Source organism: Marinobacter xiaoshiensis, from assembly GCF_031631795.1.
Taxonomy (GTDB): domain Bacteria; phylum Pseudomonadota; class Gammaproteobacteria; order Pseudomonadales; family Oleiphilaceae; genus Marinobacter; species Marinobacter xiaoshiensis.
This window is the reverse complement of the sequence record NZ_JAVMBO010000003.1, coordinates 229,448-287,118: the sequence shown is the minus strand read 5'-3', so window position 1 is coordinate 287,118 and position 57,671 is coordinate 229,448. Positions and strand designations below refer to the sequence as shown.

51 protein-coding genes and 1 pseudogene (2 of these 52 running past the window's edge) are annotated in these 57,671 nt (G+C 54.2%); 26 read left to right on the top strand and 26 right to left on the bottom strand.

Features of this window, described 5'->3' with window-relative positions; genetic code table 11:
• The 5 genes in view from RKA07_RS01320 to RKA07_RS01300 are tightly spaced (at most 29 nt apart) and all read left to right on the top strand, a layout consistent with a single transcriptional unit that may run on beyond the window.
• Positions 1 to 599 carry the 3' portion of an acetaldehyde dehydrogenase (acetylating) gene (locus tag RKA07_RS01320; protein WP_200370473.1) on the top strand. 313 nt of this gene lie to the left of the window's left edge, so only the last 599 of its 912 coding nucleotides appear in the window; its start codon lies off the left edge, out of view; it ends in the stop codon at positions 597 to 599.
• A 15-nt stretch (positions 600 to 614) separates the two neighbouring features.
• Positions 615 to 1,643 carry a 4-hydroxy-2-oxovalerate aldolase gene (gene dmpG / locus RKA07_RS01315; RefSeq protein ID WP_200370472.1) on the top strand — a complete coding sequence of 343 codons (1,029 nt, stop codon included), beginning with the start codon at positions 615 to 617 and terminating at the stop codon, positions 1,641 to 1,643.
• Complete coding sequence (dmpH, locus tag RKA07_RS01310) at positions 1,643 to 2,449, top strand: 2-oxo-3-hexenedioate decarboxylase (protein ID WP_200370471.1); 807 nt, start codon at positions 1,643 to 1,645, stop codon at positions 2,447 to 2,449. Before dmpG ends, dmpH begins: the two co-directional genes overlap by 1 nt.
• Positions 2,450 to 2,478: 29 nt before the next feature.
• On the top strand, positions 2,479 to 3,705 hold the full coding sequence (locus RKA07_RS01305) for an MFS transporter (protein WP_200370469.1): 1,227 nt from the start codon (positions 2,479 to 2,481) through the stop codon (positions 3,703 to 3,705).
• A gap of 28 nt (positions 3,706 to 3,733) precedes the next feature.
• On the top strand, positions 3,734 to 4,678 hold the full coding sequence (locus RKA07_RS01300) for a ketopantoate reductase family protein (protein WP_227714859.1): 945 nt from the start codon (positions 3,734 to 3,736) through the stop codon (positions 4,676 to 4,678).
• On the opposite strand, the gene RKA07_RS01295 is transcribed toward RKA07_RS01300, so the two are convergent.
• The 3 genes from RKA07_RS01295 to RKA07_RS01285 all read right to left on the bottom strand — a co-directional run bounded on the left by RKA07_RS01295 (position 4,675) and on the right by RKA07_RS01285 (position 7,266).
• Complete coding sequence (locus RKA07_RS01295) at positions 4,675 to 5,721, bottom strand: peptidoglycan -binding protein (protein ID WP_200370467.1); 1,047 nt, start codon at positions 5,719 to 5,721, stop codon at positions 4,675 to 4,677. The genes RKA07_RS01300 and RKA07_RS01295 overlap by 4 nt on opposite strands.
• Complete coding sequence (locus RKA07_RS01290; RefSeq protein ID WP_200370465.1) at positions 5,718 to 6,446, bottom strand: flagellar motor protein MotA; 729 nt, start codon at positions 6,444 to 6,446, stop codon at positions 5,718 to 5,720. Before RKA07_RS01290 ends, RKA07_RS01295 begins: the two co-directional genes overlap by 4 nt.
• A 136-nt stretch (positions 6,447 to 6,582) precedes the next feature.
• Positions 6,583 to 7,266, bottom strand: a complete 684-nt coding sequence (locus RKA07_RS01285; protein ID WP_200201389.1) for a type 1 glutamine amidotransferase domain-containing protein — start codon at positions 7,264 to 7,266, stop codon at positions 6,583 to 6,585.
• Positions 7,267 to 7,472: 206 nt separating this feature from the next.
• On the opposite strand from RKA07_RS01285, the gene RKA07_RS01280 reads away from it, so the two are divergent.
• The 3 genes from RKA07_RS01280 (at position 7,473) to RKA07_RS01270 (ending at position 9,601) form a co-directional block, all read left to right on the top strand.
• A complete protein-coding gene (locus RKA07_RS01280; RefSeq protein WP_200370463.1) occupies positions 7,473 to 8,225 on the top strand; it encodes a substrate-binding periplasmic protein in 753 nt (250 codons plus the stop codon).
• A 227-nt stretch (positions 8,226 to 8,452) separates the two neighbouring features.
• The gene (locus RKA07_RS01275) at positions 8,453 to 9,130 is read left to right on the top strand and encodes a substrate-binding periplasmic protein (protein WP_413785004.1); all 678 of its coding nucleotides are present in this window, start codon (positions 8,453 to 8,455) and stop codon (positions 9,128 to 9,130) included.
• Between the two features lie 45 nt (positions 9,131 to 9,175).
• The gene (locus RKA07_RS01270; protein WP_200370456.1) at positions 9,176 to 9,601 is read left to right on the top strand and encodes a hotdog fold thioesterase; all 426 of its coding nucleotides are present in this window, start codon (positions 9,176 to 9,178) and stop codon (positions 9,599 to 9,601) included.
• Between the two features lie 8 nt (positions 9,602 to 9,609).
• On the opposite strand, the gene RKA07_RS01265 is transcribed toward RKA07_RS01270, so the two are convergent.
• Together RKA07_RS01265 and RKA07_RS01260 are read right to left on the bottom strand one after the other, a co-directional pair.
• Positions 9,610 to 10,593 carry a GGDEF domain-containing protein gene (locus tag RKA07_RS01265; RefSeq protein WP_310965345.1) on the bottom strand — a complete coding sequence of 328 codons (984 nt, stop codon included), beginning with the start codon at positions 10,591 to 10,593 and terminating at the stop codon, positions 9,610 to 9,612.
• A gap of 42 nt (positions 10,594 to 10,635) precedes the next feature.
• The gene (locus RKA07_RS01260; RefSeq protein WP_200201385.1) at positions 10,636 to 11,016 is read right to left on the bottom strand and encodes a rhodanese-like domain-containing protein; all 381 of its coding nucleotides are present in this window, start codon (positions 11,014 to 11,016) and stop codon (positions 10,636 to 10,638) included.
• 113 nt (positions 11,017 to 11,129) lie between these two features.
• On the opposite strand from RKA07_RS01260, the gene rarD reads away from it, so the two are divergent.
• Entirely contained in the window at positions 11,130 to 12,017 is an 888-nt protein-coding gene (rarD, locus tag RKA07_RS01255; RefSeq protein WP_200201384.1) for an EamA family transporter RarD, read from the top strand.
• A 6-nt stretch (positions 12,018 to 12,023) separates the two neighbouring features.
• On the opposite strand, the gene RKA07_RS01250 is transcribed toward rarD, so the two are convergent.
• Positions 12,024 to 12,905 (bottom strand): LysR family transcriptional regulator, encoded by an 882-nt coding sequence (locus tag RKA07_RS01250; RefSeq protein WP_310965343.1) that lies wholly within the window; start codon positions 12,903 to 12,905, stop codon positions 12,024 to 12,026.
• Between the two features lie 95 nt (positions 12,906 to 13,000).
• Between RKA07_RS01250 and RKA07_RS01245 the strand changes: the two genes are divergently transcribed.
• The 8 genes from RKA07_RS01245 to RKA07_RS01210 all read left to right on the top strand — a co-directional run bounded on the left by RKA07_RS01245 (position 13,001) and on the right by RKA07_RS01210 (position 21,635).
• Positions 13,001 to 13,870 carry a cation diffusion facilitator family transporter gene (locus RKA07_RS01245; RefSeq protein WP_200201382.1) on the top strand — a complete coding sequence of 290 codons (870 nt, stop codon included), beginning with the start codon at positions 13,001 to 13,003 and terminating at the stop codon, positions 13,868 to 13,870.
• Between the two features lie 10 nt (positions 13,871 to 13,880).
• A complete protein-coding gene (locus RKA07_RS01240) occupies positions 13,881 to 14,147 on the top strand; it encodes a DUF3565 domain-containing protein (protein WP_310965342.1) in 267 nt (88 codons plus the stop codon).
• Positions 14,148 to 14,186: 39 nt separating this feature from the next.
• On the top strand, positions 14,187 to 15,254 hold the full coding sequence (locus tag RKA07_RS01235; protein ID WP_435404602.1) for a TRAP transporter substrate-binding protein: 1,068 nt from the start codon (positions 14,187 to 14,189) through the stop codon (positions 15,252 to 15,254).
• 173 nt (positions 15,255 to 15,427) lie between these two features.
• Positions 15,428 to 16,564, top strand: coding sequence for a spermidine/putrescine ABC transporter ATP-binding protein PotA (gene potA / locus RKA07_RS01230; protein WP_310965341.1), 1,137 nt, complete (start codon positions 15,428 to 15,430; stop codon positions 16,562 to 16,564).
• Complete coding sequence (gene potB / locus RKA07_RS01225) at positions 16,548 to 17,408, top strand: spermidine/putrescine ABC transporter permease PotB (RefSeq protein ID WP_200370448.1); 861 nt, start codon at positions 16,548 to 16,550, stop codon at positions 17,406 to 17,408. Before potA ends, potB begins: the two co-directional genes overlap by 17 nt.
• Positions 17,408 to 18,175, top strand: coding sequence for a spermidine/putrescine ABC transporter permease PotC (gene potC, locus RKA07_RS01220; protein WP_200201377.1), 768 nt, complete (start codon positions 17,408 to 17,410; stop codon positions 18,173 to 18,175). The genes potB and potC overlap by 1 nt, the downstream gene beginning before the upstream one ends.
• Positions 18,172 to 19,212 (top strand): extracellular solute-binding protein, encoded by a 1,041-nt coding sequence (locus tag RKA07_RS01215; protein WP_200201376.1) that lies wholly within the window; start codon positions 18,172 to 18,174, stop codon positions 19,210 to 19,212. The genes potC and RKA07_RS01215 overlap by 4 nt, the downstream gene beginning before the upstream one ends.
• A 146-nt stretch (positions 19,213 to 19,358) precedes the next feature.
• Complete coding sequence (locus RKA07_RS01210; protein ID WP_310965340.1) at positions 19,359 to 21,635, top strand: GGDEF domain-containing protein; 2,277 nt, start codon at positions 19,359 to 19,361, stop codon at positions 21,633 to 21,635.
• 33 nt (positions 21,636 to 21,668) lie between these two features.
• Here RKA07_RS01210 and RKA07_RS01205 read toward each other — a convergent pair whose 3' ends face one another.
• From RKA07_RS01205 to RKA07_RS01180, 6 genes are all read right to left on the bottom strand, one after another.
• Positions 21,669 to 22,112, bottom strand: coding sequence for a universal stress protein (locus tag RKA07_RS01205; RefSeq protein WP_200201374.1), 444 nt, complete (start codon positions 22,110 to 22,112; stop codon positions 21,669 to 21,671).
• Positions 22,113 to 22,144: 32 nt separating this feature from the next.
• Positions 22,145 to 23,431, bottom strand: coding sequence for a TRAP transporter large permease (locus tag RKA07_RS01200; RefSeq protein WP_200370442.1), 1,287 nt, complete (start codon positions 23,429 to 23,431; stop codon positions 22,145 to 22,147).
• Positions 23,432 to 23,471: 40 nt separating this feature from the next.
• Positions 23,472 to 24,065, bottom strand: coding sequence for a TRAP transporter small permease (locus RKA07_RS01195; protein ID WP_200370440.1), 594 nt, complete (start codon positions 24,063 to 24,065; stop codon positions 23,472 to 23,474).
• A gap of 116 nt (positions 24,066 to 24,181) precedes the next feature.
• Positions 24,182 to 25,207 carry a TRAP transporter substrate-binding protein gene (locus RKA07_RS01190; protein ID WP_200201371.1) on the bottom strand — a complete coding sequence of 342 codons (1,026 nt, stop codon included), beginning with the start codon at positions 25,205 to 25,207 and terminating at the stop codon, positions 24,182 to 24,184.
• A gap of 122 nt (positions 25,208 to 25,329) precedes the next feature.
• Complete coding sequence (locus RKA07_RS01185) at positions 25,330 to 25,857, bottom strand: YqiA/YcfP family alpha/beta fold hydrolase (RefSeq protein WP_200201370.1); 528 nt, start codon at positions 25,855 to 25,857, stop codon at positions 25,330 to 25,332.
• Positions 25,854 to 26,855, bottom strand: coding sequence for an LLM class flavin-dependent oxidoreductase (locus RKA07_RS01180; RefSeq protein WP_310965339.1), 1,002 nt, complete (start codon positions 26,853 to 26,855; stop codon positions 25,854 to 25,856). Before RKA07_RS01180 ends, RKA07_RS01185 begins: the two co-directional genes overlap by 4 nt.
• 91 nt (positions 26,856 to 26,946) lie before the next feature.
• Here RKA07_RS01180 and RKA07_RS01175 point away from each other — a divergent pair, with 91 nt between their 5' ends.
• Together RKA07_RS01175 and nhaD are read left to right on the top strand one after the other, a co-directional pair.
• Positions 26,947 to 27,705, top strand: a complete 759-nt coding sequence (locus tag RKA07_RS01175; protein ID WP_310965338.1) for a putative 4-mercaptohistidine N1-methyltransferase — start codon at positions 26,947 to 26,949, stop codon at positions 27,703 to 27,705.
• Between the two features lie 162 nt (positions 27,706 to 27,867).
• Positions 27,868 to 29,376, top strand: coding sequence for a sodium:proton antiporter NhaD (gene nhaD, locus RKA07_RS01170; protein ID WP_200201367.1), 1,509 nt, complete (start codon positions 27,868 to 27,870; stop codon positions 29,374 to 29,376).
• A gap of 60 nt (positions 29,377 to 29,436) precedes the next feature.
• Here nhaD and RKA07_RS01165 read toward each other — a convergent pair whose 3' ends face one another.
• The 10 genes from RKA07_RS01165 to RKA07_RS01120 all read right to left on the bottom strand — a co-directional run bounded on the left by RKA07_RS01165 (position 29,437) and on the right by RKA07_RS01120 (position 41,730).
• Positions 29,437 to 30,000, bottom strand: a complete 564-nt coding sequence (locus tag RKA07_RS01165; RefSeq protein ID WP_200201366.1) for an NADPH-dependent FMN reductase — start codon at positions 29,998 to 30,000, stop codon at positions 29,437 to 29,439.
• A gap of 145 nt (positions 30,001 to 30,145) precedes the next feature.
• Entirely contained in the window at positions 30,146 to 31,657 is a 1,512-nt protein-coding gene (locus tag RKA07_RS01160; protein ID WP_200201365.1) for an EAL domain-containing protein, read from the bottom strand.
• A gap of 138 nt (positions 31,658 to 31,795) precedes the next feature.
• Complete coding sequence (locus RKA07_RS01155) at positions 31,796 to 33,001, bottom strand: SO2930 family diheme c-type cytochrome (RefSeq protein WP_200201364.1); 1,206 nt, start codon at positions 32,999 to 33,001, stop codon at positions 31,796 to 31,798.
• Positions 33,002 to 33,094: 93 nt separating this feature from the next.
• Positions 33,095 to 34,588 carry a parallel beta-helix domain-containing protein gene (locus RKA07_RS01150; RefSeq protein ID WP_310965336.1) on the bottom strand — a complete coding sequence of 498 codons (1,494 nt, stop codon included), beginning with the start codon at positions 34,586 to 34,588 and terminating at the stop codon, positions 33,095 to 33,097.
• A gap of 246 nt (positions 34,589 to 34,834) precedes the next feature.
• Entirely contained in the window at positions 34,835 to 35,860 is a 1,026-nt protein-coding gene (locus RKA07_RS01145) for an AraC family transcriptional regulator (protein ID WP_310965335.1), read from the bottom strand.
• Between the two features lie 161 nt (positions 35,861 to 36,021).
• Positions 36,022 to 36,348 carry a GreA/GreB family elongation factor gene (locus tag RKA07_RS01140; protein ID WP_200370428.1) on the bottom strand — a complete coding sequence of 109 codons (327 nt, stop codon included), beginning with the start codon at positions 36,346 to 36,348 and terminating at the stop codon, positions 36,022 to 36,024.
• A 241-nt stretch (positions 36,349 to 36,589) separates the two neighbouring features.
• On the bottom strand, positions 36,590 to 38,833 hold the full coding sequence (locus RKA07_RS01135; protein WP_310965334.1) for a heavy metal translocating P-type ATPase: 2,244 nt from the start codon (positions 38,831 to 38,833) through the stop codon (positions 36,590 to 36,592).
• 1 nt (position 38,834) lies between these two features.
• Positions 38,835 to 39,491: a cytochrome c gene (locus RKA07_RS01130; RefSeq protein ID WP_310965333.1), complete on the bottom strand. Its 657-nt coding sequence runs from the start codon at positions 39,489 to 39,491 to the stop codon at positions 38,835 to 38,837.
• A complete protein-coding gene (locus RKA07_RS01125; RefSeq protein WP_310965332.1) occupies positions 39,488 to 40,117 on the bottom strand; it encodes a cbb3-type cytochrome c oxidase subunit II in 630 nt (209 codons plus the stop codon). The genes RKA07_RS01130 and RKA07_RS01125 overlap by 4 nt, the downstream gene beginning before the upstream one ends.
• Positions 40,114 to 41,730: a cbb3-type cytochrome c oxidase subunit I gene (locus RKA07_RS01120; protein ID WP_310965330.1), complete on the bottom strand. Its 1,617-nt coding sequence runs from the start codon at positions 41,728 to 41,730 to the stop codon at positions 40,114 to 40,116. Before RKA07_RS01120 ends, RKA07_RS01125 begins: the two co-directional genes overlap by 4 nt.
• A gap of 386 nt (positions 41,731 to 42,116) precedes the next feature.
• Here RKA07_RS01120 and RKA07_RS01115 point away from each other — a divergent pair, with 386 nt between their 5' ends.
• A complete protein-coding gene (locus RKA07_RS01115) occupies positions 42,117 to 44,447 on the top strand; it encodes a DUF6351 family protein (protein ID WP_310965329.1) in 2,331 nt (776 codons plus the stop codon).
• 16 nt (positions 44,448 to 44,463) lie between these two features.
• Here RKA07_RS01115 and RKA07_RS01110 read toward each other — a convergent pair.
• Positions 44,464 to 44,979: pseudogene (locus RKA07_RS01110) on the bottom strand (EAL domain-containing protein); the annotation flags it as partial.
• A gap of 14 nt (positions 44,980 to 44,993) precedes the next feature.
• On the opposite strand from RKA07_RS01110, the gene RKA07_RS01105 reads away from it, so the two are divergent.
• From RKA07_RS01105 to RKA07_RS01095, 3 genes are all read left to right on the top strand, one after another.
• A complete protein-coding gene (locus RKA07_RS01105; protein WP_310965328.1) occupies positions 44,994 to 45,998 on the top strand; it encodes an NAD(P)/FAD-dependent oxidoreductase in 1,005 nt (334 codons plus the stop codon).
• A 147-nt stretch (positions 45,999 to 46,145) separates the two neighbouring features.
• On the top strand, positions 46,146 to 46,535 hold the full coding sequence (locus RKA07_RS01100; RefSeq protein WP_310965327.1) for a DUF6858 family protein: 390 nt from the start codon (positions 46,146 to 46,148) through the stop codon (positions 46,533 to 46,535).
• A gap of 24 nt (positions 46,536 to 46,559) precedes the next feature.
• Positions 46,560 to 47,528 carry an arsenic resistance protein gene (locus tag RKA07_RS01095; RefSeq protein ID WP_310965326.1) on the top strand — a complete coding sequence of 323 codons (969 nt, stop codon included), beginning with the start codon at positions 46,560 to 46,562 and terminating at the stop codon, positions 47,526 to 47,528.
• Between the two features lie 12 nt (positions 47,529 to 47,540).
• Here the strand turns inward: RKA07_RS01095 and RKA07_RS01090 are convergent, their stop codons facing one another.
• The gene (locus tag RKA07_RS01090; protein ID WP_200370399.1) at positions 47,541 to 48,710 is read right to left on the bottom strand and encodes an acyl-CoA dehydrogenase; all 1,170 of its coding nucleotides are present in this window, start codon (positions 48,708 to 48,710) and stop codon (positions 47,541 to 47,543) included.
• A gap of 261 nt (positions 48,711 to 48,971) precedes the next feature.
• On the opposite strand from RKA07_RS01090, the gene RKA07_RS01085 reads away from it, so the two are divergent.
• Both RKA07_RS01085 and RKA07_RS01080 read left to right on the top strand, forming a co-directional pair.
• Entirely contained in the window at positions 48,972 to 51,869 is a 2,898-nt protein-coding gene (locus RKA07_RS01085; RefSeq protein WP_310965325.1) for a ricin-type beta-trefoil lectin domain protein, read from the top strand.
• Between the two features lie 152 nt (positions 51,870 to 52,021).
• Positions 52,022 to 53,068 carry an AraC family transcriptional regulator gene (locus RKA07_RS01080; protein WP_310965324.1) on the top strand — a complete coding sequence of 349 codons (1,047 nt, stop codon included), beginning with the start codon at positions 52,022 to 52,024 and terminating at the stop codon, positions 53,066 to 53,068.
• Positions 53,069 to 53,086: 18 nt separating this feature from the next.
• Here RKA07_RS01080 and RKA07_RS01075 read toward each other — a convergent pair whose 3' ends face one another.
• Complete coding sequence (locus RKA07_RS01075) at positions 53,087 to 54,559, bottom strand: fibronectin type III domain-containing protein (RefSeq protein ID WP_227714857.1); 1,473 nt, start codon at positions 54,557 to 54,559, stop codon at positions 53,087 to 53,089.
• A gap of 196 nt (positions 54,560 to 54,755) precedes the next feature.
• Positions 54,756 to 55,385, bottom strand: a complete 630-nt coding sequence (locus tag RKA07_RS01070) for an HPP family protein (RefSeq protein WP_200370395.1) — start codon at positions 55,383 to 55,385, stop codon at positions 54,756 to 54,758.
• A gap of 174 nt (positions 55,386 to 55,559) precedes the next feature.
• On the opposite strand from RKA07_RS01070, the gene RKA07_RS01065 reads away from it, so the two are divergent.
• Positions 55,560 to 57,671, top strand: the 5' portion of a protein-coding gene (locus RKA07_RS01065; protein ID WP_310965323.1) for a neutral/alkaline non-lysosomal ceramidase N-terminal domain-containing protein. Its footprint extends 294 nt past the window's final position; the window shows 2,112 of its 2,406 coding nt (coding positions 1-2,112); its start codon is at positions 55,560 to 55,562; its stop codon lies beyond the right edge, outside the window.

The window sequence follows — 57,671 nt, the reverse complement described above, 5'->3', positions numbered from 1 at the left end:
TTGGCCCCTTCTGTGTACCGCCGGTGAACCTGGCAGACCACGCCAAGAACCTGGAAATGAACGTCAACATGGTGACCTGCGGTGGCCAGGCGACAATCCCGATGATTGCGGCTGTCAGCCGTGTTCAACCGGTGGCCTACGGTGAGATTGTTGCGACTGTGTCTTCTCGCTCAGTAGGTCCGGGTACACGCCAGAATATCGACGAGTTCACCCGCACGACCGCAGGGGCTGTGGAGAAAGTAGGCGGTGCCAAAGAGGGCAAGGCGATTATTATCATCAACCCAGCCGAGCCGCCGCTGATGATGCGCGACACCATCCATTGCCTTACTGAAAGTGAGCCTGACCAGGAGGCCATCACCGAATCCGTGCAGGCCATGGTGAAGGAAGTACAGAAGTACGTTCCGGGTTACACCCTGGTTAATGGCCCGGTATTCGATGGCAACAAGGTCACCTGTTACATGCAGGTGGAAGGGTTGGGCGATTTCCTGCCCAAGTACGCCGGCAACCTGGACATCATGACGGCCGCCGCCCTACGTACTGCCGAGATGTTTGCCGAAGAAGCGGCTGACGGCACCATCACATTGCCGGCACGCGGCTAAGCGGGGGAGAGAACAATGAATTTACAAGGTAAAAAAGTCACGTTGCACGATATGAGCCTGCGCGATGGCATGCACGCCAAACAACACCAGATCAGTCTGGATGAGGCGGTCAGCATCGCGACGGCAATGGATGAGGCGGGTATGCCGATGATCGAAGTCACCCACGGTGACGGTCTGGGTGGTCGCTCTCTGAACTACGGTTTCCCGGCCCACAGCGACAAGGAATACCTCAGCGCCGTCGTACCTAAGATGAAGAACGCCAAAATTTCTGCGCTGCTTTTGCCGGGGATCGGTACCGTTGACCACCTCAAAATGGCCCGGGACTGCGGTGTTTCTTCCATCCGTGTGGCTACCCACTGCACCGAAGCTGATGTGTCGGAACAGCATATTGGCATGGCCGCCGAAATGAAGATGGACACCGTCGGCTTCCTGATGATGGCGCACATGGTCAGTCCCGAGAAGATTCTCGAGCAGGCCAAGCTGATGGTGGGCTACGGAGCCAACTGTATCTACGCGACGGACTCTGCAGGTTACATGCTGCCGGACGACGTTACCGCTCGCATAGGCTTGCTGCGTGCAGAGCTGCCACCTGGCGTCGAGATCGGCTTTCATGGCCATCACAACCTGGGCATGGGCATTGCCAACTCGCTGGCTGCCATTGAAGCCGGCGCATCCCGTATCGACGGTTCCGTTGCCGGTTTGGGGGCGGGGGCTGGTAATACGCCACTGGAAGTCTTCTGTGCCGTGCTGGATCGCATGGGTGTGGAAACCGGTGTTGATCTGTACAAGATCATGGACGTGGCCGAAGACCTGGTGGTGCCGATGATGGACCAGCCGATCCGTGTGGACCGTAACGCGCTGACGTTGGGGTATGCGGGCGTTTACTCCTCGTTCCTGCTGTTCGCAGAACGGGCAGAGAAAAAGTATGGCATTTCAGCCCGTGACATTCTGGTTGAGTTGGGCCGCCGTGGCACCGTGGGCGGGCAGGAAGACATGATTGAAGACCTGGCGTTGACCATGGCCAAAGAAAAAGGATTGATCTGATGACTGAAGCGTATGAGAACAAGCTGACCCAGGCGCAGATTGAAGAGTTGGCGGCCCACTGCGAGAAAGCCGAACTGGAAGCCTATGAGATCACCAAGATCACTGACGACTATCCGCAAATGACCTACAAGGATGCCTTCGACATCCAGTGGGAAACCCGTCGTCGCAAGGAAGAGCGTGGCCACAAGATTGTCGGCATGAAAATGGGCCTGACTTCCTGGGCCAAGATGGCCCAGATGGGGGTTGAGCAGCCTTGCTATGGCTTTTTGGCGGACTATTTCAGTGTGCCTGAAGGTGGGGAGATCAAGCATGATGAGCTGATTCACCCTAAAATCGAGGCGGAACTGGCCTTTGTACTCAAGGATGAGCTGAAAGGCCCGGGCGTGCATATTGGTGACGTGTTACGTGCTACAGACTTTGTTATGCCAGCGGTTGAGGTAATCGATTCCCGTTACAAGGACTTCAAGTTCGACCTCAAAAGCGTGATTGCTGATAACTCATCGTCCAGCCGTTTCGTAACCGGTGGCCGCATGGCTGACATTGCTGACCTAGACTTGAAAACCATCGGTGTTGTAATGGAAATCAACGGAGAAGTGGTACAAACCGGCGCGGGTGCGGCGGTTCTGGGCCACCCGGCAGCATCAGTCGCCATGTTGGCTAATATGATGGCTGATCGTGGTGAAAGCTTGCCTGCAGGCAGTTTCATCATGATCGGTGCCATTACAGCAGCGGTTCAGGTTGAGAAAGGTGATGCCTTCACAGTGCGTTACCAGGGCCTGGGTACCTTGAGCGGCAAGTTTGTTTAAGAGCACACATTGACATACAGGCGATCCCCGTGACGCAGGCGCGCAGACTATTCCTGAGTATTTTTCTGCCGTTTGCGGCGGGGTATTTTCTCTCCTATGTGTACCGCGCTGTCAACGCGGTCATCTCCGGAGAGCTGGTTACCGATATGCACTTGTCAGCCAGCCAGCTTGGTTTGCTGACAAGTACCTACTTTATAGCCTTCGCATTTGCCCAGTTACCCGTGGGTGTACTGCTGGATCGTTTTGGCCCCCGTCGCGTTGAATCCCTGTTGCTACTGGTTGCCGCTCTGGGTGCGATAGTATTCTCCAGTGCCGACAGTCTCTTGGTGCTGACTCTGGGCCGGCTGCTGATCGGTATCGGTGTGGCTTGCTGCCTGATGGCATCATTCAAGGCCTTCGCCCTCTGGTTCCGCCCGGACCAGTTGCCGTTTCTCAATGGCAGCCTCATGGCTTTTGGTGCACTGGGGGCGCTCGCTGCAACAAAGCCGGTAGAGTGGCTTCTGGTGTTCAGTGATTGGCGCCAGCTATTCGCAGGGCTTGCTGCGCTGACGCTGACCTTGTCTGTGGTTATCTTTTTCATTGTGCCAGAACGCAGTGAGCCCCCGGCCGATTCCAGATTGCGTGCCCAGCTTGCCGGCCTGAAGCAGATTTTCCGAGACCGCTTTTTCTGGCAGTTGGCACCGGTGGCAGCTGTGTTCAGCGGATCCTCCCTTGCCATCGCCACCTTGTGGGCTGCACCCTGGCTAAGGGATATTATGGGGATGGACTCCGGGCAGGTGGCAATGGCTCTGATGGTTATGGCGGCGGGGATGGGCGTTGGTTTCCTGATGCTGGGTTTTGTTCTGGCGCGCCTGATCAGGTTGGGCATTCGCCCGGTGCCGATCGTTGCGGTGTTGTTGGGGCTGTTTCTCATGGCTGTGACAGTGATGGCTTCCGGCTGGCAGGTGCCGGGAATTTTTCTGTTTATGGCGCTGTTCGGATTTCTCGGCTCAGTTTCAAGTGCTGTGTTTGCGTTGCTGTCGCGGCATTTTGATCAGCATCTTGCCGGCCGCGCCAACACGGCGCTGAACCTGCTGGTGTTTCTCTCCGCTTTTATTTTGCAGTGGGGCATTGGAATTATTATAGGGTTCTGGGAAGTTGGCGCAGGGGCGGGCTACGAGAAAGCCGGTTATCAGGCTGCTTTTGGCCTTTTAGTGGTGCTGCAAACCGGGATGCTTGTCAGACTGGCGTTTAACCACCGAAAACTGGAAGATTGAAAAAATAGGGTGAAGAGGTCTGTTGATTATGCTCAGCATACTCATGATCGGCGCCGGGGGGATTGGTGGCTATTACAGTGCGCGGCTGGCTGAGGCGGGCCATCGGGTTGTTCTCACGGCCCGTGGTGACCACCTTGCTGCCCTGCAGAAAACGGGCCTGGTAGTTCACTATGCCAACCAGCGTATAGAGTGTCAGGTTCCGGCTGTTGACCATGCGGCACTGATGCAGGATTACCAGCCGTCTGATTTTGATGTGATTGCCATTGCGCTCAAGTCCACTGCGACAAAGGCGGTGCTCGATGAGCTTGGTTCTTGGCTGTCGGAAAGTGACGCGGTGGTCCTGTCGTTGCAGAACGGTGTGGACAATGAACCTCTGATTGCCCAAACCCTTGGCGAAAGCCGTGTTCTGGGCGGATTAGCGGTGCGTATCGGCGGTCATATTGTTGAGCCCGGTGTTATTGAGGCGGAGGGTGTTGCCCAGATTGTTATGGGTGCGTGGCCCTGCACTGCGAGTATGCAGGACGCTCGTCGCCCGCTTTTGGAAATCCTACAGAGCGCCTTTGAGCAGGCTGGTATTCCTACGGTTGTTTCGGACGATATCCGCCACGAGCTCTGGCGCAAGTTGGTGATCAACAACGGTGTTAATCCGATCTCGGCACTTACCGGGCTGGATACTCAGAGCCTGACCCGGCACCCCAAACTCAGTCGAATAGTGTATGGCATGATGGCAGAAACAGCCGCTGCTGCGAAAGCCGACGGTCAGGAGCTTGGTAAGGCGGATGTCGATGAAATGTTCGAACTGATCAGCAGCTTTAACGCGATCAAAACGTCGATGCTGGTAGATAAGGAAAAAGGCCGTCCACTGGAACTGGATAGTATTGCGGGCGCAGTGCTTCGTCGCTCCAAAGCTCTCGGCATTGATGCACCTTACACTGCTACCGTAACAGCCCTTTTGGAATATGGGTTGGGCTAGCGATCGGTCAGCTTGATTTCGATGCGCCGGTTCTTCTGCAAAGCTCCCTGCGTAACACCCTCCGCAACCGGGAAGAACTCGCCAAAGCCTGCTGCCACCATGCGGTTTTGTGGCACGCCCTGATTCGACAGGTAGCGAACCACCGCCACTGCGCGGGCGGTTGAGAGCTCCCAATTGGAAGGGAATTGCAGTGTATTGATGGGAATCAGGTCCGTATGCCCATCAATGCGCAGAATCCAGTCGAGATCGGCCGGGATGGTTTTGACCACTTCGAGCAGTACCCCGGCCAGTTTATCGAGTTCGCGCTTGCCTTCATCGCCGAGCTGGGCGGAGCCGGAAGCGAACAATAACTCGGATGGCAGTAAAAAACGGTCGCCGACCACCCGGATGTTTTCATTGGCCGCCAGAATGTTCCGCAGTCGTGAGAAGAATTCAGACTGGTATTGTTCCAGCTGGTTAACGCGCTCTGCCAACAAGGTATTCAGGCGTCGGCTGACGTTCTCCAGCTCGCCGTCTTTGTCTGCAGTCATTTCTTTTTGCAATTTGAGCGCAGCGGTAATCTGTCGTAACTGGTTCTGCAGCGAAGCAATCTGATTCGATAACTGCAAAATCATGTTTTGCTGGCTGACGGAGAGCTCGTCTTTGTTATCCAGTTCCTGGTTCATGTTTGCCAACGTTTCGGCGCGAGCTTCGGCATCGGCAGTCTGCTGCATTAGCTGATTGCGGGACGCTTCCAACCGATCTTGCAGGTTCTTATTCTCAGACTGGCTGTCGCTGAAGTTGCTCTGAACGGTGAGTATTTGCTGTTCCAGCGCGTCTGTTTTGCTTTGCTCCAGCCCCAACAGTTGCGATATTTCGGTCAGGCGCTGGTTCAGTCGGGCGAGTTCGGAGTTGCGGTCAGACAGTGTTTGAGACAGGAAAAGCTGGCTGACCACGTAAATCAGCAGCATGAAGATGACCAGCATCAGCAGGGCCGAGAGCGCGTCTACATAACCCGGCCATACGTTCGTGGTGCTTCGGCTGCGGCGCCTGGATCCGATCATGACTGGCGTTCATTGCTGGTGAATGGGTCCAGCAGGTTGGTTACGCCGGTCAGCCACTCTTCGAGGCCGTCGTAAAACCGGTTCTGGGCATGGCCTGCCTGAATGTCGAGAAAGCCCAATATCAGCGAACCGCCAAGTCCTAGCAAAGATGAGCTGAATGCCGTGCCCATGCCTTGCAATGGAGTCAATAATCCCGTCTGAAGATCCGCAAACACCTTGCCGAAATCGCCCTGGCCCATATCCAGGTTGGTAATGACCTCGCCAACTGCATTGATGGTGCCCAGCAAACCCCAGAAGGTACCGAGAAGGCCGAGAAAAACCAGCAAGTTGATGAAGTAGCGTGTGATTTCCCGTTGCTCATCCATTCTCGAATGGATGCCGTCCAGAACTGTGCGAAGCGACATGGTAGAGAGGGTGAAGCGATCACGCTTGGAGTCTTCGCCCAGCTGCCGCGCCAATGGCTTGAGCAGCCGGGGTTCTTCCAGCACCGAAAGGCCGGAATGGCCGGTGCGGAACTGGGCAATCCAGCGCAGCTCGGGGAATAAAACGAATACTTGACGGTAAGTGAGGCCGATGCCGACTATTAAAACGCCGACAATTAACAGGTTGAAGACCCAGTTCGCCATGAATGCGGTGGCCAGAGGTTTATGGACCAACACGCCGACAACGGCAACAACCGCCAGAAAAAAGCTCATCCAGAAAAGGGTGTGTTTTGGATTACTCATGAAAGAAGCAGCCTTTAGAGATGTTCCTCAAAAGTTAGCACAGACTGGCGAGTCTTGGTGGTTAATTGCGGGACATCATGGGGGAAAGAGTGCCCCGGCCAGGCGTGGCGCCAAGCCGGAGCGCGCGTTACCGGTATCAGTCTTGCTGAAGCGTCTGCACCATTGCCTTGGCCGCACCCTCGGATGACGCCGGATTCTGGCCGGTGATTAACTTGCCATCCACAACGATGTGCGGAGCCCAGTCGTCACCTTTGGAGTAGGTTGCAGTGTTTTCTTTCAGCATGTCTTCCAGCAGGAAAGGTACGATGTTCGTGAGACCAACTGCCTCCTCTTCACTGTTGCTGAAGCCCGTTACCTGGCGGCCGCCAACCAGGTTCTGGCCGGGCTTGATTTCAACATGCTTGAACACCGCTGGTGCGTGGCATACCGCGCCAATCACCTTGTCCTGCTCGTAAGCGGCTTTGATCAGGGCGATGGATGCCGTGTCGTTCACCAGATCCCACAAAGGGCCGTGACCACCCGGGTAGAAGATGGCATCAAATTCGTTCATGTCTACATTGCTCAGCACCTTTGTGCTTGCGAGGGCTTCCCTGGCGTGGGCGTCCTTCTGGAAGCGGCGGGTGGATTCGGTCAAGGCATCATCCGCTTCGCTATTGGGGTCAACCGGTGGCTTACCACCTTTTGGAGAGGCGATGGTGATGTCTGCGCCTGCATCGCGGAACACATAGTAGGGTGCGGTGAATTCTTCCAGCCAAAAGCCGGTTTTATGCCCGGTGTCGCCCATTTGGCTGTGTGACGTAAGTACCATAAGGATCTTCATAGTGCCTTTCCTTTCTTTCGTAAAGTGAGAGTCACCTGTTTTACCAGACTTGTTACCGTGTCTTGTGCTGTTGGCCTGATAATTCAACCGCAGTGACCTGTGCCTTTTTACGCAACCAGACCCTGTGCAGATCTGAGAGCGTCTATACTCTGTATACATTTCACTGCCAGTTGTGATTTGCAAAGGTGTTCAGGAGACAACAAACAATGCGATTACTGATTGCTGCTTTGCTGGTAGCGATAACGTTTTCTGCTGCAGCCCAGCAAGGCACTGAGACCGTTCGTGCCCTCACGGTTACAGTGGGTGCAAACCATGCGCCGCCGTACCGGATTGTTCAGGGCGGCGAGCCCTCAGGCCTTTATGTGGAGATTTTCAAGGAAATCACGGATCGGCTCGGGTGGAAGACGCACTACAGGGAAGTGCCCTTTCGCAGAGTGCTGAATCTGTTACAGAAGGGCGAGGTGGACGTGATGTTGGGTGCTCGGGAAACACCGGAAAGAGAGGCTTATATGACTTTCGTAGCTCCGGCTTTTCCAGCAGATCGCCGGCTGTTTCTGTATTTTGATGAGGCGAATCGCATAGAGCGTTATTCGGATCTCTACGGCAAAACGATTGGTGTGCTTGAGGGCTCTACTTACTTCAGGCGTTTTGATAACGATGAGCAGTTGCGTAAAGAGTCTGGACCCCGTTATGAGAATTTGATGCTGATGATGGAAAAAGAGCGGGTAGACGTGGTTGTAGTGCCCGAACTGATTGGCATCTACACACTCGGGAAACTCGGAATGCCGGTGAAGGTGTCTCCGTTTTTTATGCCTGGGGAGCGGTCCTGGATAGCAGTTGCCAATACGTCGCCGGTACTGGAGTATTCGGATGACATAAGAGCTGCGCTCAAATTGATAGAGGCAGAGGGTATATATGAAGATCTGGTACTAAAGTACATGGATCAGTACGCTCAGTAATATTAGATAGCCTGCCGGTTATTGATATTGCCCCGGCCAGTTCAGGTGGCTTGATGCCCAGGAGCAGGATGGTCATTTACGTGTTAGCCCTTAAAAAGAAGATGCTTTCCGTTTTTGCCAAAATTTTTACTTTTCTGTTAGCGCTTACGTTTTTTTGTACAGCCGGAGCTGCGGAAAATTCCAACTGCAAAACTTTAACTGCGAGCGGCAACCCGGAGTACCCTCCGTTGCTGTGGGAAGATCCGGTTGCGCCAGAGCAGCTAACGGGAGCAGTCACCGCGCTTTTGGGGGAAATTCTTGAGTCTCTTGGGGTCAAGCTTGAGGTTCAGAATCTTGGATCCTGGGCGCGGGTTCAGCGCCTTGCCAGGATTGGCGAGCTGGATATGATTGCCGGTGCTTTTATTACATCTGAGCGCATCCAGTATATGGACTATCTGCTGCCGCCCTTTACCAACCTGGCTGCGTCTATCTGGGTGCCCAAGGACAAGGTTTTCGAGTATCGCCACTGGCCAGACTTGCAAGGCAAGCGCGGAAGCACTTTGATCAACAATAGCTTTGGTCAGGGTTTCGATCGCTATGCAGAAGAGAACTTGCAGATTGTTGGTGTGAGAACCATAGAGCAGTCTTTTGAAATGGCTATTGCAGGGCGCATAGATTACGTTTTGTATGAGCGCTTGCAGGGGCAGGTGAAGTTACAGCGCCTGGGATTGGCGGATGAGTTTGTGGCTTTGGATGTGCCTGTCAGTACCGAGGGACTGTTCTTTACTTTTTCCAAGAATTCAAGATGCAATACGTTCGAATTCCGTGAGCGCATTGCTGATCGTCTGTATACACTGATCAATGAAGGCCGCCTGGACGAGCTTGTCAGCGAGTACACGGCCCGTTACATGTTTCTTCAGCCTTAGTGCTCAAGGGACAATTCACCAACCCTGTCAGAGAGTTTTATCAGTATGGCAATCTGGACCCGTACACCGGATCTTGAGCATTTGGCCAAGGCCAGTGCGAATACCGCAGTTAGCCACATGGGCATTGAGTACACCGAAGTTGGAGATGATTACGTAACCGGTCGTATTCCGGTTGATGAGCGTACGGTTCAGCCGTTCGGCATTCTTCATGGCGGTTCATCGGTAGTGCTGGCGGAAACCCTGGGAAGTATGGCCGCCAATTGCTGCCTGAAAGATCCCGGAACTGTGGCGGTGGGGCTGGAAATCAATGCCAACCATATACGCCCCGTGACCAAGGGTTGGGTATACGGAACAGCAAGGGCTCTTCATATTGGCAGTACAACCCAGGTATGGGAAATTCGCATGTCGAATGAAGAAGGTAAGACTACCTGTATTTCACGCCTGACTATGGCTGTTACAAAGCGCCCATAGGCGGTCGTTCAAAATTGCGGGTACAGGCTGACATTGTCCCGGCCCTTGGTCTTGGACAAGTACATGGCTTCATCGGCCCGTGACAGCAATGCCTCAAGGCGACCGTCATCATCAGCCAGCATGGCAATACCGAAGCTGGCGGTCGGCCTTAGCTCTGTGTGTTTGTGAGGAATCTTCAGTGCATGGAGTGCTTGGCGCAGAAGTTCCGCCAATTCCAGGGCCTGATTCTGTTGGGTGTCTGGCAGCAGCAGTGCAAACTCTTCACCCCCGATGCGTGCAGCTACATCAGACCCCCTCACCCTGCTCCGAAGCATGGTACCTACTTCCCTGAGAACCGCATCCCCGGCCTCATGGCCATAGGTGTCGTTGATATGCTTGAAGTGGTCCAGGTCAAACATGATGGCGGCAACCGGTGTCTGGCTTCGTCTTGCCTGTTTAATGATTAGCTCCCCAAACTGGAATAAAGCCCGACGATTGTTCAGTAGCGTCAGTTCGTCCTGCAGAGATGCTTTTTCTGCAGCCTGTTGGGCAGCCTGCAGGGCCACTTCCATATTTTTCCGTTCGGTAATGTCGGTGGCAATTTCCAGGCGAACCAGGCGGCCGTCTGTCCACCTGATAGCTTGGTCTCTGCACTGGTACCAGCGCTTGTCTACCTTGTTCTGAAACTCCCAAACGTGGATGCCTGTGGCGTTACCCGAGCTGTCAATCAACAGGTGGTTTGTGCAGAAACTGCAAGGGCCATCGGCGTTCTGCAGGACTTGCCAGCACTTCTTGCCGGCCCAGTAATCGCCCAGGTTGTTGTTTTGCCAATAGGCGTTCATGTACAACATTTCGTGGGTCTCGAAATCCGCGACGTACACCAGGGCATCGAGGTTATCGAGAATCGTCGGGAGCGCTGCATTGGCAGCAATCCCTGAAACAGCCACAGGAGCTGGAGGATCGGCGTCAACCTCCTGGGCAGGAATCCTGTGGCTGGGTTTATGGGTAGTCATCAGCGTCAGTTCATGGCGATTTTGAGCGCAGTATAGCAACGATCAATCGAAGGATGGCAGTTCCCGTTTGGTAATGGGTTTTCCTGCTTCCTGCCAGGCATCAAACCCGCCTTCAATCGATTGCACATGCAGGTAACCCATATCCTTCAGAGCTTTCGCGCTCAGCGCTGATCGGCCTGAAGTTTTGCAATAAAGCACAATCTTCATATCCCGATTGGCAAGTGCGGGGTCGCTGCTGAACTTGAACTCCAGAGTGCCTCGGGATACGTGTGTGGCGTGGGGGATGTGGCTTTGCCGGTACTCGTCGCCATCGCGAACATCCAGTAGCAGATCCGCAGCCTGAATTGCGCTTTCTGCCTGTTCCAGCGATATTTCCTCAATCTGCTGCTTTGCTTCTGCAACCAAGTCCTGTGCGGTTTTCATAACAGCTTCTCTCTACCCTATGAATGTGTATTCAGACTAAGACATATTACCAAGGTGCGTAACCCCTCAGGTATGTTAAATTCATCAGTAAAGCATAGTGAGGAAGCTATTTAATGGCTCTGTCGGAAACCAGTAAAGGCGTTGCATACGGTCTGTCTGCATACATTATGTGGGGCTGCTTCCCGCTGTATTTTGCGTTATTTGACGGTGTACCAGCTTGGGAGGTGGTTATTCACCGGGTGCTCTGGTCCTGTGTGTTTCTGGCGGTGATTGTTACCTTCCTGAAGCGTTGGCAGCCCGTGAAAGCTGCTTTGGCACGGCCTTCGAAACTTGGGTACGTGCTTGGTTGTGCGGTTCTGATTGCGGTCAACTGGGGAGTTTACATTTACGCAGTGGAGAGCCGACAGGTACTACAGGCCAGTCTTGGCTATTTTCTCACGCCTCTGGTGAATGTCGGGTTGGGTATGCTGGTGCTGAAGGAGAGTATTACCCGGCTTCAGATAGTGGCGGTGGTGCTGGCAACCATTGCGATCTTGTATCAATTATTCCTGCTTGGAGTCGTGCCCTGGATAACACTGGTGCTGGCGTTCAGTTTTGGAACCTATGGCCTGCTCCGCAAACAGGTAGCTCTCGACGGGCTTTCCGGTCTGTTTGTCGAAACGCTTCTACTGTTGCCTGTTGGCATGCTTGCTCTTGCGACCCTCAGTTACGCCGGGGTTTCGCACTTCGGTAGCAGTACCGCAACTACACTTTTATTGCTCTCCAGCGGCATAGTGACCGCAGTTCCTCTACTTGCCTTTGCCGGTGCCGCCAGAAGACTGCGGCTTTCCACCGTTGGCTTCCTTATGTACATCAACCCGACCATCCAGTTTTTGATCGCGCTACTGGTGTTCAGCGAACCCCTTAGCCCCGAAAAACTAACAAGTTTTGTGATGATCTGGATAGCACTGGCAATGTATTCATGGTCTGCCTGGGCAGGGCGCAGCCGGTCAGTTGCGTAGCAGAGCCTATCCCATTGTTTCGAGGTATTGCTCCAGTTCTTCCGCCAGCCAGCCCACAACCGCACCGCCCTGTGCCTGTTCGGACTCCAGTGCACTGAATGCTTTCCACCAGCGCGCGCTGCGGTGATGAACAATCTTGAGGGTTTCCTGTTTCAGGGCATCTGCAATCAGGGGCAGGGGGAGATCTGCCCATCCTGCGCCATCAATCACCGCGTCCCGGATCAGTTCGTACATGGTGAAGGCCAGATAGTTCGCGGTTTCCGGGGATTCTGCCTCCAACCGATCGTTTTCCATAAAGGCCAGTGTGACTTCGGTAAAGCTGATGAGATCGTCCTGGGTTACCCGCTTCAGCTGACTCAGTGGATGATCCGGTGCCGCTACCGTGAGCATTCGCACATCGGCAAGCTCACGAAACCATTGATAGCCCTCGCTTGCCAGCGCAGGCATAAGCCCGTAGGCCACATCCACTGACTGGCTTTTGACCAGAGGCGGCAGCTCCCGGGGTGTGGCCAGATAAACCGAAAGACTGGTCTGCGGAAAGCGGATCTTGAGCCGGCGTAGAAGATCGCGCCACACAGGCTCTGGAATTGAATCATCCCGGGCTATGCGCAAAACCGACTCGGCACCGCTGAGGTGGTGCTGGCAGCGCGCAAAAATCTGCCCGGCGACCTGATCAAATCGGCGGCAATCGGTCACTATGGCCTGGCCGATGGTGGTCAGTTGCAACTGGTTGCCGCTGCGCTCAAACAACTCCACGCCCAGTTCGTCTTCCAGCGCCGCGAGGGCGGTGCTTACTGTGGTGCGGCTTCGGCTAAGCTCCCGGGCCGCAGCAGCGATGGTGCCATTGCGAACCACAGCCAGAAAAACCTGTATTTGCGATGTTTTCAAAAGCAATCTCCTGTTCCGCCGGTTTTTCCGTCGGTGACCGACTCACACTGTCAGCTATGTGGCGATAATATGCTGGTAATTCACGGGAGATCAAAATGTTTAAGTTTATAGCGCGGGAAAACATGGCGCTGAGTTTGTCTGCGGTAGCTGCTGGTCTATTTGCTCTGGCCGGTATTACTTGGGGGTTGTGGATTGATTCGCTGGTTATTCTGTTTGATGGCGCCTATTCACTGGTGAGCCTGTTGTTGTCGCTGTTGTCGCTATACGCTGCGCGGATTATTCGCCGCCCGGCCAGTAAGGAATACCCGTTCGGCCGCGGTGCGGTTGAGCCATTGGTGATCGCTATCAAAGGCCTGGTGATAACGCTGGTGTGTGTGTTGTCTTTGGCTTCTGCCATTGCTGCCATGCTTGAAGGCGGTCGCGCTGTCAGTGCCGACAAGGCGCTGGTGTTTGCCGGCGTGAGTGTTTTGGGTTGTGCGGCGGTGTGGGTGTACCTGAAGTGGGCCGAGCGTCGCCAGTCTTCGGGCTTGCTGGTTGCAGAGCAGGGTCAGTGGTTTATGGACTCTGTACTCAGCGCAGCCGTGCTGATGGGGTTTGGAATAGCCTGGTGGTTGGAGCAGAGCGCCTGGTCCGCATGGGCTGTGTATGCCGACCCGGTGATGATGATCGCTATTTCCGCCTACTTCATCATTGTGCCTGTGAAAATGACCGTTGGTGCCGTGCGTGAGTTGTTGCTGGCAGCGCCTCCGGCGGAATTTGCAGAAGAGGTTCATGAGGCCTTGAGTTCTGTTGGGCTGGATCCGGATCAGGTGAAAATGGCCAAGGTTGGCCCTAACCTGATGATGGAAATCAGCCTTCCAGCCAACTGGCCGGGGCGCTCTGAGCGCTTGAAGCGGAGTCTGGTGAAGCATTTGTCGGACCTTCCGGTACGCCCGGCGATTTTCATCCGCAGCCTGGTCAGTTAACTTGGGCGGTATGAAACAACCGATAACCGCCTACCACACAGACGAAGAAGACCATTGGGTTGCCCGGCTGGCCTGTGGCCATAATCAGCATGTGCGCCACACGCCGCCCTGGGTAAACCGGCCCTGGGTAATCACCGAAGAAGGCCGGCGTTCCATGCTGGGCTTTGAGCTCAACTGCCGCAAGTGTGACGAGGGGCACCTCCCGATGCATAAAGCGCTGTTGGCAACCCTTGGCTCCGGGGCGAGCGACGGGCTAGTATTGCAACCCTCTGAGTAATAACAACGCGATCAAACAAAACGATAAATGGTGCTAACAATGATGACTCGTCTGTTCAGGATGGCAGCGGTGATGCTGTTGTTTTCTGTCAGTTCACTGGGCGTAGCCGCAGATAAACATACGTTACGACTGGCGCAAACCTGGGGCCCGAATTCCCCGATTCTTGGTGAAACCACCCTGAACATGGCCAAGATGGCCGAAGAAATGTCTGGTGGCCGTCTGAAAATCCGCATCGACAGCGCCAACAAACACAAAGCGCCCTTTGGTATTTTTGATCTGGTGCGTAATGGCCAGTACGACATGGGTCACACTGCCTCTTATTACTATAAGGGCACCATTCCCAATGCCATGTACTTCACCACTGTGCCCTTTGGCATGATTGCCCCGGAAATGTATGCCTGGTTCTACCACGATCAGGGCATGGAGCTGATGCAGAAGGTATATGAGCCCTTTGGTTTGCAGTCGTTCCCGGGCGGCAATACCGGCAACCAGATGGGCGGATGGTTCAACAAGGAAATCAATTCGGTTGCGGATCTCAAAGGCCTGAAAATGCGCACGCCAGGGTTTGCCGGCGAAGTGATGGCGGAGTTGGGTGTTGCCGTTACCAATCTGCCTCCCGGTGAGCTATACACCGCACTTGAGCGCGGCACCGTGGATGCTGTTGAATGGGTTGGTCCGGCACTGGACTTCCCCATGGGCTTTCACCAGATTGCTAAATACTACTATTCAGGCTGGCAAGAGCCTGGCGCGGAAGTGCAGTTCCTGATTAACGATAAAGCCTGGAACAAGTTGCCGAAAGATTTGCAGGCAATCCTTCGCATCGCCATGCGCACTGCGGCTTACGACATGTACATTCAGACTACCCACGAAAGCGGCGTAGCCTGGGATCGCATGAAAGAAGACTATCCGAATGTGACCCACAAGACGTTTCCGCCGGAAGTCATTAACGCCATGCGCGATGCAACAAACAAGCTGCTGGCTGAAGCGGCTGAGAAGGACGATCTTGCAAAAGAGATCATCAATTCCCAGCGTGACTATCTGAAACAGGTTCGACAGTGGACCAATATTTCTGACAAAGCCTACCTGAACAGTATTGCTACTGACTGACCCGCTACACTGCACCCTGGCTACTGAGGTAGACAGGGTGCTCTCATTGCAGAACAATCCCCATGAATGCAGTGCGTAAATCCTGCACAATGCTTTTTATGTAGCCTCCTTTCTGGAAAAATACGCCGCAGCAGGGGCTTTTTCAGAAGCTCTCTTATTTTTGGGCAGGGTTGATGACTAAAACACTCTTATCGCTAAGCGGTATCAGCAAGCAATTCGATGGCAAAACCGTGCTGGATGAACTCAGCCTTACCATTGACGATGGCGAGTTCATTACCCTTCTGGGGCCCTCCGGATGTGGTAAAACCACCTTGTTGCGCATGATGGCGGGTTTTGAGCACCCGGATGAGGGAACCGTTACCCTGTCTGGTGTTGATATCACTCAGACTCCGCCTGAACACCGCCCGCTCAATACCGTGTTCCAGAATTATGCGCTGTTCCCACACATGTCGGTTTTTGACAATGTGGCCTATGGCCTGAAAATGGAAAAGCGACCGAAAGCTGAAATAGCCGAGCGAGTTGAAGAGGCCCTGGCGATGGTTCAGCTGGAGGACTTTGCCAGGCGCAAGCCGCACCAGCTTTCCGGCGGCCAGCAGCAGCGGGTTGCGATTGCCCGGGCAGTCGTCAAGCGGCCCAAAATGCTGCTACTGGATGAGCCCTTGTCTGCACTGGACTACAAATTGCGCCGCACCATGCAGGTGGAACTCAAACGCCTGCAGCGTGAGCTGGGTATAACCTTCGTGTTCGTTACCCACGATCAGGAAGAAGCCTTGTCGATGTCTGATCGCATTGTGGTGCTCAAAGACGGTTATATTCAGCAACTCGGTACGCCCCGTGAGGTCTACGAACGCCCGGCAAATGTGTTCACCGCACGCTTTGTTGGCCAGACCAACTTCTTCCCTGGCCGCGTTACCAAAATCGAAGGCGAGCGCATCAGCGTGGATGTGTTTGGCCTGAACCGCGAACTGAGCAAACCCTCGTTCCGTGTGGCGGTGAATCAATCACTGCACGTATTGCTGCGCCCGGAAGATATCCGGGTACTGGCGCCGGATGATACCGAAGGTGTGGCCGGCAAGATTGTAGAGCGCAACTACAAAGGCAGCACTCTGGACTCGGTGATTGAACTGGAAGATGGCAGCCATGTGATGGCCAGCGAATTCTTTGATGAAGACGACCCCACATTCGATTACAGCATTGGTGAGCGGGTGCGCGTGAGCTGGGTAGATGGCTGGGAATGGTTGCTGGCGGAAGAGGGCGATGAGCCACTCACCGATGAAGAGGAGCTGGCAGCCGATGATGCGGAGCATTAAGCAGCAGCCGTTCAGAGCGGCTGTACTGGTGCTGGTTTGGGGGTGGCTGCTGTTCCTCGTACTTGCGCCGAATATGCTTGTGGTGGGTGCCAGCGTGATGACGCGGAACCCATCTACCTTTATCTCTTTGCCGTTGAATCTGGAAGCCTACCGGCAACTGTTTAACCCCTTGTATCTGGACGTGTTTCTGCACTCCCTTTACATGGCAGCCCTAACGACTCTGATTTGCCTGCTGATCGGCTATCCTTTTGCCTGGGCCTTGTCGCGGGTGGAAAAAAACCGGCAAATGCTACTGATTTTCCTGTTGATTGTGCCTTTCTGGACAAACTCTCTGGTGCGCACCTACGCGTTGAAGCTCATCCTCGCGACCAACGGCCTTTTGAACAGTGCGCTAATGTCTTTGGGTGTGATTGATGAACCCGCGCAGCTTTTGTACACAGAAGGTGCCGTGATTGTCGGCCTGGTGTATTTGCTGCTGCCCTTTATGATCCTGCCCCTGTACTCGGTGTTTGAAGATTTGCGACAGGATGTTTTGCTGGCCTCTCACGATTTGGGTGCGGGTCGCCTGGCTACCTTTAAAAACGTAGTGGTGCCTTTGACGTTGCCGGGCGTGCTGGCCGGTGTGATGCTGGTATTGCTGCCCGCCATGGGCTTGTTCTTTGTGCCGGACATTCTGGGCGGTTCGCGCAACTTGCTGGTGGGTAATGTGATCAAGAACCAGTTTCTGGATGCCCGTAACTGGCCGTTTGGCGCCGCTGCCAGCATAGTACTCACGCTTACCATGGCGTTGCTTATGTTTGCTCATCGCCTCAGTAAACGCCGTTTGGGCGAGGAGGGTGCGTGATGCGCTGGTTATCCCGCAGTTACCTCGCGCTGGTGTACTTGCTGCTGTATGTGCCAATTGTGGTGCTGGTGGTGTTTTCCTTTAACGACTCCCGAACGGGATACAGCTGGGGTGGATTGAGCCTGCGCTGGTACGAATCCCTGTTTAATAACCACGCCATGGTGCAGGCCATGTGGAATTCTTTGTGGCTGGCACTTACCGCTGCTACGGTATCGACGGTAATCGGCGCCCTCACCGCACTGGCTCTGCATCGCTACCGCTTTCGTGGCAAAAGAGTTCTGAACGGCATGCTCTTTGTGGTGATGATGTCACCTGAAATTGTGCTGGCCATTTCGTTACTCGGGCTGTTCCTGTTGCTGGGCTTGAAGCTTGGTTATGTATCACTGCTGCTTGCGCACGTGACATTCTGCCTGCCGTTTGTGGTGATTACGGTTATGGCGCGGCTTAGTGGTTTTGATGAACGCCTGCCAGAAGCGGCCCGGGATTTGGGCGCGAGTGATTTCACCATGACCCGCACCGTTTTGATTCCGGTTATCATGCCGGCGTTAATGGCAGGCTGGTTGCTCGGTTTCACCCTCTCCATGGACGATGTGGTGGTGAGCACCTTTGTGAGCGGCCCAAGTTATGAAATTCTCCCTTTACGCATCTACTCCATGGTGCGCGTGGGGCTTAAACCTGAAGTAAACGCACTTGGCACGCTGCTGCTAGTGTTCTCACTAGTGATGTTGATGTTGTCGCAATGGATTCTTTCAAGGAGCAAACAATGAAAAAACTCGCACTGGCCGGCATGCTGGCCCTTGGCCTGACTGGCTGCAGTTCCGATGACCCGCAGGTACTGAATCTGTACAACTGGTCCGAATACATGCCACAGGAAGTGCTGACACGCTTCGAAGATGAAACCGGCATCAAGGTGGTATACACCACCTACGACAGTAATGAGGCCATGTACGCCCGACTCAAGTTGCTGGATGATAGTGCTGCCTACGATCTGGCCGTGCCTTCAACTTACTACGTCAGCAAAATGCGCAATGAAGGACTGTTGTTGCCCATCGACCAAAGCAAGATCAGCGGCTTTGACCAGCTTGATCCGGAGCTCACTGGCCTGGATATCGACCCGAGCAACCAGTACAGCGTGCCTTATCTTTGGGGTACCACCGGCATTGGTGTGGATACCGCTGATGTTACTGGTGAGCCGGTGACAGCATGGGCAGACCTTTGGGATGAGCGCTTCAAAGGCAAGGTGAACCTGACCAATGATATGCGTGAAGTCTTTCACATGAGCCTGCGGGTACTGGGTTATCCCGGCAACAGCACTGATCCTCAGCAAATCGAGGAGGCCTATGAAAAGCTGACGGAACTCATGCCCTCCGTGCGTACGTTTAATTCGGATGCACCCCGTATGCCCTTCCTTGAAGGTGAAGCGGACGTAGGCATGATCTGGAACGGCGAAGCCGTTATGGGCAAGGAGAGCATGGAAGCGCTGGAGTATGTGTATCCGGAAGAGGGCGTTATTGCCTGGCTGGACAGCTTCGTAATTCCCAAGAATGCCAAGAACCCGGAAGCGGCCCACCAGTTCATCAGCTTCGTGCTGAAACCGGAAATCGCAGCGCTGATCAGCGAAGATATTGGCTACGCCACGCCAGTTCTATCTGCCCGGGAGTTGTTGGGTGACGAGGTTGCCGGAGATCGCGCGAGCTATCCAACAGCTGAAGATATGGTGAATGCCGAGTTTCAGACCGACATAGGGGATGAAGCCTTGCAGGTCTATGCCAAATACTGGGAAAAGCTGAAATCAGGGCTGTAAATCCTGGCCTCAGAGTGTGACATTGCAGGGCCCTCTCCTGGCCCTGCAACCCTCACGTTTTAATATATTCTGGTGTCCGGATTTTGTACACGTTGAGGCGAGGGTGCTCTATACTGGCCGGTATAGCTCCTAATGGCCGAATATCCGTGTCTATATCTGCACACATTCTGAAAGCCCTCATTATTCTGTTTGGAGCCCTGTGCGGGCTTGTACCTGTCGCATCTCTGGCTGCACCACAGCCTCTAACGGAAGGCTGGGAGTACCGCTGGGGCGACATACCTTTCACCGCGGAAGGTACACCTGACTGGTCCCTTGCACAGCAGCCAGAACAGTGGCACGCCATTGATTTTCCTTCTAACCCCCCAGGCCGAAATGGCCAGGATCAGGTGTGGTATCGGGTAACCCTGCCCGCGGGTGACTGGCAGGATCCCGTGCTTTATATCCTGAGTATCGATTTGATTGTTCAGGTGTGGCTGGATGGTGAAAACATCTACCAATACGGCACCTTCGACAAAGATGGTCGGGGCAAATTCGAAGGCTGGCCCTGGCACAAAATAACTCTGCCAGAGAGTTACGAGAATAAAACGCTGTATTTCCGCGTGTTTTCTGATTACACGGACATAGGTCTTTGGGGTGAAGTGAGCCTCATGGATCACTCAGAATTAATTCTGCATATCCTTAACAACTCTCTGGAGGCCCTTCTTGTTGCAGGGTTTTCTCTGCTGGTGGCGTTGCTCGCACTGATACTTTCCCTGCTGCAGGGCGGCAGAAAGACTTTTACCAGTATTGCTCTCTTTTCTCTGGCTTCATCAGTGATGCTCCTCTCCGAAAGCTCTGCCAGCCAACTGATTGTGCCCGATGCCTTGATGTGGGATTACCTGGCCGCGGGAAGTTACTTTCTGCTGCCTGTTGGTCTTTGGCTTATGCTCGACCAGTGGCTGGGTGGCACGCGTCCACCCCGGGCAATTTCAGTGATCTGGAAACTGCATCTTGTTTACATGCTTGGAGCACTGGGCCTGGCATTGACTGGTGTTATCGGCCTTTCGTTTACCTTCCCTCCATTCGATGCTCTGCTTTTATTGTCCCTCTTTTTGATGGGGCTGATAACGGTTCCCCGTATTCGTTTAATGACCAAAGAGCAGCAAGTTCTTGTGCTGGCGTGCGGCGTGTTCAGTGCTTTATTGGTTGCAGATATGGCAGTGGCGCATGGTTTCATGCAATGGGTCCAGGTACCCGTTGGTCTGGGTCTGCTCGTATTTATACTGGCCGTTGTAATAATCTCGTTAAGACATTACGGAATGACCCAGAGAGCCCTGCAGGAGCTAACTGTCACGCTTGAGCAGCAGGTGGCTGAGCGAACCGAAAAGACAGAGAGGCTTTTGCAGCGAGAGAAGGCCCGGGCGAAGGTGCTGGCGTTTGAGAATGAGAAAAGCCGAGAGTTTGCAGAGGTTGTGGCTGAATTACAGGCCTGCGCTAACCTTGATCAGGCATTCCAGGTGCTCACCGAAGCAATGCCCAGACTGTGCAGCCCTATCAAGGGCATGATCTATCGGCGAATGGCTTGCGGTGGATATGAGCGCCTTGCGCTCTGGGGTTATGGCAGCGCGCTTCCTGACTTGCACCCGGTTATTGAGACACTCGAGCATATGCCGCCCCCGGTGCGCCTTCTTGCCGGTTCCGTTGAGGAGGCTGAGGCGGCTTGCAGAAACTGTCAGGGATTGGTGTGCTTCTCTATCAATGTGGAGTTTATGAACTACGGCCCCGCACCGGAAAGCCTGTTGTTGCTGGACGCGGAGGGCATAAGCAACTCCGGGCACACTGAAGATGGCGCAGCAAGGTTAATGTCCTCGATCAACCTGGTAGTCGAGCGAATAGGGGTGACACTTTCTGGCCTGTCACTCAAGGAAGATCTGCACCGATTCTCCTATGAAGACGCCCTCACGGGGCTCAAGAATCGCCGGTATTTTGACCAGCTATTTGAACACGAAGCTAGCGTAGCTCTGCGCAAAGAACTGCCATTATCTCTGCTTTTGGTTGATATAGACCACTTCAAACAGTTTAACGATACTCATGGGCATGAGGCAGGTGATGCCGCGCTGAAAGCGTTTGCTGCAATACTGGAATCGCGTTTTCGTGGCAGTGATGTTGTCTGCCGTTACGGTGGCGAAGAGTTTGTGGTGATTCTTCCGGCCTCGGATATAGTCGGTGCGAGTGAGCGTGCTGAGCAATTGCGTGAAGCGGTGCGAAAAGAGACGGTTGTGTTTGAGGACAAGGATCTCGGCTTCCTGACCATATCCATTGGTGTTGCGTCATGGCCGGGCAGTACCAAAAAACCCGAGAAGCTGTTGAAGCTTGCAGATGAAATGCTTTACAAGGCTAAAGCAGGTGGGCGAAACAGGGTTGAAGCGTTCCCGGAGCGCTAGCTGGCCGGCGCAGGGCCGCCAGGAATATGGGGTTCAGACCACCAGAACCGGGCACTTGGCATGAGAGGCCACCCGGTGCGAAACGCTGCCGAGGAGCATGCCGTCCTTATCGCTATGAGTACCTCGAGTTCCTACCACGATCAGATCCGCTTCTTTGTCTTGGGCGAATTTCACAATAACCTTTGAGGGGCGCCCGGATTTCACAAAACCTCGAACCTTCGTTGCTCCATGGTCGATAGCCATATCCTTGGCATGTTTGACCACTTCTTTAGCGTAATCAGAAAGCACCTTGTCTGGAATATCCATGTCCGCAGGCCGCCCAATGGAGAGAGACGCTTCAAACAGGCTGTGGTGCTTGTATACACATAGAATAAAAATTTCGGTTTCAGGCATCAGCTTTTGAAAGCCGATAGCCTTATCCAGAGCCTTGAGCGAGGTTTTGGAGCCATCAACCGCCACCAGAATCCGTTTGAACATGCTTGTCTCCTTATATATCCACCGGGTGCGCGCTAGTCTGCGAAGGCAAGATCACGCAGGAACAGGGCGATCTGGGGGAAGGCAATGATCAAACCAGCCGCCAGGATCAGCATGAAAATAAACGGAGGTGTGCCCCGGATAACTTCAAGGTAAGGCCGTTTGAAGATCGCGATGGCTGTGAAAATGTCACAGCCAAACGGCGGTGTTGCCGAACCAATTGCAACCTGCAGTGTAATGAGTACGCCCACCAATACCGGGTCCAGCCCTGTTGCCTGAATGGCTGGTGCAAAAATCGGGGTCAGTACCAGAATCACAACAATGGGGTCGACAAACATACAGGCGATAAAGAAGGCGACGCAGATAGCGACCAACACGCCCACCGGGCCGGCTTCGTTTACGCCGACAGACTCCAGTATTGCCTGGGGAATCTGGGCAAAGGAAATGATCCAGGAGAAGCCGTTGCCAACAGCCACCAGGATGAAGACTACGGCAGTGATCAGGCCGGTAGATTTGGCAATCTTGTAAATTTCACCAATCTTCAGGGAGCGGAAAATGATGAATTCCAGCAGGAATGCATAGAGCACACACACCGCTGCAGCCTCTGTAGGGCTGAAAATGCCACCATAGATACCACCCACAATGATAACCGGGAAGAACAGTGGCCAGCTGGCATCACGAACCGAGAGGGCGCGCTGGTGCCAGGTTGCCTTGGGTTCAGTGGGTACGTTGTTTTTGTAGGCGTAGAACAGGCAGTAGAGCGAGAACATGAACAGGATCAGCAGGCCCGGGCCAACACCAGCGATAAACAACTCTGCGATGGAGGTTTGGGAGATAACCCCATAGATAATCATGCCGATACTGGGGGGAATCAGAAAGGCAATGTCACTGGCGTTGATGATCAGTGCCAGCGTAAATGAATCTGAGTAGCCGGCTTTGAGCATTTTAGGGCGTAAGGGAGAACCTACGGCCACAACGGTTGCCTGGGTAGAGCCGGACACGGCGCCAAAGAGCGTACAGGAAGTTGCGGTACTGATTGCCAGCCCGCCTTTGATATGGCCAATAAACGCCATAACCATGTTGATCAGCCTGTCCGCAGACTGGCCTCGGGTCATTATATCTGCGGCGAGAATGAACATGGGGACAGCAATCAGTGAGGCGGGCCGGATGCCACCCATCATCTGCTGAATGAATGTGCCCATCTGGCCGAAGCCGTCAAACATCATAACAAAGCCAACGACGGCGGCGGTCGTCAGCGGGATCATCATGGGGAAACCGAGCAGTAACAGCCCGATCATGATGATCATTAGAATAGTCGCCATAGGTGTGCCCTTTTTTTATCGTACCCCTGGTGAAACCGGGTCAGACTTCCGATTCTGAATCAGCGTAACCGTCGATCACTCCCGTGGAGAGATAAACATCCTCACTGGTGAAGTTCTTGATTGCTGTGAGGAAATACTGAATGCCAGTCACGGCAAAGCCCACAGGCACCCAGATATAAATCCACCAGATCTCAAAGCCCAACGCCGGCAAAATACGGCCACGGCTGTAAAGGGTTTCGATGTATCCGTAGGAGTGGTAGCACAGAAAGAACATCACCGCAGAAGTAAACAGGGCGATGAAAATCATCAGTACCTTGCGGCCTTTGGATGGTAGCGCATCGTAAACTGCGGACATTCGTATGTGACGACCGTAGCGTGCTGCGTAGCCGATGCCGGCAAAGGTAACCAGAATAATCAGAATGCGATTTATTTCGCCGGAGAAGAAAAAGCCCTCTCCAAACACAAATCGCGCAATAACGTTTACGACGGTGTTTATGGCCATGAGGATAATGCCCGCGGCCAGTATTACGGCTTCTGCGTTGGCAATCCATCCGTCTATGGTTCCCAGAATCCCGGGCAGACCGGACTCAAAAGTACCGGTATCGTCGTCTATCTCCGGGGTGTTCTCCGACATGGGATTTGCTCCAGTTCATGTCGCTCCCGACCGGACATTGATGCTTGGTGGGGCGGGTTAGTTCAATGGAGTGTCCGCCGGCTGGTGCCGGCGGACACAGGAGCACTGCAGGGTTGTTACTTCTGCACGTCTTTCAGGTCTTTCTTGAACTGGTTTAGCAGCTGTTCGCCGCCCTTGCCAGTCATCTCAATAAACTTTTTCTCAACCTGAGGAGCGCGTGCCTTGAACGCTTTGATTTGCTCTTCATTCAAACGCGTTACAGTCACCTTGTCGCTGGCTGCCTGGATTTTTGCGAGTGCTTCATCCGCCAGGCCATCGATGTGGGTGATGATCTTCTCAAAGGCATAGTCTGCGGCATCCTGAATGAGCTTCTTGTCTTCATCTTTCAGGCCGTCGTAGAAATCCTTGTTGGCCATTGCAGCAGTCGTGAACCAGCCATGACCGGTGTAGATCAGGTTAGGTGACACTTCATACAGTCCGCCTGACTCGATCCAGAAAATCGGGTTTTCCTGGCCGTTGATCATGTTGGTCTGCAGTGCACCGTACACTTCACCCCAGGGCAGCGGCGTTGGTGTTGCGCCGAACGCGGAGTAGGTTTCAGACAACAGTGGGTTGGTCATAACCCGGATTTTCTTGTTCTTCATGCCTTCGGGCGTAGTAACTGGCTCATCCAGTGTGATAACAAACTCGCCTTCCGGGTACATTTGCAGAAGCTCGAGGCCCTTGTCGGCATAAAGCTTCGGGAAGTCTTCGTTGATGGCCTTACTCTCACGGAAAAAATCGATAACCGTGCTTATGTCTGTGGGCATCAGGTAGGGGATGAAGAAAATCTGTGCTTCAGGAATCAGGGCACCGGTAAAGCCAGGCGACTGGTTAACAAAGTTCAGAATGCCAGCCTGGGTTTGCTCCATGATGTCGTCAGACTCACCCAGTTCACCAAAGCGATACACCTGGAGAGTGTGGTCGGAGTTTTCTTCGATATATTCCTTGAATTTGTATGCGTATACGTCCTGTACGTCGCCCTCATACTCTTCGTGAGCGTAGCGCCAGTTTGCTGCGTTCACAGAGTTTGCTGCGGTCATTGCCGCAAATGCGAACGCTGAAATTCCGGCCAGTTTCTTGAGTTTACTCATGCTGCTCATCGGGTTTTCTCCGTTCATTTTTCTTCAGACATTTATTGTTACATTGGTAGAGACTGGCAAAACTTACTGACTTTCGCAAGAATTTGACCTATTTGGCTCCATATTGGCCAAATTGTGCTCGATTACTTGAGGCCTGCTCTTGCAAGTAGTGCCCGGAACTCTTCAGTGACTCGTTCAAGACTGTTTGAAAGGCGATGGTCATCAGGGAGAATCAGTATCGGTAGTGCCTGTTTTCGGGCGAGTTCAATAACGGGCATTGGGGGCACTATGTCGTCATCCCAGCCGTGAATGATTTGCACATGTTCGGCCTGGATGCGTGGGCTGGATTGCGGGTAGTCCTTCAGAGCCAAGGCTGGAGCCAGAAGGAAGCAGCCCAGAACCGGAGTCAGCGCACTGGTTTGTGCGCAAACCCAGCCGCCCATGCTGGAGCCCGCAAGGATGATGTTGCGGGGGTCTGCGCCGCTGGCAGCTATGGCATCTTGCATTTGGGCCAAACGAACCGCTGGATCTTTGGTGCTTCTGTGGTCAATGGCGTGGGCTTGCACCTTCTCAAAAGACTCCGCCATGGCTTTCAGAGCCTGGATTTTGGTGCCGCCCGGGCCGCTCTCCAGGCCATGGGAGAGAAAAACGTGCACGGTGCTGTTATTCATGGTGCATCAGTCCCCCGGGTTTCGTTCAGTATGTCGAGGGCATGCCGCCGTTTTGCCGGATCATAGATATCCACAGTAAACATAAGCTCATCCACATCTACACTGGCCAGTAGTTCATTAATCTGGGCTCTGATGGCAGCAGCATCTCCAAGCAACTGCAATCCAAGGAAATCCTTAACCGTTGCTTGCTCGGCAGGGTTCCAAAGGCCGTCCATCGATTTCACCGGCTCTTTCATCCAAAGGGGCTGTCCCCGGAAAAGTGCCAGAATTCGCTGGTAACTGGTAGTCGCAAGGTACTTTGCTTCCTCGGTGCTTGCAGCAGGCACCGCGGGAACTGCCAGCATGCTGTAAGGCTTCTGCAGTTGTTCAGAAGGCTGAAAGTTGTCCTGGTACAGCTTCAGAGCTTCACGGTACAGGCGTGGAGCAAAATGCCCTGCGAAGGCATAGGGTAGGCCGCGCATAGCTGCCAGTTGGGCGCTGTAGAGGCTGGAGCCAAGTAACCATATCGGCACCTTGGTGCCCGCGCCCGGAATCGCCTTCACGGCCTGACCAGGCCGGAGGGGGCCAAGCAGTGACTGGAGTTGTGCAACATCTTCCGGGAACTGCTCTGCGCCCAGGCCGTCGCGGCGAAGGGCTCGGGCTGTTATTTGATCAGTGCCTGGCGCCCGGCCAAGGCCAAGGTCAATGCGGCCGGGGTAGAGGCTTTCGAGGGTTCCAAATTGCTCTGCGATAACCAATGGTGGGTGGTTGGGCAGCATTACACCGCCGGAGCCAACTCGAATGGAGTGGGTTTTGCCAGCAATATGCCCAATCAGTACGGAGGTTGCCGAGCTGCTGATGCCCTCCATATTATGGTGTTCAGCCAGCCAGAATCGCTTGAATCCGAGATTTTCGGCATGCTGGGCATAGGCCACACTGTTTGCGAGTGTATTGCCCACGGAATCGCCTTCGCGGACCGAAGCAAGTTCGAGTAGTGAGTAGTCAGGTAATAGGTTCATAGTGCTAGGATAGCACTTGAAGGTCGTACTGCCCCAGGCGGTTTGATAATGCCGGGTCGCGCAGAGATCCACTACTCAGAAGGAATCCATTGTGCAGCAAAGTGCCTATTATGAAGACGACACCACACTGGCCCAATACCTGGAGTTTCATTTTGGTGAGCAGTGGCATGGCGAAGCCAACTTCCCCAGGGGACTGGCAAAGGTAGCCATTGATGCCATGGATGGACGCACCTTGGGGAGAGCGCTGGACATTGGCTGTGCCTGTGGCCGCACCAGCTTTGAGTTGGCCCAGGCGTTTGCACATGTAGATGGAATCGATTTCTCCAGCAAGTTTGTGGAGCAGTGTCAGGTAATGGCCAGGGACAAAGTGGTTCGCTATGCCCGGCCGGAGGAAGGCTCACTGGTGAGCTTTCAGGAACGCACTCTTGCGTCCTTGGACCTTGAAGAGGCTGCTGAGCGGGTGGCCTTCCATCAAGGGGATGCTTGCGACCTCAAACCTGAGTTCACCGGATACGATCTGGTGCTGGCGGGCAATCTGATTGATCGGCTATACGACCCCTCCCTCTTTTTAACGCGCATTCACGAGCGCATGAATGATAACGGGCTCCTGCTGATTGCCTCTCCTTACACCTGGCTGGAAGAGTACACACCCAGGGACAAGTGGGTGGGCGGGTTCAAGAAAGGTGGTGAGGACTACAGCACGTTTGACGGCCTGCGCGATATGCTGGCGCCCCACTTCACCTTGTTAATGGAGACCCGAAGCCTGCCATTTGTGATCCGTGAGACGCGCAACAAGTTCCAGCACAGCTTTTCCGAACTGACAATTTGGGAGAAAAACAGGCCGGCATAGTCGTATGAGTGCCTTTGGAAAGGCTCGAAAGTACAGGTGCCGGGCGGGCGAAAAATATAATAGCTTACGAACGACTTAGATCACTTTGACTTGACGGAAGCTATGGTGCGCAAAGTGCACTTTGATTGATAATGTGCCCCCCAAACTTTTGAGCCTACTACCATGAATGAAATCAGTAGTTCTGAAAAGCTACCTTTCCGGCGTTGCTCCAAACGTATTCTCACCCCTGACAGCGTATTCGCAAGAGTAGCCCTGGCAATTTTAGCGGTGTTTACTCTTGGCTTCAGTTCGATTGCCAGCGCCGCTGAATCCGGCGCTCAAAGCCTGACCCATCATCCTGTTGGGTACATTGCTGTCATCATCTTTGTGATTGCTTATGCATTCGTGATGCTTGAAGAAAAGCTGCACCTGCGCAAGTCCAAACCGGTGTTGCTGGCAGCTGGCCTGATCTGGTTCCTGGTGGCCGGTGCGGCTGCTATGAGCGGCGATACCGAAAGCGCCAATGCGGCCTTGAAGCATAATTTGCTGGAATACTCCGAGCTTCTGCTGTTTCTGCTGGTCGCTATGACCTATATAAACGCCATGGAAGAGCGACAGCTTTTTGATGCCCTGCGTGGCTGGCTGGTAAGCAAGGGCTTCAGCTATCTCAGTCTGTTCTGGATTACCGGGTTGCTGGCATTCTTTATCTCACCCATTGCCGATAACCTCACCACAGCTCTGCTGATGTGTGCTGTTCTGATGAAGGTGGGTGAAGACAGTCCCAAATTTATCGCCCTTGGATGTATCAATATCGTTATTGCGGCAAATGCGGGGGGCGCCTTCTCTCCTTTTGGCGACATTACAACGCTGATGGTCTGGCAGAAAGGTGTAGTCGAGTTTACCGAGTTTTTCAGGTTGTTCATTCCTGCAGCAGTTAACTTCCTTGTGCCAGCTGTGATTATGAGCTTTGCGGTTCCGAGTGAGCCACCGAAGGATGCGTCAGACCCAGTGATCATGAAGCGCGGTGCCCGCCGCACAGTTGTGCTTTTCCTGCTCACCATTACTACCGCTGTATTGGGCCATAACTTCCTGCACCTGCCGGCTGTGGTCGGCATGATGATGGGCCTGGCTTACCTGCAGTTCCTGGGGTATTACCTGCAACGGAGCTTCAAGCGTGGAGTGGCCCGTGAACGGGTGTGGGCTGAAAATCACAAGAATACCCGCCTGCTTGAGCGGCTCGATAAAGCGGTGCCTTTCGATATTTTTAATCCGATGGCACGCACAGAATGGGATACGCTGCTGTTTTTCTACGGTGTGGTGCTTTGTGTGGGCGGGCTTGGTTACATCGGCTACCTGGCCGAGGTATCGCAAATCCTATATAGCGACTGGAACGCCACGGGGGCCAACATTGCGGTGGGCGTTATGTCGGCCATCGTAGATAACATTCCGGTGATGTTCGCCGTGCTTTCGATGGAACCTGACATGTCCCACGGGCAGTGGCTGCTGGTGACGCTTACTGCAGGTGTTGGCGGCTCCATGCTGTCAATCGGCTCCGCTGCCGGCGTTGCACTGATGGGGCAGGCAAGGGGCTATTACACTCTCATGTCGCACCTGCGCTGGACGCCGGTCATCGCACTTGGGTACGCCGCTTCCATCGCAACTCACATGTGGCTCAACGCCAGTCTGTTCTGATCGCCCTGACACGGAGCCCTCAACGGGCTCCGTTGTTCAAGCTGTATTGCTCAGCGCGTTTTAACGAGCTGTTTTCAGGGCTGTTGCCCACTTCTCCATTTCAGTCAGCATAGCTGTCGCAGAATGGTCGATGGGCTCGTTGGAGCTGAATACTTTGTTATCATCCAGGTGGTTCCACGCCATGGGCACCATCACACCTTCTACCATCGGCATCATTTTCAGAGTAGTCACCAGCTGGCGAGCCAGTGTTGCCGCACGAATACCACCCGCAGCGCCGCCATAGCTTACAAAGCCGCAGGGCTTGTAGTTCCATTCTGTGTAAACGTAATTCAGAGCGTTCACAAAAGCTGGTGGTGGGCAGTAGTTGTATTCTGGCGTTACGAACACAAAGGCATCGGCTGAGTTAACGCTTTCAGACCAGCGCTTGGTGTGTTCGTGTTCATAAATACCCGAGCGTGGGTGGTTGGCTTCGTTGTATACCGGCAGGTCAAAATCCGCCAGGTCGACTAACGTGCAATCGAAACTGGAGTTGCTTGCCGCAAATTCGTGAAACCAGGTTGCGATAGATGGGCCAATACGACCTGGGCGAGTGCTGCAGATTACTACATTCAGTTTAAGCGCCATGAACAGTGTCCTGAGTGGATATGAGTGCCGGCCCGAAGCCGGCGATTGTATAGCTGGCGTTAAATCTAGATGCTCGGGCGAATTAGATCAAACGAAGCATTTTGAGAGAGATGAACAGGAAATCCGATCAAGTGCGCAAGCAGGGCTATGATGTTTGGCGCACGAGTTCCTCCAGCCTGCTTGCCGGCATGGGCCTGCCAAATGCCCAGCCCTGCGCAAACCTGACGCCCATGTTTGAAACAATAGTGGCCTGGATGCTTGTTTCGACACCCTCCGCAACAACCTCCATGCCCAGTTCTTTTGCAATACTGACCATTAGCGGAACAAGCGCTGCGCCCAAACCGCCGGTATCTATATCGAATACGAAGCTGCGGTCAATTTTCAGTGTGTTGCAGCCCAGATCCCGCACCTTTGCGAGGTTGGAATAACCGGTACCAAAGTCGTCGACTGCCAGCTCAAAGCCGTTGGCCTTGATCCACTGTATACAGTCTTTGGCGGTAGCCGTATCAAGATGCTCGTCTTCGGTAATCTCGAAAGCAATATTAAACCGCGATGCTGCAAGTGCCAGTGAAATGTCGGCATCTTTCATTCTGCTCTGGGCGATATCAGAGGGGAAAAGGTTGATGTTTACCTTGAAGCCGTCCGGTAGCCCGGCTCTGGTGTTCAGGTCGTCCAGAGTCTTCTGCATGATCAGTTGGGTAAATTGCCAGCCCTTACCGATATTGGCCAACACCGGAATGAATTCATCCGGGTAAAGGGCACCATAGGTATCACGAAATCGGGCCAGAACCTCACACCCGATAATGCTCCCGCTCTTGAGGTCTACAATCGGCTGGTACAGTGGGAAATAGGCATCATGCCTCATGCCCCGGATTATCCGTTGGGTTGTGCTCAGCCGCCTTTTCAGAACAAGCCAGCTCACCAGGCCTGATCCGGAGCCTAAAACCAGCCCTGTTACTGCCAGGAAAACTGCAAGTGACTGGCTACGCCTTAAAACGTCGGTGTGTTTTATTTCTGCGCTCGCGCAGTAGGGAATAATGTCGCTGCAGGTTTCCGAATAAATGGTTGTGAGCGTAATGTCCTGCCCGGATTGTTTGCTCAAGCTTCGGAACACGCCCGGGTCTCCGAAGGCATGCTGGGTCTGGGAAAGGCTGTTGCGATACACCAACTCCCAGCGGCTGTTTGCAATGGCAAGCTGTTCCAGCCAGCGGGTATCAAGTACCACATTGAACAGACCTTTCCCCACGATAGGGGCAACAATCTCACCGTCAAAGAGCGCAAGGCGGGCGGCAGGCCAGTAGCTGAAACCGTCGTCGCTGATAAAATCCCACGAGTCCTGTTTTATCGGTGTTTTCAAAATCCCCTGGCCAGTGGTACACAACACTGTGTTGTCCCGCAGAAAGCCAATATCCCTTACACGGTAGGTATGAAAAAGCTCCCGTCGCATGACCGCAAGCAAGGTGTCGTTGCATTGGTCAAAGCCTTGCGCATTCAACCGGTCAATAACGGAACGGCTCTCCAATGCGATTTTCTCGGCTTCAGACATCAAAGCGTCTAGCTCTACCGATTGGGACACCAAAGCGCCCTGAATGGCCACAAACAGAGTGATCATCGCGTATACGCAAAAAGCGCAGAGGCCTGAGATTACGACGATCAAGACCTGTGTCCCACGGAGGGGGTGGCCAACATTGGGCATGTTCACGGCATTCTTTAAAGGGTTTCAGTCACTATAGTTGAAAGTGGTTGAGGGGGAAAATAGTGGCCCCGGGCATCCCTGCACTGTGGGGCCGCAAGTTTAAGGGTCGCAAGAGCCACCGGGTAAGCTGTCAATCCATGAAGCAATCAGTGCTACGCCCTCCTCATGTACGAGGGCACGCCCTATTTCAGGCATGCGATGCCTGGGCTGCGCGGTACTCATTCGGTAGTGCAGAATCGAGTTCTCTGCGTCGCCCGGCACCAAATCATAATTGCGTCCGTCACTGCCGCGGTAGGCCACAGGTGTTTTGCAGTAGCCATGTTGGGGCTTATGGTCAATATACGAACGCCAATACTCAAGGTTCAGCCCCGTGTTACTGGCGCCTCCCTCGGGCCGATGGCAATGAGCGCAGTTAATATCAAGGTATCCTTTTGCCAGATCCATGAGTTCGGCACTGGATTTAGTCGGCAGTAGCTGGGCATCTGCGTCTGTATAAGCAGTTATCGTGTCGATCGTCGACAAGTCCGCGGGAAGACCTGTCAAAAAGCCTGCTGTTTGCCAATGAGTAAGTTGGTTCTCTGGGCCTTCGGCGTAGTCATAGGATCTATTCAGTAATCGAGCTTTGGGTCCGATCGGCATGAACTTGCTGGTACCGGCGACATCGAACTGGTGACACTGCTTACACATGTTGGTATCGGGTACTTCGTAGGTGAAATCCTGCTGTTTTCCGTTGTGAACCAATGAGACAGGCAAGAATGCGCCGGCGCTTTTAAATTCGGCGATTGTTGCGTTAGCGTTCCAAACATAGGGCAGCGCAGTCCATCCACTTTCGCGGTGAATCAGCAGCCGGGTTTCCAGCAGTGTTTCATCTTCGATGCCGCGGAATGCTGTGTCGGCCGGCAGTGCAAAGGTTTTGGTGATCACGGTGCCAACCGGGAACTCCATGGTTTCATTTTCCGAGAACCTGGCCGCTTTGCCATCCGGAATGAAAACGAATCGATATTTGCTGGTGTAGTCTGTGAAAAGCGCCGTTGTCAGGTCGTAAGGTGTGCCGTTACCGGTTGGGTTGGCTGTGGGATTGGTTGGGTCTTCAAACAGCCGGTAACTGCTCAGATATTTGCAGTTGGCGGTCATAAGAGCATCAATGTTGACATCGTCGCCGGCCTCTCCACACACACCAGACTCAGTGGGTGATGTGATATTGCCAATAGTGTCGCCATCACCTCCGCCGCCACACGCTGTTAGCAACAAGGCTCCGGCCAGTGATAATCCCGTCAGCAGATGGTTGGTTTTTTTCAGATTCATAGAGCCACTCCTGCAGGCTTCCGGATATATCCGAAAGCCTGTTTTCAAAAAAGGGGAAGCGAGGCCCACCACGAAGGTGTGGGCCTCGTGGTTTTACAGTGCGCAGGACGCGGAGCTTGGGTCGCTTGCGTCGTCTTCGCCACAACCGTAGCTGGTGCCATTGATGGTTGCTTTTGATGGGCTGAGTGCCGCAGGCATAGTGGCGCATGCCATCAGGTTGGTCTGGCTGGCTTCGAACAGGAAGTCTGGCATTGCGCCATCTACGAGCTTGCTGCCATCACCCTCAGGATCGAACACAACGCCATGGCTTACGTTGCCGTTGTTTGCGGAACAGATGTAATCCCCTTGGCTGAAAGGAGCCCCTGCTGTTGTTGCATCCGCCCCGACATAAGCTACCAGTTCGCCTAGTCCGTCATACAAAATGGCCGGGAATGCCTGATGGAAGGCGTTGAAGCCCGTGATGATATCGGTAATCAAATAGCCGGTAGGTGCATAGCTTGAATTCTGGATCTCGTTATCATGGATCGAAATGTTGCGGGGCACTGCTTCCCAGCCGTCATCAATGACAGTGGTATATTTGGGGTTTACGTAGCCGAGGTTCTCGTCTGCAATGTAGTAACTGGTAGTGACAATTGACGTGGTTTTATGGTCCGTGATGCGGTTTTTATAGATCTCAACATCGTTTGTAGACAGCACAATGATGCCAGTTCCTGGCGGTACAATGTGAACCCCACCTTCAAAATCGCCTACTTTCGCAAAGTTTACCTCGTTGTTGTTTAGCACTTCGTTGTCAAATACTCGCACGTTGGTGCCGTAAATATCGTTACCAATGGGCAGATCGAATATCAGAATGCCACCTGTATTCTTGCGGGCGATGTTGTCGTATACGTCGGCGTTGATTGAGTTCTCGATCTCAATACCTGCCACGTTTTCCTCGGCAATATTCCGACGCACTACAATGTTTTCTGACTGGCCAACATAAATGCCCGCATCTGCCGACCCGCGCACGTATGAGTCTTCAATCAGTATGTTTTTGGATTCAACCGGGTATAGGCCATAGGCACCGTTCTGGTCGTTCAGTTCACCTTCCCACACAGTCGCAACTGACTTGAGAATAATGCCGTCGGTATTTTTGAATTTAATGGCGTTGGCTGCAGCCTCGTAAACTCCGAGATCTTTTATGGTGACGTCTTTGCCATTCTGAACAAACAGCCCGTCACCACCGGTAGAATTCTCAAAGTTCAGAATGGTTTTCCCCATTCCGTAACCGACGATCGTGATATTTTCAACTGGAATGCCATCGCCGTCGGAGTCTGCATCAAACGTGAGCGTGCCTTTGATCGAAAAGGTTCCTTGCGGGAACACGATGACATCGCCGGATTTGGCGTTGATAAAGGCATTCTTGGCTGCGGTAGTCAGGGTGTCATCGGCCGGAAGCATGATTGCCCCCTCCGGGAACGTAACGGCTGGCGGTGATTCATTATTGCTGTCGCTGCCGCCGCAACCTGCCAGCAGCAGTGCGGGGACAATGCCCACGAGTAAAAGGGGGTTTTTGTTGATGCTGATGTGATTGTTTGTAGCCTGCATACCAACTCCAGATGCATGAGATATTGTTGTTGTTTATTTATGGCGAGCCGAGCAGCACCGAGTAGAAGAACAGCACGGCTGGATAGCAAACTATGCAGGATTGACGAATATCACGAGCAAAACCGCTGCGCAGAATACGGCAGCCTGTGTGCAAAAACTCCAAGCCCTTCTGTCACAATGGCCAGAGGGGAGTTTCTGTGGTCTGAGCAAATTGTTGAAATTGCAGAAAGTGATCAGGTAGGAACCCTAGTGAGCCTCGTTGTTCTGGCGAAATTCAGTAGGTGTGCACTGTTGGATTTCCCGGAACGCACGGTTGAATGAGCTCAAGGTTCTGTATCCAATGTCCAGTGCAATATTGAGAACGGGCGTATCCGGTTCGGCAATCAGGCGCTCCGCGGCTTCGGCGATTCTGAGTTGGTTAATGTAGTCGTTGAAGTTGCGGTAGCCTAATTGCTTGTTGATCAGTGCACGAGTGCGATATTCCGGAAGCTCGAGTTTTCTCGCCAGCATTTTCAAGGTCAGATGTTCTGTGCGGTAATATTTTTCTTCCATCACGCTCGCAAGGCGAGCAATGTGCTCATCCTGGACACCTGGCTGGTTACTGGTTTCGGATGCCTGCATTGATGGCATAGCTTCAACTTCGGGGGCAGGGCCGCTGCGGAACGAGAGATCGCTGAATCTGCCCTTCAAAAGGAAGGTGGCTATGGCTACGCCCGCAATGGAGACTACCAGTGCTCGGTTAACTGCGTAGGCAGCATCCAGATTGAAGGCCAGGGCTACAAGAAACACAGTGGTGCCTGCAACAACCAGAACGAGCGCCCGAAGCTTTCGGCGCGGTTCCACCAGGTCAGAGGACCAGTCTGCAAGAACTGTCCAAAGGCCGTTTGCAATGATCAAAAATTCAAATACTTCTCCAAGTTCCCAACCGAAAAAGAGCAGGAGCCCCTGCGCACTCTGGTGATCTGAAAATAGCCTTGCTGTACAGGGCGCGATTACACTGTAGAGCGCCATAGCGCTCCATGCCGAAAATAGCTTTAAACGCTGGCGGAAGGTGGTCTGACACAGCAACCAGAACAGGGCTGGAAGCATTACTTCCAGATTCAGCGTAAGCCATTGCCAGTGGGGTGGCGCAAGTGGGTGGAGTAAGAACCCGGAGCTGGCGATTAGAAAAACCGCGAACACCCGTGCAGCGGATGAATGTTGTAGCTCTCGGGTTGTGGTGATCAGGAGGATAACCAGGCAAGCCAGGCCAAAGCCGGTCAAAATCAGCATGCTTGAAATACTCGACGCTGTTTATTGTTGTTTGCGCTAAACGCTTGCAAACATGTCACTCAGGCGTGCCGGTGTCAATTACGACCAGCAATGCGACACGAAGTGGCACGGCTGAGAGACTATGCGTCGAAGAGGGAGGAGGCGTTTTTGGCGAGGTTACTTCAGCTTGAGACTTTCAGAACAACAGCATGCCCTTCTTCGTTACCCGACCCCAGTTTAACAACACTCCCTGGCTTGGTGCCAAGCAGCGCGAGGCCGAACGGTGAGCCTATACAAACATCATCTTTTTCGGCTTCAGGGCAGGATCCGGAATCTGTTAATCGGAAGGTGAGTTCCGATGAGTCGAGGCAGTTGATCAGCGTTACAGTGCTGCCAATCATAGCCGTATTTTCGGGGGGGATAACGGGGTTTCTGTAGAGCCTTCCCAGTTTTGCATTAAGCGTTGCGATATCACGTGAACCCAGGTTAAAACCTACATTCATCATCATGTCAGTATCTCTGCCTACTAAAAATATTCGTTTTGTTACTGGTGCCACAAACGTTTAGACGTTTATGTTTTTTAAAAGTATCAGGAAGCTCGCGAGCACCGTATGGCGGGGCTCGCCGACTAATGGAAAGTAATCGAAAGGGGAAATAAAGAAACCATGGAGAGCTCCTTCACTGAGGTTGCCGGCACCATAGCACCTTTGGATTTAAAGGCAAGGGTGCGGAGGGTAAGGGTACTAAAGTCTATGTAAGGGGCTGAAGGGAGGAGCTGAGTTTGCAGGAAGAAACTGCTGAGTCACATTCGATCTGGCTCTGCATGCGCAGGCTGTTTAGCAGCACGCATAGACTGCTGAGTGACATGGCAACGGCTGCGATTACCGGCTGAATCCAGCCTGTAACCGCCAGTGGAATTACCAAGGCGTTGTAACCCACTGCCCAAAACAGATTCTGATACATCAGCTTACGTGCCCGTTGTGCCAACTGCAGGGTGGTGGGTACCTTGGCGATGCTTTCCGTGAGATAAACAGCTGCTGCTGCGCCAGTGGCGGATGCCGCATTGCCCACGGCGATACCCAGTCTTGCGCCGGCCAAAGCCAAGCCATCATTGAGGCCGTCGCCTACAAATACGGTGGGAGTCTGTTGTTCCAGGTTTGCGATAAAGCTGTGTTTCTGCTCGGGGGAATACTCTGAGAGCACATGTTCCGGAGTAATACCAAGGCGTTTGGCCAGATCCAGACAGGCCTTGCGAGTGTCGCCGCTGAGTAAATAGATTACGTAGCCCTGCTGCACCAGCTGGCGGATCGTGGCTGCCGATTCCTGCCTGATAGTCTCCTGAAAACCGATCTTGCCGGCATAAAGCCCGTTGCAGGCCAGATAAACACTCATTCCCGTATCTTCGGTGGGCGGAACGTCGATGCCCTGTTCCCTCAGCCAGCTGGCGCGCCCGGCCAGAGCGACCGTCTCCCCGTTTACCCAGCGTGTTCCAAGCCCGGAAAAACTCCCCCGTGTTCCTTCAGGTGCTGGCTCAGGCACTGAATGCCTATTCGCCATCAGGCCCCGGGCAACCGGGTGTGGTGACTCCAGGAGCGTATCCTGCGCCAGTTGCAGCAGGCCGCTTTCCGTCCATTGCCTGGCAGGCGTGATGCTATTTACGCTGGGTTCGCCCGTAGTCAATGTGCCGGTTTTATCGAAGACAATCGCACCCACTTCAGCCGCTGCCTCAAGGGCGGCAGGATCTTGCAATACGATGCCGCGATTGATCATGTTGGCATGCCCCATGGTGATCACCAGAGGGATGGCCAGGCTAAGAGCGCAGGGGCAGCTGATGATCATAACGGCCAGCCCGCGAGCCGCAGCCTCTGGAATCGGAACGCCTTGAACAAGGGCAAGGCCCACGGCCGCTGTGGCTGCAATCAGAATAACGGGTAGCAGAATGCGTGCAATGCGATCAGTCAGGCGTTGAAGGGTGGTTTTACGGCTAAGCAAAGCGCTGATGGAGCGGGATAATTGGTCGATACGGCGCTGGCCGGTGCTGGCGGTTACGACCAGTTCCAGTTCACCTTCCACCAACTGGCAGCCTGCAAGCAGTTCTGCACCTGGCCCGAGCGCCTGAGGCATATGTTCGCCAGTCAGCATGGAGAGATCGGCTTGGCCGTGCCCTTGCACAATCTGGCCATCCAGAGCCAGCTGTTCTCCAGCTCTGAGCACGATGTGTTCGCCGGCTTTAATGTCGGTGGCTGGGTGGGTTTCGAGTTTGCCTTCAGGGTTTTTGAGGGTGGCCTGTTCCGGCACATGCTGAAGGTAGCGGCGAATGATCTCGGAGGCGCGCCGGCGCACGCTGGTATCCAGCAATCTTGCGATCAGCTGGAAAGTGATCAGCATAACGGCAGCATCGAAATATACGTGGTAGCTGCCGGCGAAGATCTGCCATGTTGATATGATGCAGGCCGCGAAGACTGCCAGAAAAATAAGGCTGTCGAGGCCCGGTGCGCCTGCAATCAGCGTGCGCCAGCCCACCCGATAGAAGTGAGAGCCAGAATAGAGCACGACCGGAGCGGCGAACAAACCGCTGGCGACGGCCAGTGGCCATAAGACTTCCGCCTCTACCGCACCAAAGGGTGCCAGATAGATTAACAGGGCCGGCATCATGCTCCACATGCCAAAGACTACAGCCACCGCCAGTCGCCGTTGTAAGTGCTTGCGCACCGACTCGGCCTGGAGCTTGCTGCGGTCAGGATCAACCGAGCTGTGCAAGCGGTAACCCAGGCGGGCAACAGCTTGCTGAAGGTTCGCCAGCGGGGGCTTCTCCTTGTCCCAGCAAATCATTGCCACATCTGCTGCAAAGTTCACTGCAGCGTCGCTGACCCCCGGTTGTTTCTTCAGCAGCGCTTCAACGGCAATCGCACAACTGCCACAGCGCATCCCCTCAATCATCAGGATGTCCTGATTCTGTTGTTCCTGCGCTGTGCTTCTGTTGTTGGCGGCCATCTCAGGGTTCCCCGAAAACCTCCTTCAGTTCCTCCGCAGACCAGTCCCCACGATCGCCAAAGCGCTCTTTGTGCTCGGTTACTGTCGCCGGGTCGATCTCACCTGCGCTATTGCCCCATTCGCTGCGGGCATAACTCAGAACTGCGGCCAGTTCGGCATCGGAGAGTGTGCCGCCAAACTTGGGCATAACGCCCTGGAAGGTGTTGCCAGCAACCTGGATTTCGCCTTGCAGGCCGTCGTGCACTATAGCCACCGGGATGGCCGCGTCTGCTAGCAGCCATTCGCTGCTCGCCAGCGGAGGAAAGGCGCCTGGGACACCTTGCCCGTTTGCCTGATGGCAGGCGCTGCATTGGGCGCTGTAAATCGCTGCCCCATCCGCCTTGGCGGCTGCCGTGCCGCCACCAGAGTCGGGGCTTTCTGAGGATGCAGAACCGCTGGCGCCAGCATCATCCGCAGGCCCGGGTTCCTGCTGCACAGCCGCCACCGCTGAGCGGCTGTCGCCACCCAGCATGGGCTTACCAATCTGCCAGGTGTAATAGCCCACGCCCCATACAATCAGTATTGCGATCCAGGCCAGCACAATTTTTGGCGTGGCGCGTGTGCCTTCTTCCGGTTCGGGCGCTTCACGGTATTGAGCGCGATGATCATGCTGGTTCATGGCGCACGGTTCTCCTTGGGCTCATCGGATTTTGGCTGGGCTTTTGGCAAAGTCGGTGCCGGATAAGTGTGGTCAAGGGCGAGCATGTACTCAGCCAGGGCTAAAGCGTCCTCAGTGGCAACGATTTTTCCGGTTTCTGGACCGTAAGGTGGCGGAATGTTCACCACTTTGTCGCCTTCTGCCGGTTCATTCACATGACGGAACAGGAAGGGGTAAGACGGCATAATGCTGCCTTTAATGATCGCCCTCGGGTTGTACAAATGCATCAACTGCCAATCGATACTGGGCTGGCGAGCGCCAATGTTGAACAGGTCCGGGCCGGTACGCATGGTGCCCAGCAGGTGAGGTTCGTCGTAGGCATAATCTCCGGGAACCGATGGCCGGCCCCAGCCCCGTGCCTTATCGCCGGGTGCAAAGCTCGGGTCCCTCGGTTGCTGGCTGTGGCAATAAACACAGCCATTGGCAATGTACACCTGGCGGCCACGTTGCTGCTGTTCCGTGTAGGGCTTGAGATCGGGCGGTACCTGTTCTGCAGACATTTGCAGATAAGGCATAACCACCAGGGTAAGCGTGGCCAGCAACAGAATGAGCGCTGCGCCGACCATAATTGCGAGAGTACGTTTCATTGGGCGGTCTCCTTGGCGGCTGGGCGGAAGAGGGTCGGTTGCTCAGTAGCAGCACCGCGGTGCATTAACATGGCGATGAAATGGAACGCGAATACCAAATGCCCCAGAGTCATCAGGGCACCACCGACGGTGCGCGCCTGAAGGGCCGGGACTGTCATGCGCACTATGTCCATGAACGGCATCGCTGCATCGAGCAAGGCTACACCCTGCTTCCAGCCCGCAACGGTCAGCGATACCACGTAAATCAGAATGCCGATGCTCACCAGCCAGAAATGCAGGCTGATCAGCTTGCGCCATGGCCATTCCCAGTTCGTGAGGCGAGGCATAATGAAATACACGGCACCAAACAGAATGAAGCTTAGGAAGGCATACATGCCGAGGTGCGCATGAGCCACGGTGTAGTGGGTGAAGTGAGTAATTACGTTAATGCTGCGCAGTGCTTCCATGGAGCCTTGAAGCGAAGCCACGGTGTACATGAGCGCACCAATCCATACAAAGCGCAGGGTTGGCGAGTCTTTCAGGCGCCCGAAACTGCCCATCATGGTGCCGTGATGGTTGATGGCTACGGTAATCACCGGAATCGACATCATCACACTGTGCACAATCGAGAGTGTGACCAGCCAGGTTGGAATGGGGCCGCCAATCAGGTGGTGGATACCCACCTGACTGTAAAACAGCGCCAATGACCAGAAGCCAATGAGCGATAGCTGATAGGAAATAATCGGCTTGCCGAGAATTTTCGGGATCATGTAGTAAGCAATGCCAATGCCGATGGGCGTTACCCAGAGCCCAAGTACGTTGTGAGCGAACCACCAGTTAACTGTGGCGCCAGAGGCACCGGGAAAGGCAAAAGGCAGATTGGCAATAAGGAACAGGAAAGGAAACCAAACCAGCGCCGCCATCAGGTACCAGCTGGTTACATACAGGTGCTCCACCTTGCGGTTGGCAGCAGTGAGCAACAAGGGAATAGCACACAGAGCGCCTCCTATCACAAACAAAATGTCGATTTGCCAGGGAAACTCCAGCCACTCCTCGCCATCGGATAGGCCCAGCGTGATGGCGCTCAGCCCGAGAACCAGACCAATGTTCCAGATAAAGCCGCCAAGAACAGCGTATTTTCCGCCAGCCAGAGAGGTTTTAAACAATCGTGGTATCAGGAACAGCGCAACGCCAATACCGGCCATGGAGGCCCAGCCGTAGGTAACGGCGTTCAGGTGTACGGGGCGAATCCGGCCGAAGGTAAGGAACTCACTGGCCGTCAAAAAGTCCGGAAGGTGCATTTTCATGGAAGAAGCCAGCCCGAAAAACGAGCCCAGAAGCAGCCAGAAAACCGACGAACTCAGCCAGGTGAGGACCGCTGTTCTTGAGGATTGATCAGCTGTCCAGCGTGCCTCTATGGCCGCGGCCTGCTCACTGGTGTTGCCGGTAAACGTCGGGTCTGAAGGGCGCGCAGGGTCCTCACTGTGGCCTTCCTCCCCCGGAGAGAAAATAGTGCGTGCCGCTGCCTGACCGTGACTGAACTGATTGTTGGCAATAGACCAGATCAGAAGCAGCAAACCTACCGTGGAGAGCACGAAGGTAATGATCAGGAGAATGGCGATGGTGGGCGTCATAGACTGTCCTGTTGATGCATTACACATACCTCTTTGTGGGAGCCGCCACTCCGAATCTTGGGAAGGCGGACTTTCAAAGCGGTATGTGTATTCGTTTGGAAGATAACGAAGAGTCGCAATACAGTAACGCGACAAGCCAGATCGGACGATAGTTGTCGTTGTTCTAAATCAAGTCTGGGCGGCAGCGTGAAGGTTTACGCTTTACCGGTGGCGCCCTGTACCTGCGGTGAAAGGTGGACTAGGATTGAAAAGAAAAAAACACAGCTTTTCGTGTAGTGCCAGCTTCCAGCTTCGATAAAACGCTCGGTGACAATAATAACGCCAAGAGGGTATTTTCGATGCTTACTCGCCTGATAGCGCAATCCTTAACGATTGCAGGAATATCTGTGTTTCTGCTTAGTGGTTGTTTTGGTGGCTCCAGTAGCAGTTCCTCAAGCCCGCCAGATCTTGATCTCGTCAGTCTTTCCAGTGCGCCAAACCAAGTCAGCGGCGATACGGTGCTGGTTGGTCTGGAGGGTGATGCAACAACAGTCTCCAGAGAAATGAACAGCCTCAAATTCTGGCTCAACGGCACGATGGTCAGCCCGGAAGTAAGGACTGGTCGGAATGGCCCCGAGATTCTGGTTGCCGGGCTCGTGGAGGGGGAAAACCGGCTGGAGCTGCACCATAGTGAATCCGGCCCCCTGAGTGATCTCACTTTGACCGTTCACCCAGTGAGCGGGCCAATATTCTCTGGCCCTCAGCAATATCCGTTCGTATGTACCGTTACAACCGAGCTGGGAAAACAGCCTTTGGTGGATACCCAAGGCGATGCCGGCTTCCCGGTTATGGATAGCGATGCTAACAAGATAGGTTTGAGCAAGGACTGTTCGATCGATTCTTATGTGGAGTTTGTCTATCGCACAACAGGCGCTAGCTGGGCTGCGTTGCCTGACGATGGTTCCCGGCCTGCAGATATGGCCACCACTGAACTGACCGATGGTCGCACTGTTGATTTTGTGGTTCGACAGGAGCGGGGCACTATCAATCGGTTTATCTACAGTTTTGCCACACTTGCCAGTATCGGGGATGAGCCGGATGACACATCGGCTGCAAACTGGAATGGCCGGCTTCTGTTCCACTTTCAGGGCGGCGTTGCCATAGGGCATTCACAGGGCCGTGTTAGCAACAGCCGAGCGTTGCGCCCAGATGCCCTTGCGAAGGGTTATGCCATTATTTATTCCACCGGTACCAAAGCAGACACCCACTACAACCTTCAGGTGGGTGGCGAAACGGCATTGATGGTGAAGGAGCACTTCATCAAGCGCTTTGGTGTGCCTGAGTACACCGTGTCCGTCGGCGGATCTGGTGGCGCTATCCAACAGTACGTTTATTCTCAGAATCATCCCGAATTGCTGGATGCAGGTATGCCCCAGTACTCCTATCCCGACATGGTCACCCAGACCATTCACATCGGTGACTGTGAGCTGTTGGAGTACTACATGGACGTTACCGATAAGGCCAATACCAAGTGGCAGATCACCAAAAACCGTTCCTGGCTGGTGGGGCTGAATGCCACCGACGACTACCCGGACCCGTTTGCGGGTGCAAAGCAAACGCTTGGGTTCAGTACCGCGCCGGGAATGACTGAGTGCATCCCGGCATGGCGCGGGCTCACGCCTTTGGTGATGAACCCTGCGTTTGGGTATGCGGATAATCAGGAACTTATGGAGCCAGCCGGCGTGATGGGTACTGTGGAATGGTCTCATTATGACGACCTGCGAAATATCTACGGCGTTGATGAGAACGGCGACCCACGTACTCTGTACGACAACGTTGGCGTACAGTACGGCCTCGGAGCATTGGTTAATGGCAAAATCACCAAAACCGAGTTTCTCAAGCTGAACGCGCAGGTTGGCGGATGGAAACATCCTTCCGAAATGGTGCAGGAGGGCTTTCCGTTTATTGGTACGGAAGCAGACGTCTTTGCTGATCCAACCAAGTTCGACCCCTGGAGCTCCCGCAACATGAACCTGAGTGCCGATGGTACGGCGCCAGCACCTCGCACTGAGGGTGATTTGTTAGCGATTCAGGCGGCCTATGACGTTGGGATGGTCTTCGACGGCCAGCTCAATATTCCGGTTATAGATTGGAGGCACTACTTGGAGGAAGTGCTGGATATGCACAACAGTCACCAGTCCTTCTCAGTGCGCCAGCGCATCATCAACAAGATGGGAGACTCAGGTAACCAGGTAGTCTGGTTTACCGACGGCAGACCAACCGACACTTCGGATGGAAACAGACCGAGGCCGGATAAAAGCTCAGACCCAACGATGGATGCGCTGGGAGTGCTGCACGACTGGCTGATGAATATGCGTGAGAATCCCGAGCTGAGTATCGCCGACAACAAGCCGGCGGCAGCGGTAGATAGCTGCTTTAAAGCGGACGGTACTCTTATCGCCAAGGGAGACAGTGTATGGAACGGCATTCTTGATGACCAGCCAGATGGCGCTTGTACTGCCGAATTCGAAACCTACACTACTTCTCGGATAGTGGCGGGTGGCCCTATCGAGGGTAGTATTTTCAAGTGCGCGCTAAAGTCGGTTGAAACAGCATTGAACGACGACACCTACGGAACCGTTTCATTCACGGAACCCGAGATTACGAGGTTGAATGAAATCTTCCCGGATGGGGTTTGTGACTACAACCAGCCGGATCAAGGACGCCCCGCAGGCTAAATGAAACCCGGAAGAGTCAGTTGAGCACTGACTCTTCCGGGTCTATAAACGTTTCAATAGGCTGTGGAATCCCGAAGAAGTAACCCTGCAGGCATACGTGAGGATGCCAGGCTGCGAGAAAATCTGCATGAACTTGGGTTTCGACACCCTCCGCAACAACGCGAGCGCCCATGGTGTCGCCAATCCTTACAACCATTTCAACGATGTTGGCGTTCATAGGCTCATTGGGAGCTAAAAGCACGAAGCTGCGGTCAATTTTGACCTCGGATATAGGCAGGCGTTGCAAACGGGATAGCGACGAATAGCCGGTTCCAAAATCATCGAGTGAGAAGGTGCACCCCAGGCTGCGCAAGGCCTGCATCTTTTCGATAACGGTTTCCAGATTGTCAGCTGAAACGCTTTCTGTGAGTTCCAGGGTAAGTAGCTTGGCGGGAAACTCGGACGCGGCTAACAGGTTTTCCACAGCCGCTACAAAATCATCTTCTGCGAAGTGCTTGATCGATATGTTGATGGCGCAGCGAAGCTCGGGATGAGTTCTGTGAACTTTTGGTTGGGGGTGATGGAGAGAGTGAACAGCTGAGTTATGACAAGCTGGCGCTCTGCACCGGCGCGCGAGTCCGGAAGGTAGAACTGCCCGGTAGTGATCTGGGCGGAATACATTATCTGCGTGATATGGCCGACGCTGAATCCATTAAAGCGAGTGTTGCTGAAGGCCAGCACGCCGTGATCATTGGCGGCGGGTACGTTGGCCTGGAAACGGCAGCATCCCTAAGACAACTGGGGATGCAGGTCACCCTGCTGGAGAGAGGGCCGCGAATACTGGGGCGGGTAACCGCGCCCGAGGTATCCGAGTTTTACCATCGGGTGCACACGGAAAGTGGTGTGTGCATTCACACCCATGTGCCTGTTGCAGGATTCTCCGGCAGCGGCCGCGTGCAGAAGGTGGTTTGTGCAGACGGCGCCGAGTTTCCCGCTGATTTGGTTGTAGTAGGTGTTGGTGTATTGCCGAATACGGAGCTTGCAGAGATGGCGGGGCTTAACGTGAACAACGGCATAGTGGTGGACGAAGGTTGCCGCACCAGCGATCAGAACATTGTTGCCGCTGGGGATTGTGCCAATCAGTTCAACAAGCTCTACGGTTGCCGAATCCGCCTGGAATCTGTTCCCAATGCTACGGAGCAGGCCAAAATTGCTGCTGCGTCTGTTTGTGGCAAAAGCAGGGCCTCAGAGTTTCTGCCCTGGTTCTGGTCAGACCAATACAATCTTAAATTACAGATTGCCGGCATGAGCCAGGGGTATGACCAGCTGATTATTCGCGGCGACAGGTTCACTGGTCGAAGTTTTGCGGCTTTCTATTTTAAAGAAGGGAGGTTGATTGCTGCAGATTGTGTAAATCGCCCACAGGAGTTTATGTTGAGTAAACGAATCATCGCGCAAAACCTGGTTGTTCAGCCGGACCGGTTTGCGGATGAGTCTGTGCCGGTCAGGGAATTGCTGCTGGCGGATAGTCCGGCACTGGCTAGTGCCGGGGGGTGCTCACAAACTGCGTAGCTTGCTTGGTGACTTTGTCACTGTGCTTTGTGTGTTTCTGGCCTAGCCTTGTTGAAAAGGCTGGGAGACCTTGAGCGTAGATCAAGCCAGGGTCGCTCAGCAATGCGGTTTACATCCGCATTTCGCTGACAAACTATAGAGGCCGGCATGAAGCAACTGAACTTTCAGGAAAAGTACCCCATCACCGTTTTGACTATCAAAAAGTCTGAAACTCAATATGAATCTGCCGAGCAGATTGCGGATTACTTTAAACGCTGCATAGAAGAGGCTCCCAGAGTCTCCTATATCACCATGTTTGATCACCTGGCCCACAGCCGTGAGATCGAAGGTGACGTCGCGCCTGATATTCAAGCCGCAATAAACGTGGTGTTCTGCTTTGGCCGTGCACTTCCGAACCCCTTTGTGTTGGCGGTAAGACCCCGCTCCATTGGCATTGCCGATATGGGGGATCATTTTGTGGTGAGCTTTATGGATGCCCCGCAGGCACCAGCCAACGAAGCCATGCGTGCCTGGGCACTGGCGCTTCGTAACAGTTAACCTGTGTTCGGGGGAGGAAGACCTATGTGGCCATTACTATTCTGGATGCAGAAGCATCTGGTTTGGAGTATTCCGCTCGCCATGATTGCCGGCTTTCTTACCGGGCAGATTGTGGAGCCAAGCCCGTTGCGGTGGGCGATACTCCCACTCACCTTCCTGATGGTTTACCCCATGATGGTCACCATGAATCTGCGCCAGTTGTTGCAGCCCGGGGGCGGCAAGCTAATGTGGCTAACTCAGCTGCTCAACTTTATTCTGGTTCCTGCTATAGGTTATGGCGCAGGTTTGCTCTTCTTCCCGGATGAGCCTTTCGCCAGGCTGGCGCTCCTATTAACGTCCTTGCTTCCAACCTCCGGCATGACCATATCCTGGACAGGCTTCGCCAAAGGCAACGTGCCTGCTGCGGTGCGGATGACGGTAGTGGGCCTGATTGCCGGTTCCCTGCTTGCGCCGCTTTATCTCAAAGGCCTCCTGGGCGCGGTGATTGAGATTCCGGTTTCACAGGTGTTCATGCAGATCGCGCTGATTGTATTTTTGCCATTGGCATTGGGTTATTTCACCCAGCGGGCGCTCATATCAAAGCACGGCCAGGAAGAGTTTCAGGAGAACATCAAACCCAAGTTTCCACCCTTCTCTACTCTTGGTGTTCTGGGTGTGGTGTTTGTTTCCATGGCGCTCAAATCGCAGGATATTCTGAACAACCCCGGGTCGCTGCTGGCGTACCTGATACCTCTGTTACTTATATACGCACTGAATTTTGTTATCAGTACGCTTGTTGGCAAGGCGCTGTTCCCGCGGGGTGATGCCATTGCGCTGGTGTACGGCACGGTCATGCGGAACCTGTCCATAGCGCTGGCGATCGCCATGGGTGTATTTGGCGAGGAGGGCGCGGATGCCGCCTTATTGATTGCACTGGCATACATTGTTCAGGTGCAGGCGGCCGCTTGGTACGTAAAATTCACGGACCGCCTGTTTGGTGTGGCGAAGGGCTAGCAGAGTGTGCTGCTAGCTAAACGCTGCTATGCCTGTCTGGCCGCGGCCCAGAATCAGGGCGTGAACATCGTGGGTGCCTTCATAGGTGTTCACCGCCTCCAGGTTCATAACATGGCGGATCACGTGGTATTCGTCTGATATACCGTTCCCACCATGCATGTCGCGGGCAACCCGTGCAATGTCCAGGGCCTTGCCGCAGTTGTTGCGTTTTAGCAGAGAAATTGCATCGGGCGTGGCATCACCGGCATCCATCATTCGGCCCAGTTGCAATGCCCCCTGCAGGCCCAGAGTGATTTCGGTTTGCATGTCCACCAGCTTTTTCTGGATCAACTGGTTGGCGGCCAGTGGTCGGCCGAACTGCGTTCGCTCAAGGGTGTAACTACGGGCTGCATGCCAGCAGAACTCGGCAGCGCCTAAAGAACCCCAGCTGATACCAAAGCGGGCTTTGTTCAGGCAACTGAACGGACCTTTCAAGCCTTCTACCTCCAGCTTGTTTTCCTCCGGAACAAACACCTCGTCCATAAAGATAGAGCCAGTGTCGGATGCGCGCAGTGAAAACTTGCCTTCGATCTTCGGGGTGTCGAGGCCTTTGGCGCCGTCGCGCTCGATAACAAACCCGCTCACCTTGCCGTCCAGCTTGGCCCAGACTACGAAAACATCAGCGATAGGTGAGTTTGTGATCCAGGTTTTGGAACCGCTCAGCAGGTAGCCACCGTCTGTTTTCTTGGCGCGGGTTTCCATGCTGCCCGGGTCAGATCCGTGGTTTGGCTCGGTCAGGCCGAAGCAGCCAACCAGTTCGCCTGAGGCCAGTTTGGGCAGAAGGCGTTGCTTGAGCGCTTCTTGCCCGAACGCATGAATCGGGTGGATTACCAGTGAGGACTGAACGCTCAGTGCCGAGCGGTAGGCAGAATCAACACGCTCTACCTCGCGGGCGATCAGGCCGTAGCTAACGTGGTTCAGGCCAGGGCCGCCGTATTCCTCGGGCAGGGTAGCGCCAAGCATGCCCAGTTCGCCCATCTGATTGAAAATGCTGCGGTCGAACTTTTCATGGCGGTTTGCTTCAAGAATGCCGGGCATAAGGCGTTGGTCGCAAAAGCTGCGAATGCTGTCCCGAACCTGACGCTCGGTTTCATCCAGTTGTTTATCCAGCAGCAGCAGGTCATTCCATGGAGCGGAAGCCATATCGATTCTCCTCAGCGAATAGTAGGTAAATTGTACCCGTGTCAGGCGGGTTAGAACCAAGTTCCTTCGATTTTGACGCAAGTGTTGGTGGTGAATGTCATAACCTGCCACCTGGCCCGTACTGACACGCATTCAAGAAACTGCACAGCTCTTTCATGTTATGCAAACCTCTTGCTGTGGCGCCAGCCAGGTCCTGCTCCTATTGTTTGTGACGGATCCACCCAGTCAATCCGATATAACACACAATAAAAGGACAGGATCATGGCCCGATTCATCTTGGCGCTCTTCGGAGCCGCCACCTTACTTGGTTCAACAGCCCATGCATCTGAGGAAAATTCAGATGCAGTGTTTGGGCTTGCGCAGGGTTGTTATGCAGTTCAATCATTACACAATGACCGGTTTATGCGCCGCTATAAGACCAATGGCACCATTAATAATGGCTGGAGCTTCGACTTCAGGGCAGAGAATGCCGGGCAAGCAGCCAGTTTTTACTTCAAGCCCAGCGGGTTTGGTACCTTCCTGATGCGCGATCAGGCCGGACGCTTTCTCGATACACGGCTTCCGGCTGAAATTACGGCGGGCACCGATCCTGCCCAGCACGCAAACTGGCGTATCGATCAGCGTGTGGAGGGCGGAGAGCACCAATTCAAGTTGACCAGTTTGTATCTGAACCGCTCACTCAGGCATAACTGGAATAGTCGGGGTATCTATTTTATTGATTTGCTGAACCCCTGGAACAGGAATAGCGAAGACTGGTTTCGCCTTGTACCAGCGGAAAATTGTGCAGATTTCCCCGAGGCCGAGTTGAATATTGCGGGCGACCGGGATCAGCTTAAAGGAAATGCAAACGCGCCGGTTCGCGGCTCTATTGATGCACACACTCACATCACCTCCTACGAATTCATGGGTGGAACCATGATGGGCGGCGCTCCGTTTCATCCCTTTGGTGTTACCAAAGCACTTGCCGACAGTTCCGATGTGCATGGCCCCAATGGCTCGCTGGATGTGATTGGCAACTTGATGGGTTTCAACGACATCAACTTCCGCTACAACACCGCTGGCTGGCCGGACTTTCCTTTCTGGCCTAACCACCAGAGTTTGTCTCACACCGGGTACTACTATCGCTGGATTGAGCGGGCCTTCCTGGGCGGGCAGCGCATGATGGTGACCCATCTCGTGGAAAATGAAGTTCTGTGTAACATTCAATCCACCCTGCTGCCTCAAAGCTGGGGTGGCACTAACAGCTGCAATACCATGGAGAGTATTGATCTGCAGATTCTCCGCTTGCATGAAATGCAGGCCTATGTGGACGCTCAGGCTGGCGGCCCGGGCAAGGGATTCTTCCGGTTGGTAAGCTCCCCCGAACAAGCCAGACAGGTTATCGCCGATGGCAAAATGGCAATTGTTTTGGGCATCGAGGCATCTGAACTCTTTAATTGTGGTTTAAAAGACCAAACCTGCTCCCAAGCTTATGTGGATGCCCAATTGCAAAAGTATCACGACCTGGGTGTTCGTGTGATCTACCCCATTCACCGGTTTGATAACCAGTTTGGTGGCGCCAGAATTGAAGGCGGGTTAATCAATGTGGGCAACAACCTGTCGACCGGCCGGTATTTCTCCACCAGTGCCTGCGCTGAGGAAACAGAAGGTCAGATGATGATCAACGACTTGGGGCTGTTCGGGCTTGAGGGCTTGCTGGGGGTGAGTGGCTCTACCAACTATGATGAAACCACGGGGCAGTGTAACAATCGTGGGCTGACCGACCTTGGCATCTATCTGGTGAACCGCCTGATGGATATGGGCATGGTCATCGAGGTGGATCATATGTCCCAGCATAGCCACGAAGCCGTGCTCGATATTGCCGAGGCGCGACAGTACTCCGGGCTGATTTCCGGCCACAGCCACATGCATGCCGGTACGAACGGGACTGTGCATCCGAATGCGGTTCGGATTGCTGAACTTGGCGGCATTCTGGCGCCCTATAACAGCGATGCGGACACGATTGGCGGCGCGATTTCCGGGTTTCTGGACAAGGTTGAGGCCACGGATTATCTGCCGGGTGTAACCTTCTCTACCGACATGAGCGGAATTGGCAACCAGCCTGGCCCCCGCGCAAGTGTTGCGGTATCACCACTTGTGTATCCATTCACTACGGAGTTCGGGTTTACGGTAGACAAGCAGATTACCGGCAATCGCAGTTTCGATCTCAACTCTGATGGCATGGCACATTACGGCCTGGTTGCTGATCACATTCAGGATATTCGTGAGCGCGCGCCTAGCCGCGTATATGAGTCTGTTATGAACTCCGCAGAAGCTTATCTGCAGATGTGGGAACGGGCTCGTGGCAACACGAATCGCCAGTTTGTGAATCCGTTAGCAAACTACGTCACTATCTATAACCGTGGTACCAACACCTGCATGGATATTCCGGGGAACGACGATGGCGTAACCAGTGGGGCCTGGGTAGATCATTACGCCTGCCAGCCTCTGGCCCGGGATCAGCGGTGGTTGTTCGATCTCGCACAGGGAACGATCTCCAACCAGGAAGGCGACGATGCATTTTGTCTGGATAACAATGGTACGCCCTGGAACAACGGCTATCCCAACCTGCAGGCGTGTAACGGCAGTTCACAGCAAAGCTGGCAGTACTCGGGGCAGCGGATAACCAATGCGGGCAGCAATAACCACTCTCTGGATGCCTATGGCAGCGGTTGGGTAGGATTCTGGCAGTCCCACGGTAACGCGAACCAGCAATGGGAGTTGCGCATGGATTCTGCAAGCGCTCGCTGGGCAGAGTATCGCAGCGCCAAGTCTGGCTTGTGCCTCTCTGCGAGCGGTGTCGGTGCTCAACTGAACCTTGCGGCCTGCTCAGGAGCCGACGCTCAGTTGTGGCAATGGCAGCCCACGTTGGGCGTGTTGCGCTCCGGGCTTGATCCCGGCTTGTGTGTGTCCAGCTCGGCCCGGACCACCAACAACACACCGCTGGTGCTCGCCGCTTGCAGTGCCAGTGCGGCTCAGCAGTTCGAGCAGCATGCCGATAAATCCTTCCGGCTGAAACAAAACAGCCAATACGCTATGGATGCAGCAGGCCAGGCTTTGGTGATGTGGCAGCACCATGGTGGTAGCAATCAGCAGTGGATTGCGACATTGCCTCAATAGTTGATAGCCGCCTGTTCGTCATCATTGACGAGCGGGCGGCTATCCCCTCCGCTGTCACCGTTTTCAAGGCTGCAAACCAGTCGACGCATAATCCCCTGAATTCCTCCTATACTTGATAAAAAATAATAACATCAACAATCGAGGGGTTCGCTTTGCTCGCGCTCACTGGGTTCGGTTTTGGTTCTCTGGCTGCTCTGTTCCTGATTTCCTGGCGAGACTTCCGACACTTGCGGGTAGGAAAGGTCTTTCTTCTGATCATCCTCGCATCAGTTGCATACCTTATGGACCCGCTCGCTCCGGCGCACTGGCGCTGGCTAACCTCTGATCTTCAAACTGCACTGCCCGCGTTGTTCTGGGTGCTTTGTCAGCTTGTCTTTGCGTCGCGCCCACGATTAATGAGCGTGTGGGGCGCAATGGCTCTTTACAGCTTTGCTGCTCCAGCGTTATCCACACCCTTCATAGAGGCTGGGCATTGGTCTGATTTGGGTGCTTTTTTTGGGCTGAAATTGGGGCAGTGGTTTGAGTATGTGGTTGTGCTGCATGGTGTTATCTATGTGGTTCGCCATTGGCGCAACGATCTGGTTGAAGCGCGCAGAAAACTCCGTTTGGCGCTGCTGCTGATTCTGGGGAGTGCAGTGGGTACCGCAACCATCAGCCTGAATTTTGGTATATACCCTGAAGCGACCAGGGGCATGATTGTTGGCCTGGCATCGCTGGCAATCCTGTTCTGTATTATCTCCTCCCGCGATGTGTTGCTGGAATTGACACCCAACGAGCAGGTAGCTGAAAGCGAGCAACAACCGGAGCCGCTAGCTTGCGCTTCAGGTTCAGTTGATGCCCCGCGGCAAGTGGACTGTGATGATGCGCTCAAGCTGGAAGAACTCATGAAAGGAGGGTTCTACAAGAACGAAAAGCTGACGTTGAAACAGTTGGCAAATGCCTTGGGTATTCCCGAGTACAGAGTACGCCGCCTGATTAATCAGAAACTCGGGTATCGCAACTTCAGTGATTACATCAACCATCTTCGCATCGCGGAGGCGTCTAGCCGCCTGGTCGATACGCCAGACGAGCCTGTGCTCAACATATCTCTGGATGTGGGGTACCGAACCCTGAGTTCCTTCAATCGCGCCTTCCGGGACATTATGGAAACTACGCCAACTGCTTACCGGCAAGACCGAAGCATGGAATCTATAGTTTAAAAGTTTGATTTCCCGGAGTTACCGGGAAATCGTTTTGCTTGCAGAAACGGACCAGTCGCTTTCAAGGCCATTGGTATCTACGGTTTTCATTGCGAAGTACCAGGTACCCTCGGTAAGGCCGGCCACTTGGTATTCCATCGCTTGTCCGTCTTCTACTGTTACTTCGTTCGTTCTGTCTTCAACGTTTTGTTCGGTGCCGTATTTAACGATGTACCTGTCGATCTCGCCCATGGCCAGTGACTCTCCGTTGACGCGGGTGGCAGGCGCACTCCAGCTCATTGTTGCGTAACCTGTTATCGGCTCCGGAGTTGGTTCTGGCTGTGGCTCAGGAGTCGGCGCCGGCTCAGGCTCAGGTGTTGGCTCGGGCTCTGGGGTGGGTTCTGGCGTTGGCTCGGGTTCTGGCGTTGGCTCAGGCTCGGGAGCGGGCTCTGGCTCTGGCATTGGCTCTGGCGCTGGCTCAGGTGTCGGGTCAGGAACGGGTTCCGGCGCTGGCGGAGCTGTCGGCATTGTGGAGCCCAGGGTTTGTTCGAGGCTTGCAAGGGTGTTGTCCATAACCGCATCTTTAACGCCAGCTCCTTTCAGCACGTCCCATAGTAGATCGGCCTGCACAATGGCTGCGACAGTTAGCAGCTCAACGCTCAGGTCCAGATTCTCTCCGGCGCTTAGCGGCAGGTCACCATTGGGTTCAGAAACCTCTTTGGCAGCACCGAGAACATCGCCCAGTGTCTGCCATTCTTGTCCGTCTACCAGGCTAAGAAAGGCAATGTTCAACAAGGCGGTTTTCAGGTCCTGGGCTTGAATGCTGCTCAAATCTGCGGCTGCAAGGTCCATTGGCTTCTTCAGCAAGGCGCCGGCACCAAGGCCAAAGTGCTCTTCCTGATCGCGAAGCAATTCCGTGAACCGGGAAACGCTGTGATCCGATGACTTGAGAAACTTTTCAAATGCCAGAGTTACCAGTGGTGTTAAAACAACACCTTCGTTGGCATTGGACGGCACTACAAGGGATTTCAGCTCCAGGTTGTTACCCGGCCAGAACCATTCGCCAAAGCTGATGCTGACTCCGGAAGGTGTTTTACACGAAGGTTGGGCATCGCAGCGCATGAGGGTTTCAGTATCTGACTGCAGAATCACCTTTAACGGCTCAGCTGAATAGGCCTCAGGTACTGAGATCCGGAATCCACCATTTTCGTTGGTTCTGACGGTGTCACCGATTTTCACCCAGTTGCTATCCATAGTGCTGGTCATAGCGTCGGTTTCGTGATGCCAGATCGAGATAAGCCCACCGTTCACAGCTCCTTTAACGGCATAACCTTCCACCCAAAACTTCTGCTCCGGGGTTTCTTCCGGGGTGTTGTTGTCACCGGGCGTGGTCACCGATGAGTTGGGTGTTTGAGGTGATGGGGCTGACGAATCGCCACCACCACAGGCGGTAAGGAGTGAGCTCAGCGCGATGATAAAGAGGCTTGAGCGTGAGCTTGTAAGGAAGGACATTGTGCATCTCCGGGGTATTTGGATGATGCAATCCTATCGGGCAAGCGTGTTAAATGGTGTAAAATATGGCGCTATTTGGTTACTTTTTGAGCCAAAAAACCGTCGCCACCGAGTTCGATAAGCGGGGGTGTGGACGCGTTAAGCGTGGTGTGCGGTGGCCGTGTTGTGCCCTTACTATGCCCGTGCTACAGCTCTATTACGGCCTTTCGGGGCTTAGGGACAGTGCTGGCCCAGCCGCATCAGATGACCACAGTGGGTAGGGTATGCCCGACAGACGGTTCATCAAAAATGCATGCACCAGTAACACAAGTACACCTGCCATCAAGATAGGTAACTGGGAAGGGTTGGGCATAAGCCCCAAAGATACGATCAGCGCAGTGGCGCCTGCGGGTGGATGGGCAACTTTCAGTAAAACCATCAAACAGCTGGTCAAGCCCAAAGACACGGCGGCGGCGCCCACGCGCGGTAAATCCACAGAGCTGACAAATGCTGAGGGCGCATCCTGTAAGCCAAACAGATACAGCGCTAACAGCCCCATCAAAGCGCCAATTAAATGTCCGCACAGGGTGTTTCTTGGTGAGGCTGGTTGAGCCATGGGCACATAGAAAAGAATAAAAGCAGTCGCGCCCAAAGACGGGAAAATAAAAGCTTCCTGGGTGATCAGCGCGATAAATGACACCAGAGCGATGCTTAACCCACCATTAACGAGGTTGAAGCCAGCCATCACGGTTCTGCGGCTATATCTGCTTGCCAAGCGTTCCAGGTGGAAGGCTCGTAAAACGCCGGAAGCCAGTTGCCAGCGTAATCGTTCGTTCTTGATACCCATGGTGCGTCCGTACACAAAAAAGTGGGCTAGAGTACGTTGTGGCAGTGGTTTTCGCAATTTCCCGTTTGTTATATGGTTATTTTTTTAATGCCTGAGTCAGTGCAGTCAATGCATCGCAGCAATCTGGCGCTATGCTGTGCCGGCTAAGAAATACGGCATTGATTGGAGCCAGTCGTGATTCGCAACATCAAGGTGAGGTTTTACGCTTTATTTTTGCTGGCCTTCGCCTCGGTTGTGGCACCCTATGCTGCGGGCAGGGAGGCCCCAAAACCCTTCGCGAACCCGGCGTTGGCGCAGTGTGTTATGGAAAGCCCGCTTCGGGAGGTTGGGGCAGGTCTGGATGCCCCATCAACACACCCGGCTGGTCATCGAAAGCCTGCTATCCCGGCAGAGTTCAGAAGAACGCCTTGCCGTGATAATCGAGCGTTCCGCTTTGGCAGTGGTCTGTCGGATATTACGGGTCCTGTGGCGCTGAAAAGTGGTGCCGGCTGGGAAGACACAGGCCAGGTTATGCACGGCCTTCATCAGCGGCACTATGCGCGGGCTTTTGCGGTGGAATCACCCTGCAACGGCAAGCGGCTGATGTTCGTGTCGGCCGACATCGGCTTGATGTGGGGAAGCATTCGGGCTGGGGTGCTCAATACGCTGGCGGCAAACCCTGATCTGGTGGGGGTATATTCCGCAGACAATCTCATGCTTTCCGCCACCCACACCCACAACGGGCCCGCCGGCTACGCCCACCATGAAGCCGGGAACTCACTGCACTTGGGCTTCGATTCTCTGGTTTACAGCACCATAGTGAACGGGATTACAGACGCCATTACCCGTGCCCATCAGAACCTTGAAGCCAATCCCGAACCCGCGTCTATTTCCATGGCAGAGGGTGAACTGCTCAACACCAACATCAACCGCTCGCGGCCTGCTTATGCCATGAATCCGGAACAGGAGCGGCAGCAGTACCTGAACGTGAGGGGCGAAGAGGTTGATGTTAACAAGACCATGGTGCAGCTGAACTTGCGCCGCGGCAATGGCAACGCCGTAGGGGTCATCAACTGGTTTGGCGTGCATCCCACGGTGATGGGGCCCGAGGTGCCGTACGTCAGTTCTGATATCAAGGGCTTCGCCTCCTTGGGTTTTGAAGAAATAATGGGCACTGAATACAGAGATGACCCGGCAACCGACAGTTTTGTAGCCGCCTTTGCCCAGGCCGATGAAGGTGATGTTTCCCCTAATATTTTCATCAACGAATTTCCCCACCCGGACCCCCGCCGTGGTGGCGGTGAAACGCCGATGGATTCCAATGCAATATCCGGAACGAAGCAGCTGGCCAGAGCACTGGAACTTTGGCAGGCCGGCCAGCCGCTAAAAGGTGGTGTGGACTACCGGTTGATGCACGTACAGATGAACGAGGTTACAGTCACAGACTCTCAGGTACTGGCAAGCCTGCAACATCCCCCTGAACTGGATGCAGCAGTGAAGCAAACCTGTAACGCAGCTCTCGGGCTGTCTTTCCCCGCTGGAGCTGAAGACGGGCCTGGCCCGCTGAGCCGCGAAGGGCTTAGTTGTAGCGCTTCGCCAAACTCATCTGCCAGCGGCACCATTGATATCGCCAATGCTACTTTTCCTTTCAATATTCTCGGTGATTTGTTGATGTGTAAGGCTCAGCAGCTGCCGGGGCTGGAATTGGGTTGCCATGCGGAAAAGCCGGTACTGATGTTCACGAATGCCGGGGAGGTTTTTGATGGGGTGTCCGGCGCACTGGGCGAATTGTTTGGTCTGACTCTCAACCTGGAGCCGGCGGTGCAGCCGTTTCAGGTGTTTCGTATCGGCAATCTCGCTATGGTTGGCCTGCCATGGGAGCTGACCACTACCTCTGCCCGGCGCATACGGGCGATGGTACTGGAAGAGCTGGTGCCGGTGGGTGTGGACACGGTGGTCATCGCCGGTTTGTCGAATGGCTACAACCACTACCTGACCACCCGGGAAGAATACGCCAGCCAGCAATACGAAGGCGCGTCGACAGTATTTGGCCCCTGGAGTCTGGCCGCTGTTACTCAGGAGCTGAGAAAGCTGGCGGTCTCGATGGCGGAAGGAACGGCTTTGCCAGAGGGCCCGGCTTATCCGGATGTCACTCCGATGTTGCGCAGGCCTCCTTACATAGCGGGTGACCGCCCCGGCGCCCAGGGTTTTGGTGCGTTGATCGAGGATGTTCCCGCCCAGGCGGCACCTGGCGATCAGATTGCAGCCCGGTTTCAGGCCAGCCACCCTCGCAACGATTTGATGCTT

Coding starts and splice junctions, on each gene's coding strand:
- RKA07_RS01095 (WP_310965326.1), top strand. CDS start 46,560: ATGTGGCCATTACTATTCTGGATGCAGAAGCATCTGGTTTGGAGTATT.
- RKA07_RS01150 (WP_310965336.1), bottom strand. CDS start 34,588: ATGCAGGCTACAAACAATCACATCAGCATCAACAAAAACCCCCTTTTA.
- RKA07_RS01075 (WP_227714857.1), bottom strand. CDS start 54,559: ATGTCCTTCCTTACAAGCTCACGCTCAAGCCTCTTTATCATCGCGCTG.
- RKA07_RS01165 (WP_200201366.1), bottom strand. CDS start 30,000: ATGGCGCTTAAACTGAATGTAGTAATCTGCAGCACTCGCCCAGGTCGT.
- RKA07_RS01155 (WP_200201364.1), bottom strand. CDS start 33,001: ATGAATCTGAAAAAAACCAACCATCTGCTGACGGGATTATCACTGGCC.
- dmpG (WP_200370472.1), top strand. CDS start 615: ATGAATTTACAAGGTAAAAAAGTCACGTTGCACGATATGAGCCTGCGC.
- RKA07_RS01130 (WP_310965333.1), bottom strand. CDS start 39,491: ATGAACCAGCATGATCATCGCGCTCAATACCGTGAAGCGCCCGAACCG.
- potC (WP_200201377.1), top strand. CDS start 17,408: ATGCGCTGGTTATCCCGCAGTTACCTCGCGCTGGTGTACTTGCTGCTG.
- RKA07_RS01235 (WP_435404602.1), top strand. CDS start 14,187: ATGATGACTCGTCTGTTCAGGATGGCAGCGGTGATGCTGTTGTTTTCT.
- RKA07_RS01135 (WP_310965334.1), bottom strand. CDS start 38,833: ATGGCCGCCAACAACAGAAGCACAGCGCAGGAACAACAGAATCAGGAC.
- dmpH (WP_200370471.1), top strand. CDS start 1,643: ATGACTGAAGCGTATGAGAACAAGCTGACCCAGGCGCAGATTGAAGAG.
- RKA07_RS01140 (WP_200370428.1), bottom strand. CDS start 36,348: ATGATGATGAATGTAGGTTTTAACCTGGGTTCACGTGATATCGCAACG.
- RKA07_RS01125 (WP_310965332.1), bottom strand. CDS start 40,117: ATGAAACGTACTCTCGCAATTATGGTCGGCGCAGCGCTCATTCTGTTG.
- RKA07_RS01245 (WP_200201382.1), top strand. CDS start 13,001: ATGTTTAAGTTTATAGCGCGGGAAAACATGGCGCTGAGTTTGTCTGCG.
- RKA07_RS01270 (WP_200370456.1), top strand. CDS start 9,176: ATGGCAATCTGGACCCGTACACCGGATCTTGAGCATTTGGCCAAGGCC.
- RKA07_RS01205 (WP_200201374.1), bottom strand. CDS start 22,112: ATGTTCAAACGGATTCTGGTGGCGGTTGATGGCTCCAAAACCTCGCTC.
- RKA07_RS01240 (WP_310965342.1), top strand. CDS start 13,881: ATGAAACAACCGATAACCGCCTACCACACAGACGAAGAAGACCATTGG.
- potA (WP_310965341.1), top strand. CDS start 15,428: ATGACTAAAACACTCTTATCGCTAAGCGGTATCAGCAAGCAATTCGAT.
- RKA07_RS01265 (WP_310965345.1), bottom strand. CDS start 10,593: ATGACTACCCATAAACCCAGCCACAGGATTCCTGCCCAGGAGGTTGAC.
- RKA07_RS01190 (WP_200201371.1), bottom strand. CDS start 25,207: ATGAGCAGCATGAGTAAACTCAAGAAACTGGCCGGAATTTCAGCGTTC.
- RKA07_RS01100 (WP_310965327.1), top strand. CDS start 46,146: ATGAAGCAACTGAACTTTCAGGAAAAGTACCCCATCACCGTTTTGACT.
- RKA07_RS01200 (WP_200370442.1), bottom strand. CDS start 23,431: ATGGCGACTATTCTAATGATCATCATGATCGGGCTGTTACTGCTCGGT.
- RKA07_RS01260 (WP_200201385.1), bottom strand. CDS start 11,016: ATGAAAACCGCACAGGACTTGGTTGCAGAAGCAAAGCAGCAGATTGAG.
- RKA07_RS01180 (WP_310965339.1), bottom strand. CDS start 26,855: ATGAACCTATTACCTGACTACTCACTACTCGAACTTGCTTCGGTCCGC.
- nhaD (WP_200201367.1), top strand. CDS start 27,868: ATGAATGAAATCAGTAGTTCTGAAAAGCTACCTTTCCGGCGTTGCTCC.
- RKA07_RS01285 (WP_200201389.1), bottom strand. CDS start 7,266: ATGAAGATCCTTATGGTACTTACGTCACACAGCCAAATGGGCGACACC.
- RKA07_RS01215 (WP_200201376.1), top strand. CDS start 18,172: ATGAAAAAACTCGCACTGGCCGGCATGCTGGCCCTTGGCCTGACTGGC.
- RKA07_RS01085 (WP_310965325.1), top strand. CDS start 48,972: ATGGCCCGATTCATCTTGGCGCTCTTCGGAGCCGCCACCTTACTTGGT.
- RKA07_RS01185 (WP_200201370.1), bottom strand. CDS start 25,857: ATGAATAACAGCACCGTGCACGTTTTTCTCTCCCATGGCCTGGAGAGC.
- rarD (WP_200201384.1), top strand. CDS start 11,130: ATGGCTCTGTCGGAAACCAGTAAAGGCGTTGCATACGGTCTGTCTGCA.
- RKA07_RS01295 (WP_200370467.1), bottom strand. CDS start 5,721: ATGATCGGATCCAGGCGCCGCAGCCGAAGCACCACGAACGTATGGCCG.
- RKA07_RS01145 (WP_310965335.1), bottom strand. CDS start 35,860: ATGCTGATTTTGACCGGCTTTGGCCTGGCTTGCCTGGTTATCCTCCTG.
- RKA07_RS01070 (WP_200370395.1), bottom strand. CDS start 55,385: ATGGGTATCAAGAACGAACGATTACGCTGGCAACTGGCTTCCGGCGTT.
- RKA07_RS01120 (WP_310965330.1), bottom strand. CDS start 41,730: ATGACGCCCACCATCGCCATTCTCCTGATCATTACCTTCGTGCTCTCC.
- RKA07_RS01290 (WP_200370465.1), bottom strand. CDS start 6,446: ATGAGTAATCCAAAACACACCCTTTTCTGGATGAGCTTTTTTCTGGCG.
- RKA07_RS01280 (WP_200370463.1), top strand. CDS start 7,473: ATGCGATTACTGATTGCTGCTTTGCTGGTAGCGATAACGTTTTCTGCT.
- RKA07_RS01300 (WP_227714859.1), top strand. CDS start 3,734: ATGCTCAGCATACTCATGATCGGCGCCGGGGGGATTGGTGGCTATTAC.
- RKA07_RS01195 (WP_200370440.1), bottom strand. CDS start 24,065: ATGTCGGAGAACACCCCGGAGATAGACGACGATACCGGTACTTTTGAG.
- potB (WP_200370448.1), top strand. CDS start 16,548: ATGATGCGGAGCATTAAGCAGCAGCCGTTCAGAGCGGCTGTACTGGTG.
- RKA07_RS01090 (WP_200370399.1), bottom strand. CDS start 48,710: ATGGCTTCCGCTCCATGGAATGACCTGCTGCTGCTGGATAAACAACTG.